A 57,671-nucleotide genomic window follows, 5' to 3' on the forward strand; every position below is an offset into this window, starting at 1 on the left:
CTCAGTTCGCAGGGCATTCAGTTCGCCGATGTGCTGATCTGCCCGCACCTGCCGGCGGACAACTGCGACTGCCGCAAGCCGAAGACCGCGCTGGTGAAGGGTTACCTCGAACCCGGCGTGCTCGATACCGCCCACAGCTACGTGATCGGCGATCGGCCGACCGACGTGCAGCTGGCGGAAAACATGGGCATTCAGGGGCTGCGCTACCAACGCGGCGTGCTGGGCTGGAAAGAGATCGTGCGCCAGCTGACCCTGCGCGACCGTCATGCGCGGGTTAACCGCGTGACCAAAGAGACGCAGATCGATGTCAACGTCTGGCTGGATCGCGAAGGCGGCAGCAAGATCAAAACCGGCGTCGGCTTCTTCGATCACATGCTGGATCAGATCGCCACCCACGGCGGCTTCCGCATGGAGATCGACGTCAAAGGCGACCTGTATATCGACGATCACCACACCGTAGAGGACACCGGCCTGGCGTTGGGCGAAGCGTTGAACAAGGCGCTCGGCGACAAGCGCGGCATTGCCCGCTTCGGCTTCGTGCTGCCGATGGACGAGTGTCTGGCGCGCTGCGCGCTGGATATCTCCGGCCGCCCGCACCTGGAGTACAAGGCCGAGTTCAACTATCAGCGCGTCGGCGATCTCAGCACCGAAATGGTCGAGCACTTCTTCCGTTCGCTCTCCTACACCATGGGTTGCACGCTGCACCTGAAGACCAAGGGCAAAAACGACCACCACCGGGTCGAGAGCCTGTTCAAAGTGTTTGGCCGCACGCTGCGCCAGGCGATCCGCGTCGAGGGCAATACCCTGCCGAGTTCGAAAGGAGTGCTGTGATGAACGTGGTGATTTTGGATACCGGCTGCGCCAACCTGGCCTCCGTCACCTACGCGGTGCGGCGCCTGGGTTATCAGCCGGAGGTGAGCCGCGATCCGGAGATCGTGCTGCGCGCCGACAAGCTGTTCCTGCCGGGCGTCGGCACTGCGCAGGCGGCGATGGATCAGCTGCGCGAGCGCGATTTGATCGAACTGATCAGGGCCTGCACGCAGCCGGTGCTGGGCATTTGCCTCGGCATGCAGCTGCTGGCGGCCAGCAGCGAAGAGAACGGCGGCATAACGACGCTCGGCCTCATCGATACGCCGGTCAAGCAGATGACCGACTTCGGCCTGCCGCTGCCGCACATGGGTTGGAACCAGGTATCCGCGCAGGCGGGCCACCATCTGTTCCGCGGCATCGATGACGGCGCCTACTTCTATTTCGTTCACAGCTATGCGATGCCGATATGCCCCAGCACCATCGCCCAGGCGAATTACGGCGAGCCCTTCACCGCCGCCGTGCAAAAAGACAACTTCTTCGGCGTGCAGTTTCATCCAGAACGATCTGGAGCGGCCGGCGCGCAACTGTTGAAAAACTTTCTGGAGATGTAGGCAGCATGATTATTCCGGCTTTGGATTTGATCGATGGCAACGTGGTGCGTTTGCATCAGGGCGATTACGGCCAACAGCGCGACTACGGCAACGATCCGCTGCTGCGCCTGCAGGACTATCAACAACAGGGCGCCCAGGTGCTGCACCTGGTCGACCTGACCGGCGCCAAGGATCCGGCCGCGCGCCAGATCCCGCTGCTGCGCAAGCTGTTGGCGGGAGTTAACGTACCGGTGCAGGTCGGCGGCGGCATCCGCAACGAACAAGACGTCAGCGCCCTGCTGGAGGCCGGCGCCACGCGCGTAGTGATCGGCTCCACCGCGGTGAAACAGCCGCAGTTGGTGCAAAGCTGGTTCGAACGCTATGGCGCCGACGCGCTGGTGCTGGCGTTGGATGTGCGCATCGACGCGCAGGGCGTGAAGCGCGTGGCCATCAGCGGCTGGCAAGAAGACTCCGACGCCACGCTTGAGCAGGTGGTGGAACAGTTCCTGCCCTACGGGCTCAAGCACGTGCTGTGCACCGATATTTCGCGCGACGGCACGCTGGCCGGTTCCAACGTGGCGCTGTATCAGGAAATCAGCCGCCGTTATCCGCAGGTGGCCTTCCAGGCCTCGGGCGGCATCGGCAATCTGGACGACATCGCCCAGCTGCGCGGCAGCGGCGTTGCCGGCGTGATCGTGGGGCGCGCCCTGCTGGAAGGTAAATTTAGCGTTGAGGAGGCGATCGCATGCTGGCAAAACGGATAATCCCGTGCCTGGATGTTAAAGACGGGCAAGTGGTGAAAGGCGTGCAGTTCCGCAACCACGAAATCATCGGCGACATCGTGCCGCTGGCGCAGCGCTATGCGCAAGAAGGCGCGGACGAGCTGGTATTTTACGATATCACCGCCTCGAGCGACGGCCGGGTGGTAGACAAAAGCTGGGTGTCGCGCGTGGCGGAGGTGATTGATATTCCGTTCTGCGTCGCCGGCGGCATTAAAAGCGCCGAGGACGCCAGCCAGATCCTGTCTTTCGGCGCCGACAAGATTTCGATCAACTCGCCGGCGCTGGCCGATCCCGATCTGATTAGCCGCCTGGCGGATCGCTTTGGCGTGCAGTGCATCGTGGTGGGTATCGATACCTGGTTCGACAGTGAAACCGGCAAGTATCACGTCAATCAATATACCGGCGACGAGAGCCGCACCCGCGTCACCCAGTGGGAAACCCTCGACTGGGTGCAGGAAGTGCAGCGCCGCGGCGCCGGTGAGATCGTGCTGAACATGATGAACCAGGACGGCGTGCGCAACGGTTACGATCTGCAGCAGCTGCGCCAGGTGCGCGAGGTCTGCAAAGTGCCGCTGATCGCCTCCGGCGGCGCGGGCACGATGGAGCACTTCCTGGAAGCGTTCCGCGATGCGGACGTCGACGGCGCGCTGGCGGCATCGGTGTTCCACAAACAAATCATCAATATCGGCGAACTGAAAAGGTTCCTGGTCGAACAAGGCGTGGAGATTCGCGTGTGCTGACAGAACAACAGAGAAACCAGCTGGACTGGGAGAAAACCGACGGCCTGATGCCGGCCATCGTGCAGCACGCCGTTTCCGGCGAAGTGCTGATGCTGGGTTACATGACGCCGGAAGCGCTGGCGACCACCGAGCAGAGCGGCAACGTCACCTTCTTCTCGCGCACCAAGCAACGCCTGTGGACCAAAGGCGAAAGTTCCGGCCACTTCCTCAAGGTGGTCAGCATCACGCCGGACTGCGATAACGACACGCTGTTGGTATTGGCCAACCCGATCGGCCCGACCTGCCACCTGGGCAACAGCAGCTGCTTCCATCCGGCCGCCAGCGACTGGACGTTCCTCTATCAGTTGGAACAGCTGTTGGCGGAGCGCAAGCACGCCAGCCCGGACAGCTCGTACACCGCCAGCCTGTACGCCAGCGGCACCAAGCGCATCGCGCAGAAAGTCGGGGAGGAAGGCGTGGAAACCGCGCTGGCCGCCACGGTCAACGATCGCGAAGAGCTGACCAACGAAGCTTCGGACCTGATCTATCACCTGCTGGTGCTGCTGCAGGACCAGGATCTGGATCTGAGCGCGGTGATCGGCCGGCTGCGCGAGCGGCATCAGAAAAAAGCATGACGTTAACTCGCACGCAATAAAAAAGCCGCCGGGCGTTAACCTCGGCGGCTTTTTTTATCGCTCAACGGGCGGGGTTATTCCATCCATTCGGTATGGAACACGCCTTCCTTGTCGGTGCGTTTGTAGGTGTGCGCGCCGAAGTAGTCGCGCTGCGCCTGGATCAGGTTCGCCGGCAGCACCGCTGAACGGTAGCTGTCGTAGTAGGCGATCGCGGCGGAGAAGGTTGGCGTAGGGATACCGTTCTGCACGGCGTAGGCCACTACGTCACGCAGCGCCTGCTGGTACTCGTCGGCGATTTGCTTGAAGTATGGCGCCAGCAGCAGGTTGGCGATATCGGCGTCCGCTGCGTAAGCGTCGGTGATCTTCTGCAGGAACTGGGCGCGGATGATACAGCCGGCACGGAAGATCTTGGCGATTTCGCCGTAGTGCAGATCCCAGTTGTTTTCTTTAGACGCGGCTTTCAGCTGAGAGAAGCCCTGCGCGTAGGACACGATTTTGCCCAGATACAGCGCGCGACGCACTTTCTCGATGAATTCAGCTTTGTCGCCAGTGAACGGCGCCACTTTCGGGCCGGTCAGCACTTTAGACGCGGCAACGCGCTGATCTTTCAGCGAGGACAGGTAGCGTGCGAATACCGATTCGGTGATCAGCGACAGCGGTTCGCCCAGATCCAGCGAGCTCTGGCTGGTCCATTTGCCGGTGCCTTTGTTGGCGGCTTCGTCCAGGATCACATCGACCAGGTATTTACCTTCTTCGTCTTTCTTGGTGAAGATGTCTTTGGTGATGTCGATCAGGTAGCTGTTCAGTTCACCCTTGTTCCACTCGGCGAAGGTTTCGGCCAGCTGCTCGTTGCTCAGATTCAACGCCTGTTTCAGCAGAGAATAGGCTTCGGCAATCAGTTGCATGTCGCCGTATTCGATGCCGTTGTGCACCATCTTCACATAGTGGCCGGCGCCGTCTGCGCCGATGTAGGTCACGCAAGGCTCGCCTTCCGCAACCGCAGCGATTTTCTCCAGGATTGGCGCCACCAGCTCGTAAGCTTCTTTCTGGCCGCCAGGCATGATGGAAGGCCCTTTCAGCGCGCCCTCTTCACCGCCGGAAACGCCGGTGCCGATGAAGTTGAAGCCCTGGTCGGACAGTTCGCGGTTACGACGGATGGTGTCCTGATAGTAGGTGTTGCCGCCGTCGATCAGGATATCGCCCTTGTCCAGGTGCGGAGTCAGCGAGGCAATGGTTTTATCCGTTGCTTCGCCCGCTTTCACCATCAGCAGGATGCGGCGCGGTTTTTCCAGTGATTCGACAAACTCTTCAACGGTGTAATACGGCGCCAGATTCTTGCCCGGGTTCTCAGCGATCACTTCGTCAGTTTTGTCGCCAGAACGGTTGAAAATGGAAACGGTGTAACCACGGCTCTCGATGTTCAGCGCGAGGTTGCGGCCCATTACCGCCATGCCGACAACGCCGATTTGTTGCTTGGACATTTAGGAACTCCTGTCTGAGGATGACCCTGCCGGCAACGTCGGCCAGCAGGTTTTGTGATGTGGCACACATGTTAACTCAGGATTGAGCCGGGTGGGTAGTGATTGGTGCGATAGGTCACATAACTCGTCTAAATTTTCAGTAACCTGCCAGACCATTCAATCGGGCTTATTATGCCTTCCCAGCAGGGATTCGTAGATTTTCGCGTATGCCTCGACCATTTGTTTGGAGGTGAACATCTCTTCGTAGCGTTCATACGCCTTATTACCGAATGTCTCCGCCAACTTGGGGTTCTCCCAAAGCTTATCCATTGCCTTTCTCAATGCCGAAGGATCCGATGGAGGGATCACCAGTCCCGTCTGATCATTGACGTTGATAAAGGTAGTTCCTGTCCCTATTTCACTTGAAATCATGGGTTTTCGGTACATGGCACCTTCCAGTAGCGAAATGCCAAACGCTTCCGAGCGTAAATGTGACGGAAATACAATACCATAGCTCAGCGTCAGTAGTGCCGATTTATCCTCATCCGGCAATGCGCCAAGAAAATGAACGTTTTTCAGTCCCAAGTTCTGAGCCTGCTCACGCAATTCACTTTCGATCGGCCCGGCCCCTACGATCACGATAGGATAGTTTGCACCGATAGCCGCCTCTAGCAGTATATGTAACCCTTTATAATAGCGTAACGTGCCAATAAATAAGAAAAATGGTTGGCCGAGCTGACGCTGCCATTTTTCCAAGCGGCTCGGCTCTGGCACCGGATATGTCTCTTTATCCAGACCTATCGGAATCACAGAGACTTTATTTTTGAACGTTTCCAATACGTCACTGGTGGCCACATAGTTCGGTGATGTTGCTACGATGCAATCTATTTTACGCAAGAACAGGTGCATCAGTGGCTTATATAACCTAAGAAGGTTTTTTTGCCTGATAATATCAGAGTGATAACTAACTACTGTCGGCTTATTCACTCCCGAGAGGAAGTGTACAAGATCCATGTATGGCCATGGGAAATGATAGTGGATGATATCCGCTTGCTCGCTGAGCTCTTTAAATTTCTTTATGACACGAAATGAAAATGGGTTAGATGCAATGCTGAAATCTTGTCTGACTTTATGAGCTGTATGCTGTGAAATAGTTTCGCAACTATCCTTATCTGCAGGCGTTACGGACAAAACATCCGTCGATATCCCCTTCTCTACCCCACCTTCAGCGAGTTGGTATATCACTTGCTCAATGCCGCCAAATGAGTCAGGATAATAGGTTTTATAAAAATGGAGTACTTTAATCATTATTAGTCAATTTTTGATAAACGTTTAAAGTTTGGCTAGTGCAATTTTTCCAGGAAAACGTTGCTGCATGTGACAAACCTAATGCAATTGCATCCTTTCTCCACGCTTCATCTGTCAGCCCTCTGATAATAAGCTGCGTTAATAAGCTGACATCCTCAGGAGAGTGAGTTAATGCCGCATCACCTGCGATTTCCGGCAAAGATGAACTGTTGGAACAAATCACCGGAGTTCCCGAGCTCATCGCTTCCAATACCGGAAGCCCAAAGCCTTCATAGTGTGATGGGAAAACAAACAGCCTGGCTGCAGAGTACAATAATGGCAATTCTTCTGCAGCCGCAAATCCCAGATACTTAAGCCATCCCTCACGCTGTCCTCGCTCTATTTCCTGCATAATGTCATCATTGCGCCATCCCTTATAGCCGGAGAGGACTAATGGATAACGGGCACGCAATCCGTCAGGCAGTTTTCTATAAGCATGAATAAGGGAAAGAATATTCTTCCTCGGCTCAATGGTACCAACGAATAAGGTGAAGGCTTTATAGCTTAAATCAAATTTTTTTAAAACTCCAGATACGTGTTCTACCTGACGAGGGTAAAAATCAGGCGAGCTTGCCAGATGAACCGTGTGGATTTTCTCAATTGGATAATCGAAATATTCATGAATCTCTTTACGAATATAGTTCGAGACCGTGATGAGACCATTCGCCCTCGATAATGCTTTCATCATTTCTTTCTTGGTATAACGATTCCTTTTAGGATCGAAACAGTGCTCCCATTTAAAAGGAGAAAGATCATGAAACGTTGCCACTGCAGGGCCGTCAAAAGGAGGGAGGAAATAATTAGGTCCATGAAAAAGGCAACGTTCGTAGCCACGCAGCGCCTTCTTTTTTAGTTGTGGCATAAGCAATCTGTAGGTCTCAATAGCCAATGAATTGCTCTGCACAATTTTTTTCAACCAGTGACTACTATCAGATGTATTTTTTGCCGTAGGTATGTTAGATAAAAAACGGGTACCGGAGAAAAAATTTAGTTCTTCAATTTCGTTGTGGCTTTGCAAGCCTTTTGCCAACTCATAGGTATAACGCCCTATGCCAGTCAACGGGAACTTGATAGGCTCAACGGAAAGAATTATTTTCATCTAAAGTCACATTCCATAGAATATCTATGCTTTCAACATAGTAGATTCAATGCAGTAGTAGAAATCACACCTACTGCATTGAATAAGGCTATAGCTAGAGGAGGTTATTTGAAATGTTTTGCTCTTAACAAGCCCGCACACATGTTTTCTAGCCGTCTGGCAACGGCATGATAATCATGCTGCTCGCACCACGCATCAGCACGTCGTTGCGTTTCAACTGCACTCGAAGAGTTTTTAACAATCTCAGAAATAATATCTGCAATACCTTCAGCAACATCCACTACGGAGGTTCCCTTCAATTTGAAGACAGCGTCACCAAGATCATCAAAAATAGCGAGCGGCGTCACTGCCACAGGTTTATGCGTCGCCATGCCGTAGCGAACGGCACCACTGGCCGATTCGCCGGTATTTTGATACGCGAAAACCAGCAGATCGGCGTCAGAGAGCAGACGTAAGCTTTCTTTATCATCAAGAAAATCGTTATGCATCTCAACCAGATCTTCAACCTTCAAATTAGCCGCAGTCTCTTTAAGCTCACGAACCAAAGCGGTGGATTCACTGACGGGGTATTCCGCATTGACCAACCTTAGTCGAATAGGGTTCCCCGCTTTTTTCAAATAGGCCACGGCTTCGATAAGTTCCTTCAACCCTTTATGCGGCAGGCAAAAACCATAGCTGGCAACCAAAGGCGGCAGATTACGATGAGCAGTCGATGCCAGAGCGGGATAGTTAATCACGCCATGTGGGAACAGAGTGACATTATTGACTAGTCCAAGCAACTTCAGGCGGTTGATATCAGCAATAGAATGAACCAGCAAACGGTCACACATTTTCAACGCGTCAGTCATTTCTGATAAACGGAAATTCCAATACGGCTCTTTTTCGATCGGATCAACCGTCGAATGCATGGCCATAACGATAACCCGTCCCGCCTGGTGATGCCTTTTGATAAAGGCAGATAACTCGCGGTGGTTAAAGAATCCATAGTTAAACTGGATGACCAAGGTATTCAGATTCAGGGTTTCAATTTGAGTATCTAAAGCATCAAGGTAGTTGTCTTCTTTTCCAACAACCCAACTCCTCAGAACGTTACCTTCGTCCGCATGTACCAGATCATTTGCTGTCGGTGCAAAAATCACAATTTGGTCGCTGGGCATGTCAGCTACCAAATGTTGGGAATAGGTGGCGATGCCGCATTTGGTATTCCACGTCGAGAGCCAGCCAATCCGGGGTTCCACTTGAGCGACGTCAAAATGCTTACGCAATTCGCCTACCGCAGCCTTTGATCGCTGCGCAACCGAGCTCCAGGTAAACTGACTAAGTATCAGTTCACGCCCTTTTGCTGCCATTGCCGATAGTTGCTTTTTGTCAGTCGCCGCCGCCTGCGCCATCGCCTCGGCCAGTTTATCAATATCGGCATGCACCCATGATGAAGAAAACAGGCCAAAATGGGTCTTCGCGCGTTCAAAACGATAATCAACCAGCCATGAATTTTCCTGCGTGCAAAAATCAAGCTGCCCGCTCCAACCAGTGGTGATAGCGGGTAAACCGCTCAACATCGCCTCCGCAATCGGCAAACCAAATCCTTCAGCACAGCTTGCCGCCACCAAGACATCACACTGTTCATAGAGCGCTTTCAGCTCTTGTTCCGGCATATCCTGCTCGATAATAATGACATGGGGATAATTGACGTGCCGCTTCTGAGCTTGCGTAAGCCATGCCTGAATTTCATTGTGCGGGTTAGGGAAAGTTTTGATGACCAGAGAAACATCATCCTCTCCGGTAAAAGCGGCGCCATAGGCCGCCAGCATCGCCTGAACCCCCTTCCGCGGGAAGCACGAAGAAACATGCAGGAATTTGAATGCTTTGGCGTTCAGTTGCGGAGGATTGGCTGACTGAATCCGCTCCCAGTGCTCGCAACCATTCCCGACATTAAAAACGGGAACTTTAGTACCATTATCAATCAATACTTTGCGCACATGTTCTGAAGTGCAAAGGATCGCATCCAATTCACGGTTGAAATTATTGATCCAACCTTGTGGAAAGCCACTTTCTTCCCATGCATAGCAATGCAAAAGCTTCACATCCGCAGCCATGTTGCTGACACGTGGCGGATAGATATTGCGGCTCAATACATTAACCTGCTGCTCACTCCGCTGCTGCAAACGCGAATGGAATGCCTTCAAATCCGCATTACTTTCATCACTTAGGAAGGTTTCATTTGGAGCAAAGTCGCCAGGCCCTTCCGTTGAATGCAGCAGAACGTCAACATTGTCGCGACTGAGTGCTCGCGCGAATTCTCGATTTACCAAAGCCAGGCTATAGGAGCTGTCAAAAGGTCCTTCAACGCGCCAAGAGAGAGACTCTAGCGCAATGCCTTGCAACTCGAGTCTTTTGGCATTTCTATCCATCGCCTCAGCGGTTGACCGCAGATCGTTATCCGAAGGCTCTTCACGACATTTGATCGAGGAAACGGCGGAGATCAATTGCGATGACGTTACCGATTCAAACTCCACATCTCCAGCCTCAGCAACTAACCGCTCAAAACGAGACAAGGCGATAGTTCCCGCCTTATCCCACGAAAACTTGGCGGATTGCTCCAAAGCGTGTTTCTTTAATTGAGCGAGGAAAACGTCATCGCTTAAAGCTTGTTGAAGCTTGTCGCTTATTGACTCAACAGAATAGGGATCAAACAGCGCATCGGCATAACCGATCACTTCCGGGATACTGGTGACGTTAGAACCGATTGTCGCCGCACCGCACGTCATGGCCTCCAGAATCGGTAATCCAAAGCCTTCATGCAACGAAGCAAAGACAAACAACTTGGCCAACTGATAAAACACGACCAGATCCTGTTCCGATACATATCCAGTCAGAACCATCTCGTCATCACGCAGTTGTTGATTACGCGCGATGGAATGCAGATAACTGCGATCGCTGTCCGATAGCTTACTAACGATAACCAGTTGATTTTTTTCACGCAATTCAGGCGTTAATTTGCTGTAAGCCTCAATCAACCTCTTGAAGTTTTTACGGGAGTCAAAACCGCCAGGAGCATAAAGTACGACATCACGGGTAATGCCATATTTCTCTTTTAATTCAGAAAAATTATTAGCGGAAATCTCGCTGATATCAAAATGTTCTTCGGTCGCCGCCGAAATCGTGCACACTTTGCTTTCGGGAATATCCAACCACTCAATCACCTCCGAAGAAGTATAGTCCGAGTTGGTCAGCAGCAGATCCGCGTTCTTTAACCAATTGATTTTCTTTAAATAATAATCTTTATAAACGTCATCTTGCAGGTAAACATCCGCTTGTACCAAAGGGATTAGATCGTGATGCAACACCGCCACTTTAGTTTTTGGCGTTAATTTAGCGATCGACGTCACCGCATTATCTACATGCCCTTCGAACAAACTGGTTATAAAAACGACATCAGGTTTAAGATTATGTAAGAAGGCTTCACGCACATATTCTGCACACTCACTGCGCCAAGCATTGTTTCTATCCATCGCTCTGACAGGGCCAGGCGCATACCAGATAACGATATTTTCGGCCGGCACTAAGCGAGCAAATTGCGCTTTAAGTTCAGCGATGGTTTCGGGAAACAGCGCAGACAAAGCAATAAAAATTTCGTGTTGACTGTTATTACGGATGATTGCCTTTGCAATCGAAAGAGTATAACGGCCAATACCCCGAAAACGGCTTTCCGTTTGTGCTCCTTGCAGGTCAATAACAATACGCATTATGAATCCCCGTGTTTCTTATTATTTATTCTCTTTAGCTGCTCATATATATCGATAGCTCTGCTCGTCATATTTTCCTTATACACAACATGACGTTCATTCACCATAAGATCGGCGTGATAGTCAGGTGCGGAAATTAAAACCCGTCTGAAAACAGATTGCAGAAATCGGTAAGCACCCAGCTTTCTAGCGCTGGAAAGAATGAATGCTTTGAATTTAGGATGTTCATGGAATAAAGCCAGAGCCGTATTTATTCCCTTTCTCAAAACCTTTTTGGCTGCTTTGCGAGCTCGAGTTTTAACGCCTTGCTCACGTACCGCTTTAAATTGATATGAAACCCAACGCAATGGGGAGGTCACACGCCAGGAATTGCTGGTATGCGCATCAAAAAGCTGTTGTTGCAGACTCTGATTGTTAGCATGCACGTCAATGAGCTGCTGCTGTAGGCTTTGATTATTAGCATGTACAGCCATCAGCTCTTGATGTGACTTGTCCAATTGGTGCTGAAAACGCTCCAATTGGTTACTCACTTCGTGGAACTTCACTGTCTGCGCACGTAACGCCGTGTTCATTCGCTTAAACTCGTTATTCAAGCGTAGGTCATAGCGATCGCTTAAGCCGTCGAGAGTAACCCCATATTCTTTATCAAAATAGGCGTCCAACTCACCGACAATCGATGCCTCACCCTCTTTTTGGGCAATCATGCTATAGTCTGGGCTGACACCTTTCAACACATCGACCAAATATACCGATGTCTCTTCGTCTCTCAGTGCCGCTTTTTCCTGCAAACGCAGTATTTTAGTTCTCAGAAAACCGTAATAGTTCGGAATGAATTCGAGCAACGCTGGAGGCAGCGGATGGTTGTGCGTCGGATCCATATAAAAAGAACAGGTTCCAACGCTTACATTTTCGGGGTTTGGCGTCTCCAGAATCAGCAAACCACCGGGTTTAAGCACCCGCAACGCCTCTTTCACCAAAGACTGTAAAAACTCGAAGGGCAGATGTTCTGCGATATGAAAACCGGTGATGGCCAGTAGACTGCCGTCCTCCTGCTGCTGGAGGAAATCCAGGCAGTCCATTTTCTTCACGTTCAGCCCAACCTGCAAAGCACGTTCGAGCATACCATCATCGAGATCAACCCCCATGGCAGGAATAGCATTATCTCGTAAGATCTCGAGCCATTCTCCACGCCCACAGCCAACATCGACAACTTCAGCTGAAGGGTAAATTTTTGCCAACGCCATAATAAAAGGAAGATATACAGATAAGCGTTGTTTGATATCTTGCACGCTCCCCCGATGTTTTTCCTCAAAAACGCGATAAAAATTACCACTCATTCAAAAATCTCCAACTTAGGGGGCAACCAAGCTACTCCAATAAAATCTTTCTCGTTTGAATTAACAACGTTGAAAACAACCGCCAGATCGCGCCATTCGTAATTTTTTCCAACATGAGTTCCTGCCGTATGTAACGCTACGGCAACCGAGTAAGACCCAACCCCCAAATTGGCAGAGAACGCAAATGAAAAGGTTCTCGATTCATTCTCTTTCAAATCGAATAATGGCTGTTTCAGATGATGAGTATTGGTACCAAAAACCGGCTGTCCCAATCGGTCTTTAATCAAATATCCCACGACAAGTTCAGGAACAGCCTCATTGACATGCACCTTCACCTGAAGGTTGACAGGTTGCCCTACCGCTACCACCTCAATACTTTCACCTTCGGTACTAAGAAGACTAATATCGGTAATAGTTGCCTCGCCTGAGCCAGAGAGCGTCTGCAATTTTCCATTATTTTCAACCTGACGAATCGACACATTTTGCTTATCAGCGAGTAGGGCATTATAGTAATCCATTACTGCTTCAGGCTCACCCTCCATTTCTACTCTGCCTTTGTTAAGCAAAATAGCTCTATCACATATGCTTTGGATCGCTTGTTTGTCATGTGACACGAGCAAGAGGGTGGTTCCTAGCTTGCGAAACTCACGTATCCGCTCGAAACTCTTATGCTGAAAATAAGCGTCACCAACAGATAAGGCCTCATCAACAATCAAAATATCCGGGCGAATCGCTGTTGCAACGCTAAATGCCAATCGAACTTGCATACCGCTTGAGTAAACACGAACCGGTTGATCGATATAATCACCGATCTCAGCGAACGCCTCGATTTCCGGCATAAGTTCCGTAATTTTTTCGACGGACATACCCAGCAGCTGCCCTGACATATAAACGTTTTGGCGCCCGGTAAAATCCGAGTGAAAGCCCATGCCGAGCTCCAATAATGCCGCAACTCGACCGTCGAGAGCAATTTCGCCGCAGGTTGGTTTCGCTGTGCCAGTAATCAATTTCAGTAATGTACTTTTACCGGCACCGTTAATACCAATAATGCCTAACGCCTCACCAGGCTCAACATGAAAACTGATGTTCTGCAGGATCCATTTTAGTTTATGTTTGACGGTGTTAAATGGCGAAATCCACTCAAGCAGACGCCCTGTCTTAGAGGCATACTGTTTGTATGCCTTGCCAACATTATGTACTTTTATGTAACTCATTATAACTCGTCCACCATATCTGCAGCGTGTTTCCTGAACAATCTCATACCAAACGCACAGAAAATTATGGCCAGAACCAATACTGGCCATAATGAGTACCAGTTAGGTTGCTGTTGGTATGCAAATATTGACTGGTATGCTTGCATAACTCGGGCCATTGGGTTGTACATCAGCGATGTTCTGGCCCATTCAGGCAGCGAATTTAATACATAAACGATGGGTGTGAACCAGAACCAGAATTGCAATAATACGCCAACAAACTGCCCAACGTCCCGGAAGAAAACGTTCATCACGCCCAATGTCATACCCAGACCGACGGTGAACAGAACTTGCAGAGCCAAAACGGGTAAGACGGAGAAGAATAAAACCCCGGGAAAGTTTCCGGTAAAAACAAGAAAAATTAAAAACAGGCTAAATATAATGGCGAAGTTTAAAATCGCAGACGCGGTCACAATGACCGGTAAGCAAATTTTTGGGAAGCTGAGCTTTTTTATTAAGTTAGCATTAGTAATGAAGACACTTTGGCTTTTATCAAGAATTTCAGTAAATAATCCCCACGTCAGCACCCCAGAGCAAAGATAAATACTATAGGCAAAAGGGCCTGAATTATCAGGCATCCGTGCCTTCATCACTTCTGAGAATACCAGTGTATATACCAAAATCATCGCTAACGGCTGCAATACCAGCCATAAAGCTCCCAACATGCTGGTTTGGTAACGGGACTGAAAGTCCCGCTTAATACTGCTCCAAATAAAACCCCGGTAACCATAGATGGCTAATAACATTTCTTTCATCGTTATTCTCCGCCTAAGAGCGCCAGAATCTCTTTAGTTTTTTTCTGCATCAATTCAACATCCCCTTTTGACTCAACATTCAAACGTACAACAGGTTCAGTATTCGATGTCCGCAGATTAAAACGCCATTCATTGAATTCAAGGCTGATACCATCTGTCATGTCAAAAGCCACGGCATCATCTTTGTAAACGCCTAAAACACGCTCAATGGCAGCTTTAGCATCAGGCAATTTGCGATTAATCTCACCAGATGCTGGATACGCTTCCATACGATCCTTCACTAGCTGACTCAACACACTGCCTTTAACTGAAAGTAAACCCGCTACCAATAACCATGGAATCATACCGCTGTCACAATAAGCGAAATCACGGAAGTAATGGTGCGCACTCATCTCGCCACCATAGATAGCATCTTCTTTGCGCATGCGCTCCTTGATAAAGGCATGCCCCGTTTTGGACATAACAGGGATGCCACCAGCTTGGGTAACGATATCGATGGTATTCCATGACAGACGAGGATCATGAATAATCTTGGAGCCAGGGTTGGCTTGCAGGAAAGCTTCTGCCAATAGGCCAACGATATAGTAGCCCTCGATGAAAGCGCCCTTCTCATCAAACAGGAAACAACGATCGAAATCACCGTCAAAAGCAATTCCCATATCCGCCTGATGCTCAAGCACGGCTTTTGCTGTGTCATCCCGACATTCAGGTAATAACGGGTTAGGGATACCGTTAGGGAAATTCCCATCAGGTTGATGATGAACCTTTACAAAGGTAACGGGAATATTTTCTTGCTGGAAACGTCGCTCTATTTCGTCGATAACATGGCCTGCAGCACCATTTCCAGAGTTAATGACCAATTTCATTGGCTTCAATGCTGTTGCATCAATATACTTCAGCAAATGATCTACATAATCGGTGAGAATGGATATTTGTTGATAACTACCACGTTTATCCTTCACTACCGCAGGAAACGTATTTTCTTCCGCTAATTTTTTAATCGCAAATAAACCGGTATCACCACTAATCGGCTGAGCATTTGCCTTAACCAGTTTCATACCATTATAATTCATTGGATTGTGGCTAGCAGTAACTTCAATGCCACCATCCATATTCAAATGGAAAGTGGCAAAATAGACTTCTTCAGTGCCACTCATACCAATGTCATATACGTCAACACCAGCATCCTGCAATCCGTTGGCGAGAGCCACTTTAAGAGACTCGCTGGTCAGCCGTACATCGCCACCTACGATAACGCGCTGAGGTTTCAGGTATTCGCCATAAGCTCGGCCGATACGATAGGCAATATCCTCATTCAGCTCTTCACCTAGTTGACCACGGATATCATACGCTTTAAAACAAGTTAAGGCACTCATTAAAACCTCAAAAATTAGCAACGACCGTAATGATCTTTAATACGGATAATGTCATCATCACCTAAATAAGAGCCTGACTGAATCTCAATCAGCTCCAAAGGAATATTTCCGGGATTTTCTAAACGGTGGACAACCCCAATTGGAATGAATGTCGACTGATTTTCGGTAAGTAAGAACGTTTTATCCCCCGTTGTTACTTTAGCCGTACCAGAAAGAACCACCCAGTGTTCCGTGCGGTGATGGTGCATTTGCAGAGAAAATGCTTCCCCGGGATTAACGGTGATACGATTGACATTAAAACGCTTTTCAGCAACCAAAATATCGCAAATACCCCATGGTCGATAAACCTCGCGGTGTCTTCGATATTCACTCCGCTTATGTTTTTTCAGATACTCAACAACTTTTTTAACGTCCTGAACTTTCGACTTATCAACCACGAGAACGGCATCTTTAGTGTTAACAATAACCAGATTATCTACGCCAACAGCCGCAACTAATTTTTCATCAGTATTGATATAGCAATCACGGGTATTATGCAGGAAAGTGTCGCCGGTCAATGCATTACCAGCCCCATCTTTCTGGCTGACTTCCCATAATGCAGACCATGAGCCGACATCACTCCAACCGGCATCCAGCGGGATCATGACCGCATCTTGTGTTTTTTCCATTACCGCATAATCGACCGACTCGTCTGGGCAACTCGCAAAGGCGTCGCGATTGACATTGATAAAGTTTTTGTCACATTCGGTATCATCCAGCGAGCGGCGACAGGCAGCCAGGATATCGGGACGGAATGCCTCCAGTTCCTCTAGGTAACGCTTGGCACGGAACATGAACATACCACTGTTCCAAAAATATTCACCGGAGTCGACATAGGCCTGAGCGGTTGCGAGATCAGGTTTCTCAACAAAACGTTTTACGTTAGCGGCCACCGCTTTATCATCGCAGCACTCTCCACGCTGGATGTAACCATAACCAGTTTCTGGACCTGTCGGCACAATACCAAACGTAACCAGGCTTTTTTCCGCTGCGTAAGGCAATGCTGCTTCGATCGCCTGGTGGAAAACATTAACATCCTTGATGATATGGTCTGCTGCCAATACCAGCATGATAGGATCGTTACCTGCTGCGGTAGCATTCAATGCAGCCAAAGCAATCGCTGGCGCAGTATTTCTGCCAATGGGCTCCAGGATAATGTTGTGTGACAACATATCAATTTGACGCAGCTGTTCAGCCACCATAAAACGGTGGTCTTCGTTGCAGATTACAACAGGCTCACCGATCTCCACGCCATCGAGTCGTTTCAACGTTTCCTGAAGCATTGAATTTACGCTGTGCAAGCGCAAAAACTGCTTAGGGTGGAGTTCTCGTGACATCGGCCATAAACGGCTACCAGTACCGCCTGCCATAATTACAGGTAATAACATTTTTTGTCCTTATGACGCTAAAAATATATAAAGCTTTAAATACAATATGTTAAGTTAGGTCACACCAATACATAACGTTCAATTATCGCGCTTACTGTTGCCTTATGCAGTGCTTAGATGAAGGCCAAACAGCAACGAAGGGCATTTCGCTGGCAGTGATAATACAGGAGATTACTCAACCTCTCACGGTGACGAAGGCCTGCAAAAATCACGCTACCGCCCTTGGCTCAACAGCTACCAACCGACTGATCTTGCTTTTGAATTTTATCCATGGCCAAAACTCGCCACACTGTTGTACCTCGCATATGGCACGAAAAGCCATACTCGTGTCCCCCCTTGTCAGGTATAGGGGACGGATATAATAAATATTTTTGCTGCGTATGCTACCACCTTAGCCATCAAAACACCTGTAGATTATCCGCTTTTTCAGGCTTATCTGAGATGAACGCTCACTCAGCGCCCGAAAAGGGCTTAACCCGTGTAACAATCGCGATCGCATTGTTAAATACGTTATAATATTTAAAGAATGTGTATCCTGGTGGGATGCATGATTGCGATCGCAAACCGCAATCATGATCTAACAAAGAGAGGGAGCTTATCTGTAAGGTATTACTTTTGGTAACCTTGTGGATTAGTGCGCTGCCAATTCCAAGTATCGCGCATCATATCATCAATGCCTCGGCTGACTTTCCATCCCAGCTCCTGATAAGCCAGATCGGCATTGGCCCAGAAAGCAGGCAGGTCGCCATCGCGACGTGGCAAGATCTGATAAGGGATCGTTACGCCTGACGCTTTCTCAAACGCCTGAACCATCGCCAGCACCGAATGCCCTACGCCAGCCCCAAGGTTGTAGGCCTTAAATCCATTGATCTTTGGCAGATGATCCATCGCCTTCAGGTGGCCTTCGGCCAGATCCATGACATGGATGTAATCGCGTTCTCCCGTTCCATCGTTTGTCGGATAATCCCCACCGAAAATACCCAGTTTCTCCAGCTTGCCGATAGCCACTTGTGAGATGTACGGCAGCAGGTTATTGGGAATGCCATTGGGATCTTCACCAATCAAACCGGACTCGTGAGCACCTACCGGATTAAAATAACGCAAGGCGATAATCGAGAACTGAGGCTCTGCTTTAGCGAAATCTTGCAGGATCTGCTCCACCATCAACTTTGATGTTCCATAAGGGCTGGTTGTCCCGCCGATCGGTGTCGTCTCTACATAAGGTACCGGCGAATTGGCACCATAGACAGTGGCAGAAGAGCTAAAGATAAAGTCGTGCACGCCGGCACGACGCATAGCATCCAACAACACCAGCGTGCCGGTAACGTTATTCTGATAATACTCCAGCGGCTTGCGCGTTGACTCCCCTACCGCCTTAAGACCGGCGAAATGGATCACGGCAGTGATCTCATGAGCGCCAAAGATGCGCTGCAGGCATTCGGCATCCTGAACGTCTCCCTGATGGAACTCTGCGGCTTTCCCCGACAGTTTCTCCACCCGCTGCAATGACTCCGCAGATGAGTTGGACAAATTATCCAACACCACGACGTCCTCGCCACGCTCCAGGAGCGATAGCACGGTGTGCGATCCGATGTAACCAGCACCACCGGTAACTAAAATTGCCATATCCCCCCCTTATACTTCGCAACATTCTTGATTCGACAAAAACGCCCTCATCGATACCGGGCGCATCATACAACCTTCTGGGCGTACCATGAAGAGAGAGCGGTAAAACCGCTCTCATCCTAGACTATTCAATGTATTAAGCGTTAAATTTGTGCACCGAGCAACGCCAAAATCTCGTCGGTCTTCGCTTGCATCAGCGCAACATCGGCTCGCGATTCGACATTAAGACGCACCACAGGTTCCGTATTGGAGGAACGCAGGTTGAAACGCCAGTTTGCGAACGACATGCTGATGCCATCGGTATAGTCTACCTCATTCGCTTGAGCCAAATAGTATTGCTTGACGCTTTCAATGGACACGGCCGGCTGTGCCAGTTTGATATTGATCTCACCGGAAGACGGGTAGGCGGCAATGCGATCCTGTACCAGTTGCCCCAAAGTTTGTCCTTTCACACTGACCAGTTCGGCAACCAACAGCCACGGGATCATGCCGCTGTCACAATAAGCAAAATCACGGAAATAGTGGTGGGCGCTCATCTCACCGCCATAAATGGCGTCTTCCGCACGCATGCGTTCCTTAATGAAAGCATGGCCGGTTTTCGACATCACGGGCACGCCACCCGCATCGGTGACCACATCGACGGTATTCCAACTCAGACGCGGATCGTGGATGATCTTCGCTCCCGGCTGTTTCTGCAGGAAGGCTTCCGCCAGCAAGCCGACGATGTAATAACCCTCAATGAAATCGCCTTTTTCATCGAACAGGAAGCAGCGATCGAAATCGCCGTCGAACGCGATCCCCATATCAGCGCCATGCTCACGCACCGCATCGGCGGTATCCGCGCGACATTCAGGCAGCAAAGGGTTGGGAATACCGTTAGGGAAAGCCCCGTCCGGCTGGTGATGCACCTTGATAAACTCCAACGGCACGCCCCGCGCCTTGAGTTGCGCCTCGATGGCATCAATCACATGCCCTGCCGCACCGTTGCCCGAGTTGAGCACCAGCTTCAACGGCTTGAAGTTTTTCACGTCGACGTAAGACAGTATGTGCTCTACATAAGCCCCCAATACGTCCTGGCGGACATAGCTACCGCGCGTTGCTGCCGGCGCCTGAAAGTGATTTTTCTCCGCCAGTTCTTGAATCGCTCGTAGCCCGGTATCGCCGCTGATTGGGCGAGAGCCTTCGCGCACTAACTTCATGCCGTTGTAATCGATAGGATTATGGCTGGCGGTCACTTCCACGCCACCATCGGCTTTTAAATAGGTTGTGGCGAAATAGATTTCTTCGGTACCGGTTAAACCGATGTCTATCACATCAGTGCCTGAATCCTGTAACCCTTTCGCCAGCGCCAGTTTCAGGCTTTCACTGGTCAACCGCACATCGCAGCCCAACACGATCCGTTTGGGCTTCAAAAACTCGCCATAGGCACGTCCAATACGATACGCGATGTCCTCATTCAGCTCTTCACCCAGCTTTCCCCGGATGTCATAAGCTTTAAAACACGTCAATTTTTGCATTACCAAACCTGTTAAATTCTGCCATAGCGATCTTGCAAACGCTCAATATCATCTTCTTCCAGATAGCGCCCCGACCTGACCTCGATCATTTCTAAATCGATTTTTCCCGGGTTTTCTAGCGTATGGACACTGCCCGCAGGAATGAAGGTAGACTGATTTTCCGACAAGAAGAACTCTTGATCATCAACGTTAACTCTTGCTGTCCCACTCACAACGATCCAATGTTCGGCACGGTGGAGATGGCGTTGCACCGACAATCCCTCCCCTGGCCGCACAATGATTTTCTTCACCTGGAAGTGCGTGCCGCTGTCGATGTCGCAAATCTTGCCCCAGGGCCGGTAGGCGGTGGAATGTTGGCGAAAGTGATGAAGATTGCGCTTTTTAAGCTCATCAACCACTTTCTTTACATCCTGTACTTTATCCTTGTGAGCGATCAGCAAGGCGTCAGTGGTGTTGACCACGATAAGATTTTCCAACCCAATGGTTGCCACCAACGCAGACTCCGACGAAATGTAATTGTCACTGGAGTCGATCGAAATAACGTCACCCACGTTGACATTGCCCAACGGATCTTTTTCGGAAACGTTCCACAGTGAAGACCAGGAGCCGACGTCGCTCCAGCCGGCATCAATGGGAATCACTACGGCATCACGCGTTTTTTCCATCACCGCATAGTCGATGGAATCACTTGGACAGTGTTTGAAGATGTCTTGCTCAACCCGGATAAAATTCATGTCGCGTTGGCTCTTACCCACAGACTGCTGGGTTGTGCTAAAGATGTCGGGACTGAACTGCCGCAATTCCTGTAAGAACTTGGCGGTCTTAAACATGAACATACCGCTGTTCCAACTATAATCTCCGCTGGCGAGGTATTCGATCGCTTTCTCCAAACGTGGTTTTTCCACGAATGAATCAACCTTGAAACAATCATTGGACAGGTGACTGCCGCGTTTGATGTAGCCGTACCCGGTTTCCGGATGTTCCGGAATAATGCCAAACGTGACCAGATGGTTATTGCCTGCAAACGAGATAGCCGTCTGGATCGCCGCGTGAAAATTATCGACCTTCGTGATCAGATGATCTGCAGCCAGCACCAAGAGCATGCTGTCTTCGTCTTCTTCCGCTGCCAGATGAGCGGCTAACGCCACTGCCGGCGCGGTATTGCGCCCTACGGGCTCTAAAATGATATTGGTCGCTAATTGTCCGATTTCACGCAATTGCTCGGCAACCAAAAAACGATGTTCCTCATTGCAAATGACCAAAGGAGCGGCAATTTCAATACCGCCCAGCCCCGACAAGCGCTGTAACGTCTGTTGCAGCAGGCTCATCCCACTGTCATCAATAGAAAGAAACTGTTTAGGGAACGATTCTCGCGACATCGGCCACAGACGGCTCCCAGTACCGCCGGCCATAACCACAGGGATTAGTTTGGACATTATCTACCCTTTACTCAGTCATCGTTCTTATAAGGACGACGCCACTCATCAGCAGCATCATTCTAAAATTCGTACGATCGTCGACCAATCGCTACATTTTGCTAAAGTATAAATTCCCCTAACCTACCGCCCTTTGCCAGGAATTATGTTCAGAAATAAACCCGACGAGTAAAAACACAGGAGGAACAACCTGCCGATAACATAACGTATTAACAAAAAAAGAGCAGCATAGCGCTGCTCTTTCAGATTAATGCTCATAGTGAATATGTTGCTAGCGACTGCGGGCAAAATACTGCGCGACCCGCATAACATCTTTTTCATCCAACGTACCGGAGTCGCTCAGCAAGGTGATCCATGATTTGATGTAGGCGTACTTGGCGGAAGCCAGATCGCGCTGGGCGCTATAGAGCTGCTGTTCGGCGTTGAGCACATCGACGTTGACACGTTGCCCGGCCAGCACGCTCTGCCGAGTCGCCGTCACCTGTGTAGTAGCCGATTGCACCGCCAACTCATAGGCCGCCACCTTGGCGCGGCTGCTGATGCACAAATTGTATTGCTTGCGCAGATCGTTGAGCGTGGTGCCCGTCTGTGCATCCATTTCATACATCGCCTGGCCATAGCGCGCCGCCGCCTGCCGGGTCGACGCCGAAACGCCGCCGCCGGAATAAATAGGCATGCTGACCTGCACGCCGATGCTGTCGGTACGGTATTTCTGGTTAACCGTATTATCGCTGCTGGAATCGTTTTCCGAATGCGAAGCATACAGCTGAACCTGCGGCATAAAGCCCGCACGATTCCTTTCGACATCATACTTGGCGGCATCCACGCCATGACGCGACGCGGCCAGCACCGGGTTGTTCTCCAGCGCGATCTTCTGCCAATCTTCGAACTTGGACGGGATCAGCGGTGCCACCTTGAACTTGCCCGGCCGCAAAACCTGCAATTCATCCAGTTGGTTCAGCGGCATGCCGATAATCACTTCCAGCTCGCGCTGTGCAGCGTCCAGCGCGTCGCGCGCTTCAATTACCTGCGCTTCGGCCAGGCTGTAGCGCGCCTGGGTTTCCGATACGTCGGTAATGGTGCCTTCACCCGCGCTCATCAGGCGATCGTTCAAGGTCAGCTGTTCCTTGTAAGCCGCCTTTTGCGCTTCGGCCAACGCGATTTGATCCTTGGAATAGGCGACTTCAACATAGGCGTTAATCACCCTAACAGCGAGATCCAGCAACTTGCCGCGATAGCGCTCGTCCGACATCATCGTCTGTGCCACGCCGGCTTTGTAGCGGGCGTACGCTTCATAGTCGAATAGCGGCTGCGTCAGCGTGATCGAACTGGAATGGCTGCGATACTGTTGTCGCTTGGTTGCCTCTCCAAGGCTATTTCCAAAAATGTCACTCGCCGGGTACTTCTGCGTTTGCCAGTTGCGCGGCGAATTCTGGTAGTTCAGCGATACCTTCGGCAGCAGCCCCGCCCTGCCGATGTTTTCGTTCTCATCTCCCGCTTCTTTCTCTTTTATAGCCGCCCGGTAGGTCGGGTCCTTTTCTAATGCCAGCGAATATGCGTCTAAAATCCCTATCGAATAAACCGGCGCAGATATCGCAAACAAAAGGGTGCCGATAACCAGACCGGCAGCCTGTCGTTTTGATTGAATCAAAATTATTCCTCGGTTAATGAAGTATGAGCGCGATCCAAAATAGGTTTAAACAGATAACTCAGCAGCGAGCGTGAGCCCGTTTTCACGAACACCTCGACCGGCATCCCCGGCTTGATGTCCTCGCCACTGAGCATCTTCATGCCCTCCGGCGAGACCGTGACCTGCATCTGGTAGTAAGGTTCTCCATTGGCTTTGTCGACCAAGCGGTCGGCGGAAACCAGCGTGACCGTCCCCGGAATTTTCGGGGTTTTGTTTTGGTTGAAGGCGGTAAACATCAGATCCACCGGCAACCCGTTGTACACCTTGTCGATCAAATCGACTTTCAGGCGAGAATCCACCACCAGCGTCGCCTGGCTGGGTACAACGTCCATCAGGTGGTCCCCCGCTCCCACGACGCCCCCCTGAGTGAAAATATTCAATCCGACCACGGTGCCATCCACCGGAGAGGTGATGGCGGTGTTGCCCAGATCGAAGTCGGCCATTTGCAGCTTGTTGCGGAACTCGCTGGCGTCCATTTGGGTTTGCGCCAGTTGCGTCCTGACCTCGCGCTGATAGTCGGCGAAGCGCTGATCGATACGCTGCTGAGATTCCTGCAGCTGCTTTTGCAATTGACCAATCCGCCCGATGGTTTCATCGATGCTGCTGTTCACCTCAGCGAACTGGCGCTGGACTTCCAGATAACGGTTGCGCGGCAAATAACCGTCCGCCGCCAGTTGCTTCATGCTGTTCATCTGCTCACGCAGGCTGGAAAGTTGGATCTGCTTGTTGGCGCGCGAATCCTGCAAGCCTTTCAACTGGAAGCGGATCCCATCCATCGACTGCTTATAACCGTCAATTTCACTTTGCAGCCCCTGGCGGCGAGAGGCGAACAGCTGCGTTTGCAACGCGATGATTTCGGCCACGCGCGGCTGATCCTTAACCTGGGTGAAAACAGGGGAAAAAGTGACCTTGCTCAGACCATCGCGTTCAGCCAGTAAACGCCCTTCGGTGGCCAGCGTGGTGTAGTACTGATCGCGCAGCGAATCAACCTGAGCCTGTGCCTGCACCTGGCTCAATTGCACCAGAACCTCACCGGCTTTCACCTTGTCGCCGTCTTTCACCGCGATATTCTTGATGATGCCGCTAGCCGGGGCCTGCACCGTTTTGCGGTTGCCGGAAACGGTTACCGATCCCGGAGATGCCACCCCTTTATCCAGAGGGGCGAACGCTGCCCAGACCAAAAATCCGAACAGACCAATTCCCACTACCAGCCAGCCCATCCGGGTAAACCGCCGTTCGTCCTGCGGGATCTCTTCAATATACGAGTCTTGCGGCTCGCCAATATGCGTCGACATACCAACTCCTTTAAACTGCGGATGGCAATAAAGCCATCAGGCAATTCACGGCTTAATTAATTTGCGTTTTTGGGATGTTGCCTTCATCCGGCTCAGAATTTACCGCCCTCACCGCTTGCTGAGGCTGTTGCGTCTGGGCTTTTTGCGCATTGGCCAACGCCTGGAGCACTTGTTGAGTCGGGCCGAACGCGTTGACGTTGCCATTCACCAACAGCAACAACTTGCTGGTCATCGACAGCAAATTGGTGCGATGGGTAATCAGAACCACCGTTTTATTACGTTGCTTGAGGAACATAATCGCCTGGTTCAACGCTTTCTCGCCCGCATCATCCAGATTGGAGTTAGGCTCATCCAATACCACCAGCGAAGGATCGCCGTACAAGGCGCGCGCCAGGCCGATACGCTGTTTCTGTCCACCGGACAACCCAGCGCCGCCGTTGCCGAGCACCGAATCGTAACCGTTAGGGAAACGCAGGATCAGTTCGTGCACGCCGGCCAGCTTAGCGGCTTCAATGACTTTCTCTGAGTCGATATCGTTAAAGCGAGCGATATTCTCGGCGATAGTCCCGGCAAACAGCTCAATGTCCTGCGGCAGATAGCCGATATACGGCCCCAATTCATCCTTGTTCCACTGATAGATGTCGGCATTATCCAACCGAACAATCCCTTCACTGACCGGCCAAATGCCGACCAGCAAACGCGCCAGCGTCGATTTCCCCGACGCGCTCGGGCCAATGATCCCCAGCACGTCACCGGGCTGGATGGCAAAACTCACGTTATGCAATACCGCATCGCCTTTGGAGCCCGGCGGCGTGGCGGTGACGCCTTCTACTGCGAGTACCCCTTCCGGACGCGGCAAGGACATACCGGTACCACGTTGCGGGTGCGTTTCCAGCAGCTTGACCAACCGGCCATAAGAAAGCTTCGCCGCGCTGTAGCTCTTCCAGACGTTAATAACCTGCTCAATCGGCGCCAGCGTTCGCCCCATCAGAATGGAGCCGGCGATCATCATACCGGGCGTAATGTGCCCATCGATCGCCAGCCAGCCCCCGAGCCCCAGCACCAGCGATTGCAGCGACATGCGCACAAACTTGGTGATCGATGTGACCCGCGATGCGCGTTCGCTGGCGATGCGCTGACTGTTCAAAAACCGCTGGTGCAGACCGAACCACCGGCGTTTCAGGTTAGGCAACATCCCCAAAGCCTCGATCACTTCGGCATTTCGCAGATTGGTGCTGGCCAGCGTACCGGACATAATCGACAGCTTGCTGGCCTCCGCCAGCGGCTTTTTCGACACCATTTCGTTGATCACCGCCAATGCGATCAGCAACAGCGCACCGACCAGGGCGAAAAGCCCCAACCAAGGGTTAAAGAGGAATATCACCAACAGATAGATCGGAAACCACGGCGCATCAAAGAAGGCGAACAGCGCGCTGCCGGTAAGGAATTGGCGCAGATTGGTCAAGTCGCTCAGCATCTGGCCGGCGTCAGACGAACCGTTTTTCAGATTCGCCTCGTAGGCCGCAGTGTAGACTCGCGTGTTGAGACGCATATCCAGCTGACTGCCGATACGGATCACCACCATGCTGCGCACGTATTCCAACAGCGACATCATGCCGAACATGCCCAGCATGATCAGCGTCAGCATTAACAGCGTGATTTCATTACGAGAAGGAAGCACCCGGTCATAAACCTGGAGCATATAGATAGAAGGAACTAGCATTAATAAATTAATAAATGCGGTAAATATGCCAACGGTCCAAAAAACCTTACTGCGAGTCCGTATAACATCCGCAATTTCATTGCGCGGTATAAATTGATTCACTTTCTGCCCTTACATCATGTGCACTGTCAGTCAAAATCCGCATTGGACTCTTATAAGGAAAATCCTAAAAAGGAAAAAAGTAAAATAAATCCTAAAGAACCCCCACCCCAGACATGCTCGAGACTGCAGATACTTTTTCTAACTATAGGTAGAGAAAGCGGATATCAGCAAGGCCGTAAGCAAAAAAAATCGCCTCACGAACCACAGAAAAAAACAAATGAAAACAGTAGGGTAAATAGTAGACAGGGCAAAGCGAGTTTAGTACGAAAGGGAATAAATCAGAGATAATGACGTGGTTCACAAAATTCAAAGAATACGGGGTGTTCACACACCCCGTATTATTTATTGACTAACAGTTTCAATGGGAATTATTTCCCACTGGAACCCCTACTTACGCGTAGTGCAAAGTATCCACCAATTGCTGGTGATTCTGCCCGGTCAGGTATACCACGGTATCGTTGAGATCCAGCGCATGGTTATCGTTGTTGTCGATAATCACATAAGAGCTGGCAGTATTACCGCCACCGCTGAATACTACGGATGCCACACCCACTTTCGACGTCAACGAGTTGCTGCTGTCCAGACCGAGAATGCCGCCCAGCAGGCCGATAACGCCGTTGGTCAAACCGCCCACCAGAGTCCCCAACAGCGCATCCAATGTGTCTGCGGAACGTGTGCCGTAGTCCGCAACCGCCGTGCCGCTGGCGTCATTGGAGATAGTCAGGCCGCCATGGTTAACATCGACAATCTTGTCTTTGAGGCTGCTAAAGTCCTTGATGGTCACACCCGCCTGCGTGTTACTCGCCTTGATGTCATAGGTGTTGGCACCTGCGCCACCGGTCAGCGTGGTGTTGCCAATCACGCCCAGGGTATCGGCAGCACTGGAACCTTCCACGGTCATTTGGTAACCGTTCAGGCCCAACGCCGTCAACACTGGCGCCAACAGGTTGGTGGTAATGACGCTCAGCGGCAGAATGTTCAGCAACTGAACGATGATACCGTCACCGGTACCGCCATGGCTGGAGTCGAGATTCAGACCAGCGGTATTGGTGGACGCATTGATATCACGCACGTTGCTGAAACCGCTGCCCAGGGTCAGATCCAGCGCGTGATCACCGGTCACGTTGATGGTCTGAACCTGCGCATTGGTGCCAGCCAATGACAGAATGTTATCAAAGCTGCCAGTACCGCCTGAGGCCACGTTCACCGTGCTCAGCGCGGTACCCAACAGGGCGCTGCTGCTGCTGTTCAGGGTGATGGCACCGGCATTCACATTGGCGGAACTCACCGCATCGAAATTGATATTGAAGTGATCGGTAGCGTTCTGCACGAAGGTGAAGTTCAGCGTACTGGCGGAGGTCGCGTCCCCTTTCACTTCCAGCTGCGCGGCGTTGCCGCCGGCGGCGTTGATGACGTTGACGTTAGCCAAACCGGAGATCACAAATCCTTGCGTGCCCAGATTGGTGGCAGCTGCGTTCTGCGTAACCGTGCCGCCCGTGGTGCCTTCAACCGTGGATGTACCGTTGGTCAGGCCAAAGTCAAAGGTGTGGGTCGGTGTTGTGACGCTGGTGGTGGTCGGTGAACCGATCAGCGGAGTCGTAATCAGCGTACCAACAGACTTGCCGATATAGCCGGTCAGGTCGATCTTCTCGAAATTCGAGAAGTTATTGGCGTTGCTGGTCACAGTACTGGTGCGAACGCCCAAGGCGTTTTGGTTGGTCACCACGGTTTTGGTGATGAAGTTGGCGGAAATGGAGTCCGTCCCCGTGCCGCCGTCAGCCTTGACGGTGTTGGCGACAGTGTTAGCTCCGCCGGAAACGCCGTTCCCTGCCCAGTGCAGGCTATCATTGCCGGCACCAAGGTTAAACTGCGCCGTGCCGGCCGCAATGTTTGCCGTCGATGTGACGACTACGTCATCCGCACCCGAACTGGCATTCAGGATGACGTTGCCGTTATTGACGGTAATATCTACGCCTGGATTAACCCCATTGTCAGACAGGTTGACCGTTGCTGCGCTGGTGCCGTTGATAGTCAGATTCGCCAGATGGTCGGCGAACTTCAGGTTCACGGTGCTGGCGGCATTGGCGTTCAGTTGGACATCCGTTAAAACTGCCGTTTCGGCATTACTAATTTGGTGGGACGCGCCGGTGTTGACGGTGCCGGTTGCGTTACCGCCGGCGGCTGTAGTCGTCAGGCTAGCCGCGGTTTTGTACAACAGGCTGGTACCGATATCAAACTCAAATGCGTGCTGCTGAGTGACAGTAACCGCGTCAGTAGCCGTTGAAGTCCGCAGGTCATTAATGATGGCCTGGGTAATAACCGATTTATCAGTCCCCAAAGCACTGTAAAGCGCCAGCTGAGCAGCCGTAGCTGCAGTACCGTGAACAGCGGTGTAAACATGTTGGATAAAGTTATCACCAGTCAGCTGTGCACCTTTACGTTGGAACTCATCAGACGTCAGTAGATTACTTATAAACCCTTTGTATGTCGTCGTGCTTAATGAAAGGTATTTACTCCAATTATCCAACGCACCGGCATCAATACCGCGCTCAGGAACTGCCAAATATACTGCTGCAGCCTGTTCCTGAGCTGCAAGACCACCGATTTGACCTTGCGCATAGATAACCGTCGCATCATTAAAATGCTGCTGCGCAACAGAATCTGTAGGAGCGACCGACCCACGAAGCGCAGTGATGATTTCCGCAACAATTTGACCTCGAGAACTTCCACCAGTCAGTTCCCCTAAATAGTGCGAAAGCTCGGTCGACGATGGTGCACGCTCATAACTAGCTGCGAAGACGCGAACCAAGAAGTCATTGTTATTCAAAGACGTCAAATAGGAGCGATCAGCTACGAATTTATCAGCAACCTGAACAAGCGTTTTGGTCCCTGAGTTGATAAGTGAACCGAATAAATTAACATTGCTCGATTGAGATATCAGACCCAATACATGATATATGGCCTGAACATCCGATGCACCCGGACCAGCAGCCGCTGCCGGACTGGTTGCTGGATATAAAATTTTATTAATTTGTGAATCGAAGTTAAGCTGCGATGTCGTTGTTGCGGAGTCAAATCCATGATAATTAATGATATTTAAAACCACTGTAGAAATCGAGTCGGCAAGCGTAGAAGATGCCAGCAAAGCCTGAAGTGTTGCAACTGGAGCCGCACTTCCATACGCTTTAGTGTACACCGCCTGCAGAATATCTAAATCCGTTTTGCCCGCATATAACGCCACACCAGCAGAGGAGGTCAGCAAACTTGTTACATAACTGCCAGCTGAAAGGCTGCCTGTTTCTAACTGTGCGCCAACACTATCATAAGTTGAACTTGACGCACTTTGCCCCAGAACGGCATACATAACTGCAGCCGCCTCTTTTTGAAACGCCAGAGAAGCCATAAAAACCTCCTTCGAGGTAGATTTTTGATTAAGCAAAACCTGTCCCTTTATTAATCAAGAAGATGAGGGAAACAGGAAGTTATAAGAACCTCATAACTACTAATACTCTAACTAACTTAAAGATTGCTTTACCCCCTAACCGTACAGAACCATAGCGACACATACTAAAGAAAGGCCATAAACAGACCCTTGTCAAGGAGTAGGATTTTTTTTATTTAAATATAAAAAAATCACATCAGGTTGAATTTTAATGGATTTTAAAAATTAAAATTAAAAACCACCCAAAATCACCAAGTCAGGCCACTTACACAAGAAAATCAAAGGGAAGGTCAGAACCAAATTAAAATCACATAAAAAACAAATATATAATTAAATACAAAAGCAAATAAAATAGGACTTCCTTTAAACATCATACAATTAAGCCATAACATACCCACTCTGGAGCCAAGGTTATCATTGAGCCTCGAGTAAGAAACCTGAACGGATATCACTTGCACAGTTGATTTTAGTTTAAATACGTAACATGGTGTTGGCTCTCACAAAACCCGAAACTATTGTTAAGTGCATTAAGCAAGTAAGTAAACATACCGGTTTAGTTTTACGAACTTTTTGTAATTTACGGACTTTTCACCATCAGCCAGTACCTTTCCTATGCCGGGTTACTCAGGGATTAATGAGGCTGCTCAGTGTTTTATTTCGTAAACCAGCGCGTTGTGATTAGCGTGCTTCACTCAGAGTCATGAACAAGTATCGCTATTCGCGGCTACTTGCCTCGTTTTCGGACCATTCAGGAGAATTTCTATTGCCAGTACTTCACGGTTAAAACTATCCATCACGTCGAAAGTCCGGAATCGTCTGCCGCGGTCAGCACATCATGCATAAAATCGATGGGACAGGTCTGGTTCGATGATGAAAGGTCGCGTGCAGTACGGAATTACGCACCGGTAGATGTTGTTTACCAATGAGGCAAAAATAGAGCTTAAGCAGATGGCAGATGGCAGATGGCAGATGGCAGATGGCAGATGGCAGATGGCAGATGGCAGATGGCAGATGGCAGATGGCAGATGGCAGATGGCAGATGGCAGATGGTAGATGGTAGATGGTAGATGGTAGATGGTAGATGGTAGATGGTAGATGGTAGATGGTAGATGGTAGATGGTAGATGGTAGATGGTAGATGGTAGATGGTAGATGGTAGATGGTAGATGGTAGATGGTAGATGGTAGATGGTAGATGGTAGATGGTAGATGGTAGATGGTAGATGGTAGATGGTAGATGGTAGATGGTAGATGGTAGATGGTAGATGGTAGATGGTAGATGGTAGATGGTAGATGGTAGATGGTAGATGGTAGATGGTAGATGGTAGATGGTAGATGGTAGATGGTAGATGGTAGATGGTAGATGGTAGATGGTAGATGGTAGATGGTAGATGGTAGATGGTAGATGGTAGATGGTAGATGGTAGATGGTAGATGGTAGATGGTAGATGGTAGATGGTAGATGGTAGATGGTAGATGGTAGATGGTAGATGGTAGATGGTAGATGGTAGATGGTAGATGGTAGATGGTAGATGGTAGATGGTAGATGGTAGATGGTAGATGGTAGATGGTAGATGGTAGATGGTAGATGGTAGATGGTAGATGGTAGATGGTAGATGGTAGATGGTAGATGGTAGATGGTAGATGGTAGATGGTAGATGGTAGATGGTAGATGGTAGATGGTAGATGGTAGATGGTAGATGGTAGATGGTAGATGGTAGATGGTAGATGGTAGATGGTAGATGGTAGATGGTAGATATGATGAACGCTTCCATGGTTCCAGGGACGCCTCGGCATGCTAATCACCTGAAAAATTTTAAAATCCACGCTTTATCACTTATTTCAACGTTTTTAACAAATAATACATTTTCAGTATGAGGTTCTCGAAGCTCAGGTTCGAAAACATCTGTTTCAACTGACGGTTTTCGCCCTAGATATCTTTCATATTTTTGATATCAAAGGATTCGATACCGACGAACTTAGCTTTCAGCTTGTAATAACTGAGTGCAGAAATACCGGGTCTGATAGAATAAAAAACGGCGATGCTCTTGTGTTCGACGTATCGGAGGGGTAAGCATGGTGAACTCCTCAAGGGACATAATCAGCATGTCGGAAGACATCTAAATATGCATGGTACGGTTTACCAAGATATATATGTGTGCATCCCTAAATATGCTCATACAAAAAATCAACCAGGAAACTCCAATAGATCATGGAATAAAAAGAGTAATTACTATGAAATAAAGATAGAAATGCAAGTAGAAGGAATGCAGAAAAATACAGAAACCAAAGGAGAAGTAAAGCGAAAGTAAAATGGGCTAAGTGTCTTCAGTTCATAAAAACAAGAACTCACCACGACTAATACCCCCTATTGATCACAACATTGAAAATGACTTTTTCTACATTCAAGTGAGCATCACCAATATTTCTTACTGTAATGGTAACAACACCATCTTCATCTAAAGAAGCATTCAGCGAGGCTTGCATCAGAGGTAGTGAACACCCTAACGAATTGATCGCCCACCCAGACTTAGCACCTAAAGCGACACTTTTGATGATTGCTTTTTCACTAGGAGCCAAATTGATTTTTTGAGGAGTACTGCGACAACTTATGTTGGCAAACTTCTCAATACTCCAAATACCCGGTGAACCACTTTCAATGCATACCCATTCAGAGGGCATACCTGGTTCAGGACAGCGCTGTATGGCTCTATCACCGGCTTTAAACTCACCATATTTGGGAACACCAAATAAACACACTTTATTTCCAAACGAAGAAAAATCCGTATCAACCATATGTGCTGCTGTCATCATACCAGTGAAAACATTCGTAGCGGGTGATTGAATATGATTATTTTTAATCAATACTGCTCCTGAAGGTGCCGATGCCAGATGGAAAACAGAGAATGACGAGCTTAGCTCTACTTGATTTCCAATAAAAACCAGATTGGAAATATCTAAAAGCCGAATATGCCCCATCCCTTTATTTTCAATGATATTACCTATAAAATTTATGGAGCCTCCGAGCTTAAAATCAGCAATGTTTTCACCTGCTGTTTTTTTTAAACTGCTTCCAAAAAAGTTAGCATTAATGATGCTATCCATAGCGTTAAGTAAAGTACGGCTATCGCTAATACGATTAGCTGATATTGTCGCATTAGTAGAAGAAATAGCTGGATAATCTCCACTCTCTTGCAACCCACACCTTTCTAAAATATTATCAGATATAATGGTATTCTGAACATCGATACCATTTGCACTAAAGAATGCCACCCCGGCTTGGCCCGTATTTTTCACCGTATTGCCAGAGACAATCGTTTTTTTAATTGGGTATTGCTGTGGGTTATTGTGAAGGGCATTATCGACGATAATGCCAAATCGAACTACCGTATCAATATCATTTGCAACTACTTTCAGATTTTGAATATTAGTAAAAGCAATACCATAAGAGGTATTACTAATAGAGTTACCGCTCACTAAAAGATTGCTAAAAGTAGTACTGGATCCAGTTTTCTCATCGTTAAGAGTAATACCTCCCCCCAGAGTTCCTTTTAAACCAAAGGCATCTGTAGCGGAAAATATCCTATTACAAATGATTTTCCCATCATATGATGGGGACCCACTTGTTTTCAGAAGGATACCGTCACCATTATGCTCATATATGTCATTGTTAAAAACAAGCCATGAGAAGCAGGCACGAATAGCAATTCCCTCTTCGCCTAACTTATGAACAAGACAATTCTCCACTCTAAAATGAGATGAATCTGATATTGATATTGCATCTGTACGGTAGCTTATGTTTAAACCGCTAAGTTCAAAATTTGAACACCCTCTAATTTCAATGCCATTGCATGTTTTCCCCCACAAATCGGTGGTTTTTGATGAAGATATTGTGATGTCCTTTAAAATAAAGTTCTGTTTATTCTCAACCTTAAAAACAGCCTGATCACTTTCCTCATTATCTAAAAATACTGTCCCTCCTCCGATAATATGACAATTGGATGGCAACTCGAAGTTACCTTTACTTACTCTATAATACCCTCCCAATGTAATTTCAACGATATTATTCGATGAGAGAACTCTAGCTTGCTGTAGCATTTTATCAAAACTATCATAGCTATCTCGCTGTATCTGCATATTAACTTCTGTCAGCGATTGATTGGTGCTATCCAAACTCCTCCCATTAAAAAACATTTCGGGGCTTAACTTTATCGTTTTAGCCCCATCATTCTTAAATGAGCCAGGGCGCAGCTTATCAAAACCTACAGAGTTAGAAGTGGCCTCACCACTGCTTTCAGCACTTGAAGATATACCAGCTACAGAAGCACCAGCCGCCGCAAGCAGCATGCTTTTTACAAGTTCTCGCCTCTCCATCCTCCCCCCTTATCATCCAACACTCAAAAGTTAATAAGCTCCATCCCGTTTCAAAACAACTGAAATAGTTTTAAACAAGATAGCGATATCGTTCCATAGAGCCCAATTTTTTACATACCAAGCATCAAAATAAACACGAGTATCATAATCAATATCATTGCGCCCACTGACTTGCCATAATCCCGTCATGCCAGGCTTAGCCATAAGATAATAGTCAACATCACCTGCATATCGTTCAAGCTCAGCCTCTACAACAGGTCTTGGGCCAACCAAGCTCATTTCACCTACTAAGACATTCCAGAGTTGTGGTAATTCATCAAGGCTAGTTTTACGTATAAACGCACCAATTTTAGTAATTCGAGGATCATTTTTGAGTTTAAAATCCTTGTTCCACTCCTCGCGAGCCGCTGGATCTCTTTCAAGTAACTCACTGAGGACCTCTTGTGAGTTAGTTACCATTGAACGAAATTTTAAGCACTTAAACTTCTTTCCATTATATCCAATGCGCTCATGTCCATAGATTGCCTTCCCACCGTCTCGCGATACTTTGTAAGCCAAAAAAATCAATATAGGCATTAAGGCAACGATAATAGAAAGAGATCCTACTATATCAAACACCCTCTTTAACAACCTTGATGAACGCTTAGCAAGATTATTACTGACACGCAAGATCATCACTTCATGGCTAAAGATGAATGACATATCAGTCCCATATAATGGAACACCTCGTAGTGTTGGAATGACAGAAACTGAACGGCAATTATGTTTCACCAAATTCTTTAACCACCAATCCCGTAATGCATGCTGCTCAAATTCAAGCGCAATAATGAATTGAGTGCTCTCAACATCAGAACACTTCCATAGCTCTCGCTCATCCCTAATAATAGGAATGTTAAATTTGTTTTCAGCACAAGAGTCATCTGAGCATACAAAGGCTGCAACCTCGAACCCGAGAACCTCTTCACTTTGTAGTGCAGCGTAAGCTTCAAATGCGTTTTTTCCAGTACCGATTATTATTGTGTGCTTCTTCCAGAGGTTGAACTTGTTAAGCATTCTTTTTGTTAATGATCTGCCTAAAGGAACAAGAAAAATAATCAACGCCCAAGATATAATCCATACATAACGTGAGAAATTCCATTTTGAGAAAGCAACTAGCGCCAAATCTAAAATAGCAAAAATAATGAGTGTTCTGACGATTTCTTTTAGCTCAAACCAAAATGGTTTTCTATATGTATAATGACGGAGTCTAGTCCAAAACCAAATAACACACAAAACAGAAAGAATAAATTGAGCTGCAGCCCTAACAGCAAATTCATCTTTCGGAATGAACTCCTCTATGCCACCAAAAACATTATAAATAATAAGATAGGAAAGATATACTGAAACATTAAATAAAAAAATATCAGACAATGCCAAAGATAACTTAGTAATATAATTTGCCATAGACCCTTTTTCCATACTCATGAGATTCGCCCAAGGAATATTATTTTATGAAATAGCGAAGAGTTATAATTTTCTTTCATGAAGTTGACATCCATAACATTTTAAAAGTGTCAGCACACCAAAAAAGTAATTAGCATAGAGTTGACTTATACTTTTACTCACACAGAAAAATAAATAAATCATATCCAATAGAACATTTATCGCTGCGTCTCAGCAGCCAAAGAGTTGTAAATAGATAGCGTATCTCTACACATTTTCACTGAGGTATAGTTTTTAAGAAAAACCTTTCTAGCATTCTCTCCCATTTTAGCCCACTGATCTTTAGATGTATTCCTAAGATAATTAGCCAAATCTTTTGAGTTTTCAGCCTCGAATAGAATTCCAGTATGGCCATCTTCAATCATTTCAGGAAATGAACTACAATTGCTCGCTAACACAGGCAGGCCATAGCTCATTGCTTCTAACGCTACCATAGCGAAGCCCTCCCAGCGACTAGGCATTACTAATACATCTGCATTAATAAGATACGGTGCTAACTCATCACTGCTGAGCCATCCCGTATATGATGTTTGCATCATTTCTCTTGGATTATCCTTGCCATGAACAGCACTACCGATGGCAGTCAAAAAAATTGCTTCCCCCTTAACTCTGGTCATGGCGTCAAGCAAAATATCGAACCCCTTCTGATAATCAAACCTTCCAACGAAAATAGCATTAATCACATCAGGCTCAAAGGGATTAGCAGTTGGTCCAGATGGTAGTTTATCCGGAACACCATTATGAACAACTTTCAGTTTTCTTTCTGATAAGCCGTATTCAATTGCGCAGCTTTTCTCATACTGGCTCACACAAATAATGACATCTGTGATAGGCGAAAGAGCACGCTCAAGTGCTGCATACAGTTTTAATTTTTTTGCCCCACCCTTCATCATAAATGAAAAAGCATGAGGGCAATAAATTACTTTGGGTCGGTAAAATGGCCACAATAAATAAAGCGCAACCCTCCCCATAAAACCAGAGAATGTACTATGAAGATGTACCAAGTCCGGTTTAAACGAAATAATAGTTTTAGTGAATGTAAGGAAGAAAATAAAAAATGAATAAATATCTCTGCCAGAGCGAGAGAAAACGATGATATTTTCTTTACCTACACCCAATTCAGACACTTGCTCAGAAGGAACAATGCATCTAACATCAATAGATTCGTCGTTAATCTGCCCTGCCACAAGTTGGCGCATTACAGTGGCAACGCCACCTTTTATTGTTTCCGCTGCATGTAATACTTTCATTTAGATGACAACCCGTCATTTTGAAAATCATCAACTATTTTACTAATCTTCTCCGCCGAGGAATGCCAAGAAAAACGTTTCACGTTATCATTACCTTTTCGCGAGAGCTCAGCCCTCAATTTATTGTCAGTGATTATTTTTATCATGGCATCAGAAATCGCTTCCGTATTATTCGGATCGAAATATATCACGCTATCCTGCAAAACTTCAGGCATAGATGCAGCATTTGATGATATAACTGGACAACCACAAGATTGAGCCTCTAACGGTGGAATTCCAAACCCTTCATAATATGATGGAAAAACAAAAGCCACCGCATTTTGATAAAGCTGTATAAGGGTTTTATCGTCGACCCTCCCCATAAATTCCACTTTATCAGTATTGGATATCAGTTTTGAGAAATCCTGTTGAGAAAAGCTCACCGCCGTTTTCCCAATTATTTTGAGTGATATTTCATACTTCTCTGATACAGATTCAAATGCCGATAGCATACCATGGAAATTTTTATGGTAATTAGGAGAGGAGACAGCAAGCAAGTAATCACCCCTCGTTATATCTTTCTCTTCTGTCTTTGAAAATGAGTTATTTACCGCATTATAAATAACTGAGATATTCTCCGTAGGGTAGCCAAAGAAATCATGAATTTCCCTCTTAGAAAACTCACTGACAGTAAGCAAATGTCGACTATTCTTCAACATTATCGGAACAAGAAGACCATATACAAATCTAAATTTCTTAGAAAAACTATCAGGGTAGCGTTTGTATGTCACATCATGATGAGTGACAATTTGATTCTTATAAAAAGCGGGGGCGGTACTGCACAAATTCAATAATAAGGGCCCACCTTTTTTCCTTAGAGCTCGAGGGAGATCGATTTGCTCCCAGTAATGACCTTTTTTTCCTTGTACAACCTCAATATTAAACTCACTAAATAATGACTTATTCAAAACGCCTTCTGGCGCTAGAACCACCACATCATCTCTTACTTTATTCAACTGGCGAGTTATTTCCTCAGCAAAACGCTGCACACCAGTCATTTCTTGAGTCAAGAACCTACCATTTATGTAAAGCATAAAAACCCCATTTGTAATAATGGCTAAACTTTAACTGTGGCATTATTGTTTTTTTCTCTTTCTCGCAACAAGTAGAACAACAATAATAACTTGGAGACAGTAACTATTGCTATTGGTGTCGGTTGAAGCATAATGCTGCCACTACACATAAACCACATTATATTAAAGCATATAGCGTTATAAAGAATATTAACAGGTAAGGAGATATTAATCTTAGCCATATATATGACAGCAAAGATAGCAAAGAAAATAGTTATGAAGAAACCTATCAAGCCCGCATTTTTGATTTGATTCAAGAACGGAGTTTGTATGCTTTTACGGTAGTTAGCAGTTCCATTCTCAACGTCGATTTGCTTTATCTCCCCCTGATCATCAGTATCTGATGGCGAATAGTATTGCCCACCAAAGCCAATTCCCAATGCAATAGCAGGAAATTTACTACCTGTATACTCCCAGTAGTCACCAAATTGTGTTGAACGCGTATTCATTGCCTTACTATTTGAAAGCATCAATACTGTAGACATTACTGCAACTAGGCCTACTGTTAGTAGCGACATTTTCACCACCGCTATTCGACCTCGAATTGCGTTGATGAAGAATTCATAAATAATATAGAGAAATGCCAAGGAGAAAACAAATTTGTACATATTGTAAAACATAAAAATGCCAATAAGCAGGGTCGATATGTAAATCACTTTGTTTTTTAATGGCCTGGTGAATAAAAGTGAAGTTATAAGCAATGCGTAGATAACAAAATATGCTGTGGCCTTATCTTGATCAATAATTGTTATTTTTACACCATACCGTTCCCATACATAGTCATGAAAAATTATGCTGGAAATAAAACCGGACATTAAATTAAGCACATCAATGACACAAAAGATTTTGAACAATTTATAAAAATCAAAACCTTTCAAATTTTCACATGATTTTTGAAATAAAAATATTGAAACCAGAAAATATATGACCCCTCTACAATAAATTAGTTGATCGTTTACCTCACCTTGCCCTCCATTTTTAATATAGGCAACAAATCCCATGCTGGAAATTATAGCCAACAGAACGCCCTGGAGAGTTATATATTTTGATATTACCGCCGAGTTTTTTACAATCTGATAACTAAACAAGCTTTTTGTCATTATTTTTTTCATAAAAACGAAAGCAAAAAGCAGCAAGAATATAATATCAATCGGAGCTAATGGCCCGATAACTTTGAAATGATAAATCCCCGTTCGTGGTATCGCTATGTTGAAGTCATGTATCGGTTTCACCATAATATTATATGATGAGTAAGAGCATATTATATAAATAGAAAATAAAATTATTGTATATATATTGAAGCCATTTTTTTTGGCAACAATGAGAAAATATATAAGCGCAATAGCTAGGAATAAAAAGAAAACTATTGAATCTTGTAATATAAGAAAGTCCATCTAGCACCCCAATATATTTCAAAAATTGGTAGCGATAAGTTTCATCACTAATTAACAGAACCATTTCTTATGGTGTGAAGATAAACTGAAAGATACTCTAAGGTTATTTTATCCTGACTGAACATCGTAAGTTGCTCGTTCGTAACTTCATTCACAGCACACCCTGCAATCACATCCTTTCCTTTATCAATAAAGTAAATGTTTGGGAGAAGCATAGCCAATTCAGAAATACCACCAACCGCATTTGTCAACACTATTTTGTTAGCAAATACACATTCAACTACCACCCTTCCAAACGGCTCTCGCCATTTTACTGGTAAAAAGGCCACATCAACCTGAGAGAAAAACTCATCAATAGATATAAAACCCATTAATTTAATATTACTTTTCTCTGCCAATCTTTTTAGTTCATCCCCTTCTTTGCCACTCGGAAAGCGACCGGCTGCATAGTAAACAGCATCGGGGTTGTTACTCGCAAACTCGCAGTAGTCATCAAACCCTTTATCTCTTGTCAATCGACCGATGAATCCAAAACGAGTCTTATTCCCTTTGTCCGATTGATAGTCAGGTCTATTCACCGCGTTATAGATATAAAAAGCGCTATCTCTTTTGAAGAAACCATTGTTGATGTGAAACGTTTTAATAAAATCACTTATGCCAACATAGGTATCAACTCTGTGGCTGGCTGAACGTTTAAAAAAGGACCACAACTTAACAGATAGTGCATTGACATTTATATTTTTATTTCTGGAATATAATGTAGAACTTGGATGAAAAAGATAATAATCTCGAGAAGTATGGATAAGTTTAATATCTCTTTTTTTGATCTCTTTCCAGATTGAAACTGAAAAACCACAAATATTATTAGTGTGAACTATATCGGGTTTAAAACTGTCAAGCTCCTCAGAAAATAATCTTGCCATTTTGAAATTATAATTATCGATAATATGCCAAGCGATTTTTTCCCACTTCTTCCTTTTCTCACCATCGCTGGAAAATGGCCAATAAATATTTTTAAGTGGCAAGTAATGAACATTCACACCATTTATAGTCGCCTTCTCTTTATTCGCCTTATCATGCAAAGTCACTACAAGTACTGAATGTCCATTTTTCACCAACTCCTCGGCTAATAGTTGTACAGAAACCTCGGCTCCACCGACTTTAAATGGTGCATATATTGTATTGACTATTAGTATTTTCATTATTTTTTGACCAAAAATAAAGTGTACTTGTAAATTTTCATTTGGGAAGAGTTTACGTTTTATAAAGCATTACAAGAACATTATTTATATTATCGAAATACCTTTTCATGAAAAGATATAATCTAATCACCCGCATTTAATATTCTTTACAAGATAACTAATCTATAGATAACGATTTATTTTTTCCTAAAAAAATATCAGGTGGGACTTAATCCCACCTGACATCATGATTATATATGGTGCTGACTATGCCTTATCATTCGAGCGGTACTCATATTGATAGTAGCCATATCCGCCATAATAGCTACTCGCTCTGCGCTCCACCGCATTCAGTATAACACCTTTAATATCAATGCCATTCTGTTCAAAGCGCCGCATACTGATCTCTATTTCTTTCACAGTATTCATGCTGAAGCGAGCAATCATGAGAGCGGTTCCTGCATGGTGGCCAATAATAGCAGCATCAGTTACCGCCAAGATTGGTGGTGTATCGACTAATACGATATCATATTTCTTGCTTGCCCAGTCAATTAACTCTTTGAGACGAATTCGCATTAATAGCTCAGAAGGATTGGGTGGAACCTGCCCACGAGGGATAAAGTCCATACCTTCAATTTCTGTTTTACGAATCGATTCCTCGAATGTTGTCTGCTGCGACAATATGTCTGACAGACCATTCTGCCAACCTACGCCTAACAAGGTGTGTGAATAGCCTTTACGCATATCAGCATCAATTACTAATACACGCTGTCCGGCCTGTGCAATAACAGCAGCTAAATTTATACTGACAAAAGTTTTACCAATATTCGGACTTGCACCAGAAATCATTAGTACATTATTTTTTGACTCTAACATGGCAAAGTGCAAACTGGTTCTCAAGCTTCGGATAGCCTCAATAGCCAAGTCGGCCGGATTGCCTACAGCTAAGAGACTATTAGAACGTGTATTTGATTTACGTTTTGAAGATAACAACGTCTCCCGATCTTTTTTCTGTTGCCATTCTGAAAGAGGAATGCTCGCATATACGTTAATTCCATCTTGCTCTAGCTGCTCTGGAGTTTCAATTCCTTTGTGCAACATTGTCTTCAACAAGACAATAGCAACTGAAATCATTCCCCCCAAGAACGTCGCCAACAAAATAATAAGCAATTTTCTGGGTTTAACGGGCTTTGGCTGTGTAACCGCAGGATCCACAATACGGACATTACCTACAGTACTTGCTTTGGTAATGCTTAACTCCTGCTGTTTATTCAGTAATTGCATGTAAATTTCTTTGCCAGCATCTACATCTCTAGTTAAACGAATGATTTCTTGCTGCGTTTTTGGCATACCTCCTACACGCTTATTTAGACGATTTTTCTCTTGCTCAAGCGTAGCGCGTTTTTCCATCAAAGCCCGGTAGGCAGGGTGTTCACGGGTATACAGCTTTGAAATTTCTGCTTCACGAAAAGTTAACTCGTTTAATTGTGCTTCTACCGCAACAATACTGTCCAGCACAGATTTAGCTTCAAGCGATAAGTCGACAGAATCATTTTGCTGCCTAAAACGATTGAGCTTATCCTCTGCAAGATCTAATGCTCCACGAACTTCAGGGAGTTGTTCTTTTAAAAACTCTAAGCTTTTTGCTGCTTCTTCCGACTTACGCTCAACGTTTTGCAGTAAATAATTGCGAGTGATGCTATCGAGGGTTTTACGCACCAATATTGGGTCGGCCCCAGTCAAACTAAGTGCCAATACCCCCGTATCTTTTCCTTTATCCTGGACCGACAGAACAGCGAGCAAATCATTAATAGCAACCAACTTTGGTTGCTGTACAATTGTAAACTCAGTGCCAATCTTGGCACCAAGCCCACTAATTAGCAGGGATACGCCATTACCACTTGCAAGCTCACCAACTTTTCCTTTTAATATTTCAACCCCATCATTACTTAAGCTATAAGTGTTATCACTAGTGACTTTAAGGTCTAATGGGATACTTTTCCATGACTCAGGTATCGTAAGGCGTGATAAGGCTATTTCTCCAGGTACCTCTCCCATCAAACGGGCCCAACCCTGGCCGAAAACTGGAAAATACTTTTGTTCAATAACCGTATCTAGATTCAAATCATCAATTGTCTTACCCGTCACCAATCTCGACTGAATCAGTTCGATTTCTGTCGAGGAACCTGGTTGGCTGGAAGGTAACATTTCTGTAAGATTGTTGAGTAACGAATTACCAGCGTTCTGTTCTACTTGGACTAACGCGTCAGATTGATATACCGGGGTCGCAAATAGAGAATACACAACCCCGACTACCGCAAACAATGCAGTTACACCAATAATCAACCAACGATGATCTAATAATGTACCTAACAATCGACCTAAATCGATCTCATCATTGCTATTATTTGCAGCAGTATTCATCTTTGTATTTTCAGTCATTGTAATCTCTGATTAACGATTTAATGCCTGCGCCCATTTTTCAGCGCCATCAGCAAGTAAGCGGTATACAAATTCAAAAGCCTCATGGCTTTTACCATACGGATCTGGAATTTCCCGCTGCCCAAGCCAATGGGCAAACAGCATCGTTTTACCCCTTACTTCGGGAGCCAAACGACATACAGCATCAATATGCCCTTTTTCCATAACTAATATAAGCGAATATTCTCGGCACATTTCTTTGGTTAATTGTGTAGCAATATGGCCGTCAAGCGATAAATTATGCTGATTAGCCACTTCAACAGCTACAGAATCAGCAGGTTTACCGACAAGAGCTCCAATTCCTGCTGAGGCTATTTTTTTTCCATGCGCCAATCGCTGCAATAATCGCTCTCCCGTTGGAGAACGGCAAATATTACCTACGCAAACAACCAAGATTGAATCAAACATCGTTCATTCCTATGGCCAATTACGAACGCGCAGCGCGCCTTCTGTAAGATCATTGAAGCTGGCTATCGTCGGGGCCAGTTGGCTCATTACGCGATTCCAGCGAACGATAGGTGCCGCAGTGACATAAACAATATCGTAAGGTTGTAGGTGGAACTCTGACCCCATAACCATCGCTGTCGCATCAGCCATATTCAACTGATATATATCCGCCAGCTTGTTGCCTTGGGAACCGTGAAGAGGGCGAATAACGAATACCCCCGTCGCGTCAGCAGCGGTTTGGCTGATCCCCTCAGTATTCCCTAAGGCCTCGGTCAGCGTCATACCACTACGATCCATTTTCAGCGTTGAAGGGGTTTTAACTTCCCCCATGACGAATACTTTTAGGTCATCATTCCGTGGCACGTAAAGAATATCGCCTGGATACAACAACCTATTCTGGGTCAAGTCACCGTTCTGCATCAGTTTCTGTAAGGAGAGACGCTGCTCTTTGCCATCATGCGTCAGAACGATATTACGCCAATCCGCGTTCTCACTGAGCCCTCCTGCAGCGTTAATGGCATCCAGAACAGTTAATGGCACGTTAGTGATCGGTTGTTGCCCCGATGTCTTGACTTCCCCGGTCACATACGTTTTCTGTGAACGGAAAGCCGCGATATTGACGTCAACCTGAGGACTTTCGATATACTGCGCCAAGCGGCCGCTTATTTCCGAACGTACCTGGCCAACTGTTTTGCCGACAACTTTCACTTTGCCTATATATGGGTAAAAAATAGTGCCATCAGATTGAACCCAGTTACCGGTATCACTGGCGCTGCGATACTGCCCTGCCGGCGTAGTCAGTTCAGGGTGGTCCCAAACAGTAACGTTTAATACATCGCCAACGCCAATTCGATACTCGTAATTGCGCAAGGAGGCTTCCAGCGATGAATTGGGCTGAGCAACCACTTTGGTAGGACGTAATTTCTGGATTAACTTGGGTGTAACAGGATAAACATTAACCAAGTCATCAATATTGAAGTCGCTATCTTCCTGTTTTACAGTATTTTTCCCCACAGTGTTCAAATGTTGACCAGGAAACACCGTGCATCCACTGATTACGCTGATTGATATCAATAGCGATATCACTTTCAATTGTCGTTTTGCCATCAAATTATCATCACTTTCAAGTAAATGTATCTGCAAAGCTACAATGCTAGCCAACCGTGGCTGCGTCGCTGTAACCTTATCAAAATGCCTGACACTTGCTGCGTCGTCTCTCAATAAGCGCCCTGTTGCAATTTTCCATAACGTTTATCTGCCGTTGATAAGAGCAAAGCTATTATTGGTAAGATAAATAAGCTGAGAAGCCTCGCATTGGCGAAAAATCGATACCGGGGCCGATTAGGGCTTTAATTTGTATTAATAACAGTATGTTGCAGAGCAGCTTGGCAAGCTCGAACAAAAATCACTCGCCAAGGCAACTCAGCAACCCGCTATTGAATGTATACTAATATAAAAAATGAGACAGTGAAATTCCCCAAAATTCAACCACTATCCTGACTTACTCGCCGTGTTCGGGCCGGTGGGAAACCATCCAGTCTTGTTCAAAACGCTAGCCGTTCAGCCCATTCACGGAAAGCTTTGCCTTGGGTTGGGTGACGCAACCCATAAGTGACAAAAGCGCGAAGGTAGCCCAGTTTTTCACCGCAGTTGAACGATTCACCCACCAGCTCTGTCGCCTCTACCGGTTTGCGTTTCAACAATTCTGCAATCGCATCGGTCAGTTGAATACGCCCCCAGGCTCCCGGTTCCGTGGTCTCCAGCAGCGGCCAAATATCGGCGGACAAGACATAGCGCCCTACCGCAGAGTAGTTGGATTCCAACTTGGTTTCCGGCGCCGGTTTTTCAATAATCGATGTGATACGGGCACTTTCGCCAGGTTTCAGGTTGCTGGCCTCACACTCAACCACGGAATAATCATGCAGCACGTGTTCGTCTGCCTTTTGCACCAAAACCTGGCTCAGACCGGTCTGCTCAAAGCGCGCAATCATGTGTGACAGGTTGTCTTTCTTCAAATCGGCTTTTGCGTCATCCAGCAAGATGTCCGGCAACAGAACGACAAACGGAGAATCACCGACCAACGGTTTAGCGCAGAGAACGGCATGTCCCAGTCCTTTTGGTTGCCCCTGGCGAATGTGCATCAGCGTTACGCCTTTTGGCGTTATCGACTGTACCTCATCCAGCAGTTGCCGTTTCACGCGTGCCTCCAGCATCGCCTCCAGCTCGAATGAGGTATCGAAATGGTTTTCAATGGCGTTCTTGGAAGAATGCGTCACCAGGATGATCTCTTTAATCCCCGCCGCGACGCATTCGTTGACAATGTATTGAATCAACGGTTTATCAACGATTGGCAACATCTCTTTCGGAATCGCTTTGGTCGCCGGCAGCATACGCATGCCTAATCCGGCAACGGGAATAACCGCTTTCAACTTCGTCATGGTAGACCTCATTCAATCTCGTGATCGCTTTCAGCCGCAGTGGCGACAGCCTGTTACTTTCCCAACGTCTGCTTCAACCAGCGGGTGAAGTTTTCGCCTTCGGAACCGTGACGCACCCCATACTGCACAAACGCCTTCATATAGCCAAGCTTGTCACCGCAATCATGGGACTTACCGCTCATATGGAACGCTTCCACCGTTTGTTCATCCATCAGCATCGCAATCGCATCGGTCAGTTGAATCTCATCACCCGCGCCGGGAGGGGTTTTCTCAAGTAGCGGCCAAATATCGGCGGCAAGCACATACCGGCCGACGACGGCCAGGTTGGAAGGGGCATCCTCGCGGGCCGGCTTCTCAACCACCGCCGTCATCGGTGCGCTTTCTCCCGCTGCGATCGTCGCGCCTGCGCAATCTACCACACCGTATTTGGACACATCTTGTTCCGGCACAGGTTCAACCATAATCTGACTGTATCCCGTCTCGTCGAAACGCTGAAGCATCTTGGCCAGATTTTCTGTGCGTAAATCCGCCGTTGCATCATCCAGCAAAACATCCGGAAGCAGCACCACGAAAGGAGAATCACCCACCATTGGTTTGGCGCAAAGCACCGCATGCCCCAGCCCTTTCGCCTGTCCTTGACGCACCTGCATCACGGTGACATCCGGCGGACAAATGCTTTGCACTTCAGCCAGGAGCTGGCGCTTCACGCGCGCTTCAAGCATCGCCTCCAGCTCAAACGAAGTGTCAAAATGGTTTTCAATCGCATTCTTTGATGAATGCGTGACCAATACGATATCTTTAATCCCTGCCGCCACGCATTCAGCAACAATATACTGGATTAAGGGCTTATCGACCACGGGCAACATTTCTTTAGGGATAGCCTTGGTCGCCGGCAACATACGGGTTCCCAGGCCCGCAACGGGGATCACTGCCTTAAGTCTTGTTTGCATTTTCATTCCAATTCATCGTAGCGCTGCATTCATCTGTGCAGCGTGAACAAGGGGATTCAATCGGGCACGCTACCGCCCTTGGCTTGCAGCTACCAAAGTACTGTTAATGGCGTATCCCCCCACGTCATTGCATGAGCCAGGCAATTTTTATGCAAAGCGGCACTCATTCTTCGTTTGAACTGTCATGCTGTTCACAAAAAAATAAAAAAAACGGTGCCTTTATAACCAAACAATGTTAGTTACTGCCGTTATATGACTAAGATTCTTATACTAATGTCTAAGTGATACAAGCCTTAGATCCCCCCAGTCAGCCGTTTTCAGAATAAGACTACTCGTGCCACATACCGATAAGAATCATAGCCAAAGAAAATTGTTTTAATGTTTTGATTTAAATAAATTTAATAAGGCGTTTCTTTTCTGAGCGTATGGCATCCCGGTAGATATTTGCTCCCCAGGCCCTTGATTCCTTTGGCCGCTCGGCGCCGATCGATGTTTACGGCAATCCTCCTGTTCTGAACCACATCCTCCCGATTAAAGTTGAATTTTGCCGCCTCAACGCCCATCATTCCCGTGCGGCATAAGCCGTAGAACTTACAGGTGAAATTGGGCGTATGGAATGGATCGCTGATCCAACAATTTGGGCCGGCCTGGCCACTTTGGTCGTGCTGGAAATCGTGCTGGGTATAGACAACCTTGTCTTCATCGCCATTCTGGCGGACAAATTACCAAAACAACAAAGAGATAAGGCCCGTGTCGTCGGTTTGTTGCTGGCGCTGGTCATGCGTCTGGCGCTGCTCGCCTCCATCTCGTGGCTGGCGACGCTGACCAAACCGATGTTCATCGTCGCGGAGCACCCCTTCAGCGGCCGCGATCTGATCATGTTGGTCGGCGGGATATTCCTGCTGTTCAAAGCCACCATGGAGCTCAATGAGCGGCTGGAAGGCAAGGACGAAGAGCAGCACGGCGCGCGCAAAGGCGCACGTTTCTGGCCGGTCGTGGCGCAGATCGTGGTGCTGGACGCCGTTTTCTCGCTCGACTCGGTGATCACCGCGGTGGGGATGGTCGATCACCTGGCGGTGATGATGATCGCGGTCTGTATCGCCATCGGCCTGATGCTGCTGGCCAGCAAACCGCTGACGCGCTTCGTCAACGCGCACCCGACTATCGTTATCCTGTGCCTGAGCTTCCTGCTGATGATTGGCTTTAGCCTGGTGGCGGAGGGCTTCGGCTATCACATTCCTAAAGGCTACCTCTACGCGGCGATCGGCTTCTCGGTCATGATCGAAGCGCTGAACCAGCTGGCGCAGTTCAACCGCCGTCGCTTTCTGTCGAAGGTGCGGCCACTACGTGAACGCACCGCCGAAGCGGTGCTGCGCATGCTGAGCGGCAAACATGAAGAAGCGGAAGTCGACAGCCATTCCGCCAACCTGCTGGCGGACAGCGACAGCGAAAACGGCGAGATCTTCAATCAGCAAGAGCGGCGCATGATCGAACGCGTACTCGGCATGGCGCAGCGCACGGTCAGTAGCATCATGACCTCGCGTCACGACGTCGAATACCTTGAGCTGAACGATCCGCAGGAAAAGCTGACGCAGTTGCTGGAACGTAATCAGCACACGCGCATCGTGGTGGTGGAAAGCAGCGCCAGCGACGAACCGCTGGGCGTGATCCACACCATCGACGTTCTCAAACAGCAACTGGCGCAGGCGCCGCTGGATCTGCGTGCGCTGATACGCCAACCGTTGATCTTCCCGGAGCAGCTCACGCTGTTAAGCGCCCTGGAGCAATTCCGCCAGGCGCAGACGCATTTCGCCTTCGTGGTCGATGAGTTCGGCTCCGTCGAAGGCGTCGTCACCCTGACGGACGTGATGGAAACTATCGCCGGCAACCTGCCGGAGGCCGGCGAAGAGGTGGACGCACGCCATGACATTCAGCAAAACGAAGACGGCAGCTGGATCGCCAACGGCTATATGCCGCTGGAAGATCTGGTGCTGTACCTGCCGATGCCGCTGGAAGACAAGCGCGAATACCACACGCTGGCGGGGCTGTTGATGGAACACAGTCAGCGCGTGCCGCAAGAAGGAGAACAGATCACGATCGGTGACTACCTGTTCGAACCATTGGAGGTCAACAGCCACCGCATCCTGAAAGTGAAGATCACCCCGCCTCCTCCACCGGAGGAGTACGAGGTTTAACATCGAGGCCGGGCATCGCCCGGCCTTCCTTTTACTGGGGAACCAGCAGCTCCGTCGCCACGATCACCACCACCAACCCGACAATTACCGGCACTGAAGTACGCTTCACCACATCAAACGGCGAGATTTTCGCCATACCGGAGACCGCCACCACCACGCCGGAGACCGGCGACAGCGTGCGGCCGAGATTCGAGGCCTGCAGCATCGGGATCACCAGATAGGCAGGATTCACGCCCATCTGTGCCGCCAGTTTCGGGATCAGTTCGACAAACGCATAGAACGGCGCATTGCCGGAGCCGGTGGTCATGGCCGCCAGCATGGTGATCACCACCAACACCAGCATCATGATCAAACCGCCGGTACCGAACGACTGCGCCAACCCGATCAAGCCGCTGATAAAGCCGACGGTGCTCAACCCTTGCGCGAAGACACCCGCGGCCACCAACAGCATCACCACGCTGGCGAAAGCGTCCGCCATACCGCGATACGCCACTTCCAGGCCGCTGAATACCTGTTTGGCGCTGAAGCTGCGCACAAACTCGATCGCTGCCGCCAACAGTATGCACCCTACCAGCACGGTAATAATGTGCAGCTCCGGGCCCCATTTGCCGTCGAAGATCAGCACGCCGAGGATCGGCGTAAACGGCAATATCGCGTAGAACCCCGGCGCATGGGTTTTGATCTCGCTGACGTCCATAATGTGGTGCTGTTCATCACTCTTCTTATCGAGATAACGCTGCCAGAAAAAGTGCGCCACGGCCATGCAGACGATGGCGGCAATCGAGATAGGCAGCGTGGTTTTGAACGCGAAGTCCACCAGCGGCATTTCCGCCGCCTTGGCTGCCAGTACCACGTCGCCGGAAGTCGGCGCCAGGATAATCGCCGCCGGCGAAGCGCAAATGGCCGCCGCGGCGCCGCGGCTAATGCCAACGTTCACCATCAATGGGAACAGCGTCGCCATCAGCAATACGCCGAGCCCGGTAGCGGAAGAGACCGCCAATGACATCAGACAAGCGACAAAATAGGCCGCCACCATCAGCAGATAAGGCGAATTGATCATCTGCAATGGGCGCGAGGCCAGCTTGACGACCACGTCGTTGGCGCCGATATGCGTCATATAGGCGGCGAAACCGCACAGCATCATGATCATCATGCCCAGATCGCCGCCGCGGCTCATCAGCAAAATCTTGACGTACTCGATCATATCGGTCGCGCGCCAGCCGGTAGATGCGGCGCCGGACGGCAACAGCGTTTTTCCCATCAGGGCGCTGATGCCTAGCAGCAGCAGCCCTCCCACCATCAAGACGCCCGTGGCGGAATACCCTTTGATGATGTAACGGCCCACGCCCGCCGCCACCGCCGCGCCAATAAGAAGCTCTATCATGTTTCCTCAACTCGTCATTTTTTCGCGCTCAGGCGCATAGTCATAGCAGAATGCGCCCTTACTCTGCACAAATTGAGCGCGGGTCTTCATGACCTTCATCAAGGTAACGGAGGGAAATTATCGCGGGAAACGTCGATACTGACGCGGGCCGCAAGACGGCCCGCGTCAGGAGGGATTACAGCTTGTCGAGCAGCTTTTTCAGATCCTGACCCTCGCGTGAATCCTTGTTCTTTTCAGCCCATTTGTTCAGCGCATCTTTGGCCCGATCGTGCAGCGTTTTACGCAGCACCTGATCGACCTGCAGTTGGTAATTCAGCTGTTGCCAAGGCCCATAGACCCGCAGCGGAATCGGCGTTTTTTGCAGTTGCTCGATCAGTTCGCCGCGCCCTTGCCAACCGCCAGTGACGCGCACATTAAGCGCCATATCGCACTGTTTTCCCGGCATATCGATACTGCCGGCGCCGGTCAGCGCCAGCAACGGCGAATCCGCCGTCAGGCTGCTGAGCTTGACAGTGCCTTGGCTCAGGCTGGCCCGCGCCGAGACGCTTTTGACTTCGGTATAGCGCTGATAGCTGTCTTGCCCGCGCACGCTGTTATCGTTGCGCGCCACCGCCTGTTGGATCAATTGCTGAATGTTCAGGCCGTGCAGCTGCGCATCCTGCATCGCCAGCTGCGCCGTACCGCTCCAACGGTGCTCAAATGACTCTGAAGAAAGACGATCGCCGGTCAAATCCCCTTTCATGCTGAATTTTCCGGTCAGCATCTGCGGCATCTCGAAGGCTTTGAGCACCGCGCCGAGCTCAACCTGGTTCAGGGTCGGCTGCACGTTTATCACCGGTTTATTGCCGCGTGCGTCGAGCGATCCCGGCAAAGAGAAATCACCGCCGGCCAATTGCCCGGCAAGTTTATGCAGCGTCAGCAGGCCGCGTTGATTATCTGCCGCGACGGCTAACTGGGTAACGTTCATACCGCGGTAGGTCAACTGCGCCGCCTGCAGATTCAACTGTGCATTGAAATCGCGCAGCGCTTCCAGGTTCTGCTGCCGATCGTCGACCTGGCTGGCGATCACCGGCGCGGCGGTCACGGCGGGCTGTTCGGCGGTATTGGTGCTGGATTGCCAACCGGAAAGCGCGTCGAGATCGAGATTAGCCGAATTCAGGTTCACCACATAGCCGGGCACCGCTCCCAGGCTGGCGCTGATATCGCCGGTCAACTGGCTGTTATTGGCGCTGACGTTCAGCTGGGTGACGGCAATGTGCGCCGGCGTCTGTTGATAGACCACCTGAGCATTCCCCTCGCCTTGAATACCGCCGTTCGGAATATCTGCTCCCACCAATTGGTAATTGAACTGGGTCACCTTGGCGCCGATCTGGTGCGGGAACTGCTGCAGATCGATATCGGCCGCCATGCTGAAGGCCAGGTCGCGCTGATCGCGGTTGACCCGGCTGGAAATGTCCAGCTGCGCCTGCCGTTTCTCCGTTTGCTGCAGGGTAAGATTGATGTCCCGGACATTGATTTGCGCGTTGTCGGCGCGCTGCCAAATCAGCAAGCTGTCCACGACGCGCAAGTTATCGATGTCGAACTTCCAGGCCGTGTCTGCCGCATCAGCGCCGCTGCCGGCCGGCGCAATCGGGGCGTCCACTTGCGAGTGCTCTTCACTGTCGGGCGTGAGGCGAATGACGGCATTTTTCAACATCACCTGTTTCACAAACAGCTGATGCGACAGCAGCGGCAACAGTTTGACGTCAAGGCGCATGTTTTCCGCGCTCACCACCGGCGTCTTGGCGCCCGGCGCGGTCAGCGTCATGCGCCCGGCCAAAATACTGAGCTGCGGCCAGATATGCCAACGCAGGTCGCCTTCAAGCGTTAGCTGGTAGCCGCTCTTCTGCTCGACCTTTTTGACCATGTAACCGCGAAAATCATTCGGATTGACCAGCAGTACCAGCGCGGACATTCCCGCCACCACGACCACCAGTAAAATCGCCAATGTCGTCAGTAATCTTCTCATGCCACCCTCTTGTCAGCGCCACACCGACGGTGCATCTCGCGCCGTTAGTCCTTGTCGATTCGACTGGCTACTGCGCCCTGCTGATCGCGATATTTTGCGTCCTGCCGGCTGTTATATGGCCGGGCCGCCGGGCCGGACAACGGCTCAAAGCTCAAGGCGCCAATCAGCATCCCCGGCCGCAGCGCCAGCGGCAGCTTGCCGGAGTTGTAAAACTCCAGCACGATGCGCCCGTGCCAGCCCGGATCGATCCGGTGCGCGGTCACGTGCACCATCAGCCCCAGACGCGCCAGAGAAGAACGGCCGTCGAGCCAACCCACGAGATCGTTCGGCAGCGTCACGGATTCGAACGTCACCGCCAGGGCCAGTTCGCCGGGATGAAGGAAGAACGCCTCGCCTTCCGGCAGGACAATCTCGTCGCTCATCACGCGATCCAGCGCGGCGCTGACTTCATCTTTCGGCCCGCTGAGATCGATAAACGGCGCGGTATGGCCGCGGAACACGCGGAACTGATTGCCCAAACGGACATCTACTGTGGCCCCGTTGATGCGTTCGAGCGGCGGGCGCGGCGAAATCACCAGTTTCTCGCTATCCAGCCAGGCTTCTATATCGCGGTCGCACAGTCTCATGTCTTTCTTCTCCATCAAAACGCGTAACTAAACAAAAATTGCCACACAACGGGCGAAAGGTCTACGCCGGGGTGCAAATAGTTGGCCGTCGGCCGGAAATGCGCATTTCCGGCCATTAAGCGGCATTATTCAAAGAATTGGCTGATTTTGGCTTTCAGAATATCGATCGCGATGCGGTTTTTGCCGCCGCGCGGAACGATGATATCGGCGTATTGTTTGGAAGGTTCGATAAACTGCAGGAACATCGGGCGCACGGTCTTCTGGTATTGCGCCATCACCGAATCCATCGAGCGGCCGCGCTCGTTGACGTCGCGCTTCATGCGGCGCATCAGGCAGATATCCAGCGGCGTGTCGACGAAGATCGAGAAGTTCATCTCCTGGCGCAAACGGATATCCGTCAGCAGCAAGATCCCTTCCAGAATGATCACTTTTTTAGGTTCCAGGTGGACGGTTTCTTTCTTGCGCGTGTGTTCGGTGTAGCTGTACAGCGGCAGCTCGATCGCCTTACCGGCCTTCAGCATCTGCAGATGCTGGAACAGCAGGTTGTGATCCATGGCGCTCGGGTGGTCATAGTTGGTTTTGACCCGTTCTTCCATGGTCAGGTGAGTCTGGTCTTTATAGTAACTGTCTTCTGGAATAACGCCGATGTGCTCATCGCCGACTTGCTCGCGGAGTTCGCGGTACAACGTGCTGGCGATAAGGCTTTTTCCGGAGGCAGATGCGCCAGCTATACCAATAATGACGCACTGATGCGGATTGTCAGTCATAAAATTAAAGACCTGATTTCATAGTGTGAAGGGGGGGAACTAAAACGCGACAATTATAGGGAGTCGCCGGGGATTGCGCCACTGTATATTGATATTGCGCGGCGGCGGGCGAATTCGGGCTGCCACGCCACGGGCACGCGGCATTTTAAGAATCTCGCAGCTAGGGCAACGCACCGTAACGGGTTACACTCCCCGGCGCTGACTTTTGCTCCCCGCCCCCTTTCATCGGAGATTGATGTGTTGGATTGGTATTTTCTGACTTTTTTCGGCGACAGCACGTTGCTGCTGCCCTGCGCGCTGATTCTGTTTTTATTGCTGCTCATGTCTCCCGCCACCCGCGCGGCGGGTTGGCAGTGGGCGCTGCTCTTCGGGTTCACCGGCGGGGTGGTCTGCCTGTCTAAACTGGCCTTTATGGGCTGGGGCATCGGCAGCGAGCGCTATGATTTCACCGGATTCAGCGGTCATTCCGCCCTCGCGGCCTGTATCTGGCCGCCTCTGCTCTGGACGTTGACCGGCCGATTTTCCCACCCGATACGTAGCATCGCTTTGCTGACCGGGTGGATATTGCCTTTCGCCATCGGCGTTTCGCGGCTGGAAATTCGCGTGCACTCGGTATCCGAGGTGATCAGCGGGCTGATTCTAGGCTACCTGGCCAGCGCCCTGTTCCTGCGGTTGCAGCGGAGCAAAACGCGCCCGCATCTCTCCTGGCCACACTTCGCCATCGCGCTGGCCTTGCCGTTGGCGCTGATGGGGCAGCGGCAGCCGGCCCCCACCCAGGGATTGCTGGAGCATATCGCCAAAACGCTGGCGCAGATCGAACGCCCTTATACCCGTGCCGACCTGCACAAGCCTACCCCTATCCGATAAAAAAACCCGGCGCTTAAGCCGGGTTCTTTCACTGCCGCAAATAGATTACAGCGCGCGGAAGGCAATCTCCGTCGGGATCGCTTCGCCCTGCCAATACATCTGCGCCGCCACACGGCCGGCCAGTTGACGATACATGTCGGCGAATTCGCTCTCCGGACGGCTGATCACCGTCGGCGTACCGCGATCCAGATCTTCGCGCAGCGAGATATGCAGCGGCATCTGCCCCAGCAGACGGCTGTTATATTTCTGCACCAACTTCTCGGCGCCGCCGGTGCCAAAGATCGGTTCATGGTGGCCGCAGTTACTGCAGATGTGCACGCTCATGTTTTCCACGATGCCCAGCACCGGCACATGCACTTTCTCGAACATCACGATGCCCTTGGCGGCATCCAGCAGGGCGATATCCTGTGGCGTGGTGACTACCAGCGCACCGGTCACCGGAATGTTCTGCGACAGCGTCAGCTGGATGTCGCCGGTGCCCGGCGGCATGTCCAGCACCAGGTAATCCAGATCCGGCCACAGCGTATCCTGCAGCAGCTGCATCAGCGCCTTGCTGGCCATCGGGCCGCGCCACACCATGGCGTTGTCGTCGGTCACCAGATAACCGATGGAGTTGGTCGCCAGGCCGTGCGCCATGATCGGCGCCATGTGCTGCCCGTCCGGCGAAGTCGGCCGCTCATGTTCGGTGCCCAGCATATTGGGGATCGACGGGCCGTAAATGTCGGCGTCCAGAATACCGACCTTGGCGCCTTCGGCGGCCAGCGCCAGCGCCAGATTGACGGCGGTGCTGGATTTCCCCACCCCGCCTTTGCCGGAGCTGACGGCGATGATGTTGCGCACGCCTTTGATCCCGGCTTGGCCGTTGGCGCGTTTCAGCGTCGTGATATCGTGTTTCAGCTTCCAGTCGATGGCGGCGGCGCCGGTCACGCGCAACAGCTCAGGGCCGACGCTCGCCTGCAGTGCTTCAAAACCGCTCTGCCAGGCAAACGGCATCGTCAGTTCGATATGCAGTACGTCGTCCAATAATGCGCAGTGATGAATAGCCTTCAGCGCAGTCAGGTTGTTTTTCAACGTCGGGTGTTCAAAGGCGGCCAGTACACCGGTCACCAGGGCGCGCAGAACTTCGGGGTTGGTCTGCTCAGGGGATTTTGCGTTCATCCCGGCTCCTTGATTTTGAATGGGTAGCTTCCGGCTAAGCATACCAGAACTGCGCGGCGGCTGGCGCGTATAACCTGTAAGAAACCGCCCTAGCAGCGAAGGGCGCGATCGGTTAACATCGAAGGCCCTTTTATTCATTACAGAAAGCAAGTTCTCACTATGGCTCAAGTCGCGAAAAAATTATTGGTGACGTGCGCGCTACCGTACGCAAATGGTTCCATCCATCTCGGCCACATGCTCGAGCACATCCAGGCGGATATCTGGGTGCGTTACCAACGAATGCGCGGCCACGAAGTGCATTTCATCTGCGCGGACGACGCGCACGGCACGCCGATCATGCTGAAAGCGCAGCAACTGGGCGTTAAACCGGAAGAAATGATCGCGGAGATGAGCCAGGAGCACCAACAGGATTTCGCCGGCTTTGGCATCAGCTATGACAACTATCATTCGACCCATAGCGATGAAAACCGTGAGCTGTCCACCCTGATTTACAGCCGCCTGAAAGAAAACGGGTTTATCAAGAACCGCACCATTTCTCAGCTGTACGATCCGGAGAAAGGCATGTTCCTGCCGGACCGTTTCGTGAAAGGCACCTGCCCTAAATGCAAATCGCCGGATCAGTACGGTGACAACTGCGAAGTGTGCGGCGCCACCTACAGCCCGACGGAACTGATCGATCCGAAGTCCGTGGTTTCCGGCGCGACGCCGGTGATGCGCGACTCCGAACACTTCTTCTTCGATCTGCCGGCCTTCAGCGAAATGCTGCAGGCGTGGACGCGCTCCGGCGCGCTGCAAGAGCAGGTGGCAAACAAGATGCAGGAGTGGTTCGAATCCGGTCTGCAGCAGTGGGACATCTCCCGCGATGCGCCTTACTTCGGCTTCGAAATCCCGGATGCGCCGGGCAAATACTTCTATGTCTGGCTGGACGCGCCGATCGGCTACATGGGTTCCTTCAAGAACCTGTGCGACAAGCGCGGCGATCTGAACTTCGACGAGTTCTGGCGCAAAGACTCCACCACCGAGCTGTACCACTTTATCGGCAAGGACATCGTCTACTTCCACAGCCTGTTCTGGCCGGCGATGCTGGAAGGCAGCAACTTCCGCAAACCGACCAACCTGTTCGTGCACGGCTACGTGACGGTGAACGGCGCCAAGATGTCAAAATCGCGCGGCACCTTCATCAAGGCCGGCACCTACCTGCAGCATCTGGACGCCGACTGCCTGCGTTATTACTACGCCGCCAAGCTCTCTTCACGCATTGATGACATCGATCTCAATCTGGAAGACTTCGTGCAGCGCGTGAACGCCGACATCGTCAACAAGGTGGTGAACCTGGCGTCACGCAACGCCGGCTTTATCAACAAGCGCTTCGGCGGCAAGCTGGCCGACAGCC

The 57,671-nt window shown here is 49.2% G+C and carries 41 protein-coding genes and 1 pseudogene (2 of these 42 only partly in view); 9 read left to right on the plus strand and 33 right to left on the minus strand.

The window, feature by feature from the left end; all coding sequences use genetic code 11:
• The 5 genes in view from hisB to hisIE are tightly spaced (at most 5 nt apart) and all read left to right on the plus strand, a layout consistent with a single transcriptional unit that may run on beyond the window.
• A protein-coding gene (hisB, locus tag ACMGF9_RS15685) for a bifunctional histidinol-phosphatase/imidazoleglycerol-phosphate dehydratase HisB (RefSeq protein ID WP_015377254.1) crosses the window boundary here: on the plus strand, positions 1–831 show its 3' portion. Its footprint begins 237 nt before the window's first position; only the last 831 of its 1,068 coding nucleotides appear in the window; its start codon lies off the left edge, out of view; it ends in the stop codon at positions 829–831.
• Positions 831–1,421, plus strand: a complete 591-nt coding sequence (gene hisH / locus ACMGF9_RS15690) for an imidazole glycerol phosphate synthase subunit HisH (RefSeq protein ID WP_021504315.1) — start codon at positions 831–833, stop codon at positions 1,419–1,421. Before hisB ends, hisH begins: the two co-directional genes overlap by 1 nt.
• Positions 1,422–1,426: 5 nt before the next feature.
• The gene (gene hisA / locus ACMGF9_RS15695) at positions 1,427–2,164 is read left to right on the plus strand and encodes a 1-(5-phosphoribosyl)-5-[(5-phosphoribosylamino)methylideneamino]imidazole-4-carboxamide isomerase (RefSeq protein ID WP_033650627.1); all 738 of its coding nucleotides are present in this window, start codon (positions 1,427–1,429) and stop codon (positions 2,162–2,164) included.
• Complete coding sequence (gene hisF / locus ACMGF9_RS15700; protein WP_015377252.1) at positions 2,146–2,922, plus strand: imidazole glycerol phosphate synthase subunit HisF; 777 nt, start codon at positions 2,146–2,148, stop codon at positions 2,920–2,922. The genes hisA and hisF overlap by 19 nt, the downstream gene beginning before the upstream one ends.
• Positions 2,916–3,536: a bifunctional phosphoribosyl-AMP cyclohydrolase/phosphoribosyl-ATP diphosphatase HisIE gene (gene hisIE / locus ACMGF9_RS15705; protein WP_015377251.1), complete on the plus strand. Its 621-nt coding sequence runs from the start codon at positions 2,916–2,918 to the stop codon at positions 3,534–3,536. The genes hisF and hisIE overlap by 7 nt, the downstream gene beginning before the upstream one ends.
• A 74-nt stretch (positions 3,537–3,610) precedes the next feature.
• Here the strand turns inward: hisIE and gndA are convergent, their stop codons facing one another.
• The 17 genes and pseudogenes from gndA to ACMGF9_RS15790 all read right to left on the minus strand — a co-directional run.
• Complete coding sequence (gndA, locus tag ACMGF9_RS15710; RefSeq protein ID WP_015377250.1) at positions 3,611–5,017, minus strand: NADP-dependent phosphogluconate dehydrogenase; 1,407 nt, start codon at positions 5,015–5,017, stop codon at positions 3,611–3,613.
• A gap of 156 nt (positions 5,018–5,173) precedes the next feature.
• Positions 5,174–6,304 carry a glycosyltransferase family 4 protein gene (locus ACMGF9_RS15715; RefSeq protein ID WP_021504313.1) on the minus strand — a complete coding sequence of 377 codons (1,131 nt, stop codon included), beginning with the start codon at positions 6,302–6,304 and terminating at the stop codon, positions 5,174–5,176.
• Positions 6,297–7,442: a glycosyltransferase family 4 protein gene (locus ACMGF9_RS15720; protein ID WP_071826104.1), complete on the minus strand. Its 1,146-nt coding sequence runs from the start codon at positions 7,440–7,442 to the stop codon at positions 6,297–6,299. The genes ACMGF9_RS15715 and ACMGF9_RS15720 overlap by 8 nt, the downstream gene beginning before the upstream one ends.
• Before the next feature lie 104 nt (positions 7,443–7,546).
• Complete coding sequence (locus ACMGF9_RS15725; protein ID WP_015377247.1) at positions 7,547–11,188, minus strand: glycosyltransferase; 3,642 nt, start codon at positions 11,186–11,188, stop codon at positions 7,547–7,549.
• The gene (locus ACMGF9_RS15730; RefSeq protein ID WP_021504311.1) at positions 11,188–12,525 is read right to left on the minus strand and encodes a class I SAM-dependent methyltransferase; all 1,338 of its coding nucleotides are present in this window, start codon (positions 12,523–12,525) and stop codon (positions 11,188–11,190) included. Before ACMGF9_RS15730 ends, ACMGF9_RS15725 begins: the two co-directional genes overlap by 1 nt.
• On the minus strand, positions 12,522–13,739 hold the full coding sequence (locus ACMGF9_RS15735) for an ABC transporter ATP-binding protein (protein ID WP_015377245.1): 1,218 nt from the start codon (positions 13,737–13,739) through the stop codon (positions 12,522–12,524). Before ACMGF9_RS15735 ends, ACMGF9_RS15730 begins: the two co-directional genes overlap by 4 nt.
• A complete protein-coding gene (locus ACMGF9_RS15740) occupies positions 13,739–14,524 on the minus strand; it encodes an ABC transporter permease (RefSeq protein WP_033633692.1) in 786 nt (261 codons plus the stop codon). The genes ACMGF9_RS15735 and ACMGF9_RS15740 overlap by 1 nt, the downstream gene beginning before the upstream one ends.
• A gap of 11 nt (positions 14,525–14,535) precedes the next feature.
• Positions 14,536–15,909, minus strand: a complete 1,374-nt coding sequence (cpsG, locus tag ACMGF9_RS15745) for a phosphomannomutase CpsG (RefSeq protein WP_025302181.1) — start codon at positions 15,907–15,909, stop codon at positions 14,536–14,538.
• Positions 15,910–15,923: 14 nt separating this feature from the next.
• A complete protein-coding gene (locus ACMGF9_RS15750; RefSeq protein WP_015377242.1) occupies positions 15,924–17,336 on the minus strand; it encodes a mannose-1-phosphate guanylyltransferase/mannose-6-phosphate isomerase in 1,413 nt (470 codons plus the stop codon).
• Positions 17,337–17,945: 609 nt separating this feature from the next.
• Positions 17,946–18,962 carry a UDP-glucose 4-epimerase GalE gene (gene galE, locus ACMGF9_RS15755; protein ID WP_015377241.1) on the minus strand — a complete coding sequence of 339 codons (1,017 nt, stop codon included), beginning with the start codon at positions 18,960–18,962 and terminating at the stop codon, positions 17,946–17,948.
• Between the two features lie 143 nt (positions 18,963–19,105).
• Positions 19,106–20,479 carry a phosphomannomutase CpsG gene (gene cpsG / locus ACMGF9_RS15760; protein ID WP_118892271.1) on the minus strand — a complete coding sequence of 458 codons (1,374 nt, stop codon included), beginning with the start codon at positions 20,477–20,479 and terminating at the stop codon, positions 19,106–19,108.
• 11 nt (positions 20,480–20,490) lie between these two features.
• On the minus strand, positions 20,491–21,915 hold the full coding sequence (locus tag ACMGF9_RS15765) for a mannose-1-phosphate guanylyltransferase/mannose-6-phosphate isomerase (RefSeq protein WP_015377239.1): 1,425 nt from the start codon (positions 21,913–21,915) through the stop codon (positions 20,491–20,493).
• Positions 21,916–22,186: 271 nt separating this feature from the next.
• Positions 22,187–23,566: a TolC family outer membrane protein gene (locus ACMGF9_RS15770; protein ID WP_015377238.1), complete on the minus strand. Its 1,380-nt coding sequence runs from the start codon at positions 23,564–23,566 to the stop codon at positions 22,187–22,189.
• Positions 23,567–23,568: 2 nt separating this feature from the next.
• Positions 23,569–24,900 carry an HlyD family type I secretion periplasmic adaptor subunit gene (locus ACMGF9_RS15775; RefSeq protein WP_015377237.1) on the minus strand — a complete coding sequence of 444 codons (1,332 nt, stop codon included), beginning with the start codon at positions 24,898–24,900 and terminating at the stop codon, positions 23,569–23,571.
• Between the two features lie 52 nt (positions 24,901–24,952).
• On the minus strand, positions 24,953–26,725 hold the full coding sequence (locus ACMGF9_RS15780) for a type I secretion system permease/ATPase (RefSeq protein WP_031299834.1): 1,773 nt from the start codon (positions 26,723–26,725) through the stop codon (positions 24,953–24,955).
• Positions 26,726–27,116: 391 nt separating this feature from the next.
• The gene (locus tag ACMGF9_RS15785; protein WP_076740418.1) at positions 27,117–30,128 is read right to left on the minus strand and encodes a beta strand repeat-containing protein; all 3,012 of its coding nucleotides are present in this window, start codon (positions 30,126–30,128) and stop codon (positions 27,117–27,119) included.
• 764 nt (positions 30,129–30,892) lie between these two features.
• A pseudogene (locus ACMGF9_RS15790) lies at positions 30,893–31,017 on the minus strand (IS3 family transposase); the annotation flags it as partial.
• A 154-nt stretch (positions 31,018–31,171) separates the two neighbouring features.
• Between ACMGF9_RS15790 and ACMGF9_RS15795 the strand changes: the two are divergent.
• Complete coding sequence (locus ACMGF9_RS15795) at positions 31,172–31,234, plus strand: hypothetical protein (RefSeq protein ID WP_351104347.1); 63 nt, start codon at positions 31,172–31,174, stop codon at positions 31,232–31,234.
• 1,288 nt (positions 31,235–32,522) lie between these two features.
• Here the strand turns inward: ACMGF9_RS15795 and ACMGF9_RS15800 are convergent.
• The 11 genes from ACMGF9_RS15800 to galU (ACMGF9_RS15850) all read right to left on the minus strand — a co-directional run bounded on the left by ACMGF9_RS15800 (position 32,523) and on the right by galU (ACMGF9_RS15850) (position 47,273).
• Complete coding sequence (locus ACMGF9_RS15800) at positions 32,523–34,538, minus strand: right-handed parallel beta-helix repeat-containing protein (protein WP_015377233.1); 2,016 nt, start codon at positions 34,536–34,538, stop codon at positions 32,523–32,525.
• 30 nt (positions 34,539–34,568) lie between these two features.
• On the minus strand, positions 34,569–36,002 hold the full coding sequence (gene wbaP / locus ACMGF9_RS15805) for an undecaprenyl-phosphate galactose phosphotransferase WbaP (protein ID WP_049810889.1): 1,434 nt from the start codon (positions 36,000–36,002) through the stop codon (positions 34,569–34,571).
• Between the two features lie 176 nt (positions 36,003–36,178).
• Positions 36,179–37,270 carry a glycosyltransferase gene (locus ACMGF9_RS15810; protein WP_015377231.1) on the minus strand — a complete coding sequence of 364 codons (1,092 nt, stop codon included), beginning with the start codon at positions 37,268–37,270 and terminating at the stop codon, positions 36,179–36,181.
• Entirely contained in the window at positions 37,267–38,343 is a 1,077-nt protein-coding gene (locus ACMGF9_RS15815) for a glycosyltransferase family 4 protein (RefSeq protein WP_015377230.1), read from the minus strand. The genes ACMGF9_RS15810 and ACMGF9_RS15815 overlap by 4 nt, the downstream gene beginning before the upstream one ends.
• Before the next feature lie 23 nt (positions 38,344–38,366).
• Positions 38,367–39,482 (minus strand): hypothetical protein, encoded by a 1,116-nt coding sequence (locus tag ACMGF9_RS15820; RefSeq protein ID WP_126181207.1) that lies wholly within the window; start codon positions 39,480–39,482, stop codon positions 38,367–38,369.
• Between the two features lie 341 nt (positions 39,483–39,823).
• Positions 39,824–40,978, minus strand: a complete 1,155-nt coding sequence (locus tag ACMGF9_RS15825) for a glycosyltransferase family 4 protein (protein ID WP_088381410.1) — start codon at positions 40,976–40,978, stop codon at positions 39,824–39,826.
• 246 nt (positions 40,979–41,224) lie between these two features.
• The gene (gene wzc, locus ACMGF9_RS15830) at positions 41,225–43,399 is read right to left on the minus strand and encodes a tyrosine-protein kinase Wzc (RefSeq protein WP_015377227.1); all 2,175 of its coding nucleotides are present in this window, start codon (positions 43,397–43,399) and stop codon (positions 41,225–41,227) included.
• Positions 43,400–43,411: 12 nt separating this feature from the next.
• Positions 43,412–43,846 (minus strand): protein tyrosine phosphatase, encoded by a 435-nt coding sequence (locus tag ACMGF9_RS15835; protein ID WP_071796755.1) that lies wholly within the window; start codon positions 43,844–43,846, stop codon positions 43,412–43,414.
• A gap of 9 nt (positions 43,847–43,855) precedes the next feature.
• Complete coding sequence (locus tag ACMGF9_RS15840; RefSeq protein ID WP_118892703.1) at positions 43,856–44,992, minus strand: polysaccharide export protein; 1,137 nt, start codon at positions 44,990–44,992, stop codon at positions 43,856–43,858.
• Positions 44,993–45,429: 437 nt separating this feature from the next.
• The gene (gene galU, locus ACMGF9_RS15845) at positions 45,430–46,323 is read right to left on the minus strand and encodes a UTP--glucose-1-phosphate uridylyltransferase GalU (protein WP_015377225.1); all 894 of its coding nucleotides are present in this window, start codon (positions 46,321–46,323) and stop codon (positions 45,430–45,432) included.
• 53 nt (positions 46,324–46,376) lie between these two features.
• Positions 46,377–47,273, minus strand: coding sequence for a UTP--glucose-1-phosphate uridylyltransferase GalU (gene galU, locus ACMGF9_RS15850; protein ID WP_015377224.1), 897 nt, complete (start codon positions 47,271–47,273; stop codon positions 46,377–46,379).
• Positions 47,274–47,884: 611 nt separating this feature from the next.
• Between galU (ACMGF9_RS15850) and ACMGF9_RS15855 the strand changes: the two genes are divergently transcribed.
• Positions 47,885–49,468: a TerC family protein gene (locus ACMGF9_RS15855; RefSeq protein WP_076740419.1), complete on the plus strand. Its 1,584-nt coding sequence runs from the start codon at positions 47,885–47,887 to the stop codon at positions 49,466–49,468.
• A 31-nt stretch (positions 49,469–49,499) separates the two neighbouring features.
• Here the strand turns inward: ACMGF9_RS15855 and dcuC are convergent, their stop codons facing one another.
• From dcuC to udk, 4 genes are all read right to left on the minus strand, one after another.
• Positions 49,500–50,852: an anaerobic C4-dicarboxylate transporter DcuC gene (gene dcuC / locus ACMGF9_RS15860; protein ID WP_015377222.1), complete on the minus strand. Its 1,353-nt coding sequence runs from the start codon at positions 50,850–50,852 to the stop codon at positions 49,500–49,502.
• A gap of 175 nt (positions 50,853–51,027) precedes the next feature.
• A complete protein-coding gene (gene asmA / locus ACMGF9_RS15865; RefSeq protein WP_015377221.1) occupies positions 51,028–52,860 on the minus strand; it encodes an outer membrane assembly protein AsmA in 1,833 nt (610 codons plus the stop codon).
• 44 nt (positions 52,861–52,904) lie between these two features.
• Positions 52,905–53,486: a dCTP deaminase gene (gene dcd, locus ACMGF9_RS15870; RefSeq protein WP_004938917.1), complete on the minus strand. Its 582-nt coding sequence runs from the start codon at positions 53,484–53,486 to the stop codon at positions 52,905–52,907.
• A gap of 125 nt (positions 53,487–53,611) precedes the next feature.
• Positions 53,612–54,253, minus strand: a complete 642-nt coding sequence (gene udk, locus ACMGF9_RS15875) for a uridine kinase (protein WP_004938922.1) — start codon at positions 54,251–54,253, stop codon at positions 53,612–53,614.
• A gap of 237 nt (positions 54,254–54,490) precedes the next feature.
• On the opposite strand from udk, the gene ACMGF9_RS15880 reads away from it, so the two are divergent.
• Entirely contained in the window at positions 54,491–55,120 is a 630-nt protein-coding gene (locus ACMGF9_RS15880; protein WP_176326019.1) for a phosphatase PAP2 family protein, read from the plus strand.
• A 45-nt stretch (positions 55,121–55,165) separates the two neighbouring features.
• Here ACMGF9_RS15880 and apbC read toward each other — a convergent pair whose 3' ends face one another.
• The gene (apbC, locus tag ACMGF9_RS15885; RefSeq protein WP_004938926.1) at positions 55,166–56,278 is read right to left on the minus strand and encodes an iron-sulfur cluster carrier protein ApbC; all 1,113 of its coding nucleotides are present in this window, start codon (positions 56,276–56,278) and stop codon (positions 55,166–55,168) included.
• 159 nt (positions 56,279–56,437) lie between these two features.
• Between apbC and metG the strand changes: the two genes are divergently transcribed.
• A protein-coding gene (metG, locus tag ACMGF9_RS15890; RefSeq protein ID WP_015377219.1) for a methionine--tRNA ligase crosses the window boundary here: on the plus strand, positions 56,438–57,671 show its 5' portion. It continues 794 nt past the right edge of the window; the window shows 1,234 of its 2,028 coding nt (coding positions 1–1,234); the start codon lies at positions 56,438–56,440; its stop codon lies beyond the right edge, outside the window.

The organism is Serratia sp. BNK-23, assembly GCF_047456145.1.
GTDB classification, from domain to species: Bacteria; Pseudomonadota; Gammaproteobacteria; order Enterobacterales; family Enterobacteriaceae; genus Serratia; species Serratia nematodiphila.

What these genes read in the sequence shown, in the direction of transcription:
- hisF (WP_015377252.1), top strand. Translation starts at nt 2,146, where the DNA reads ATGCTGGCAAAACGGATAATCCCGTGCCTGGATGTTAAAGACGGGCAA.
- ACMGF9_RS15725 (WP_015377247.1), bottom strand. Translation starts at nt 11,188, where the DNA reads ATGCGTATTGTTATTGACCTGCAAGGAGCACAAACGGAAAGCCGTTTT.
- galU (WP_015377224.1), bottom strand. Translation starts at nt 47,273, where the DNA reads ATGCAAACAAGACTTAAGGCAGTGATCCCCGTTGCGGGCCTGGGAACC.
- hisH (WP_021504315.1), top strand. Translation starts at nt 831, where the DNA reads ATGAACGTGGTGATTTTGGATACCGGCTGCGCCAACCTGGCCTCCGTC.
- ACMGF9_RS15775 (WP_015377237.1), bottom strand. Translation starts at nt 24,900, where the DNA reads ATGTCGACGCATATTGGCGAGCCGCAAGACTCGTATATTGAAGAGATC.
- ACMGF9_RS15835 (WP_071796755.1), bottom strand. Translation starts at nt 43,846, where the DNA reads ATGTTTGATTCAATCTTGGTTGTTTGCGTAGGTAATATTTGCCGTTCT.
- hisA (WP_033650627.1), top strand. Translation starts at nt 1,427, where the DNA reads ATGATTATTCCGGCTTTGGATTTGATCGATGGCAACGTGGTGCGTTTG.
- udk (WP_004938922.1), bottom strand. Translation starts at nt 54,253, where the DNA reads ATGACTGACAATCCGCATCAGTGCGTCATTATTGGTATAGCTGGCGCA.
- apbC (WP_004938926.1), bottom strand. Translation starts at nt 56,278, where the DNA reads ATGAACGCAAAATCCCCTGAGCAGACCAACCCCGAAGTTCTGCGCGCC.
- ACMGF9_RS15855 (WP_076740419.1), top strand. Translation starts at nt 47,885, where the DNA reads ATGGAATGGATCGCTGATCCAACAATTTGGGCCGGCCTGGCCACTTTG.
- ACMGF9_RS15715 (WP_021504313.1), bottom strand. Translation starts at nt 6,304, where the DNA reads ATGATTAAAGTACTCCATTTTTATAAAACCTATTATCCTGACTCATTT.
- ACMGF9_RS15825 (WP_088381410.1), bottom strand. Translation starts at nt 40,978, where the DNA reads ATGAAAATACTAATAGTCAATACAATATATGCACCATTTAAAGTCGGT.
- ACMGF9_RS15720 (WP_071826104.1), bottom strand. Translation starts at nt 7,442, where the DNA reads ATGAAAATAATTCTTTCCGTTGAGCCTATCAAGTTCCCGTTGACTGGC.
- dcuC (WP_015377222.1), bottom strand. Translation starts at nt 50,852, where the DNA reads ATGATAGAGCTTCTTATTGGCGCGGCGGTGGCGGCGGGCGTGGGCCGT.
- ACMGF9_RS15735 (WP_015377245.1), bottom strand. Translation starts at nt 13,739, where the DNA reads ATGAGTTACATAAAAGTACATAATGTTGGCAAGGCATACAAACAGTAT.
- cpsG (WP_118892271.1), bottom strand. Translation starts at nt 20,479, where the DNA reads ATGCAAAAATTGACGTGTTTTAAAGCTTATGACATCCGGGGAAAGCTG.
- ACMGF9_RS15730 (WP_021504311.1), bottom strand. Translation starts at nt 12,525, where the DNA reads ATGAGTGGTAATTTTTATCGCGTTTTTGAGGAAAAACATCGGGGGAGC.
- ACMGF9_RS15740 (WP_033633692.1), bottom strand. Translation starts at nt 14,524, where the DNA reads ATGTTATTAGCCATCTATGGTTACCGGGGTTTTATTTGGAGCAGTATT.
- wzc (WP_015377227.1), bottom strand. Translation starts at nt 43,399, where the DNA reads ATGACTGAAAATACAAAGATGAATACTGCTGCAAATAATAGCAATGAT.
- ACMGF9_RS15820 (WP_126181207.1), bottom strand. Translation starts at nt 39,482, where the DNA reads ATGACAAAAAGCTTGTTTAGTTATCAGATTGTAAAAAACTCGGCGGTA.
- galU (WP_015377225.1), bottom strand. Translation starts at nt 46,323, where the DNA reads ATGACGAAGTTGAAAGCGGTTATTCCCGTTGCCGGATTAGGCATGCGT.
- ACMGF9_RS15815 (WP_015377230.1), bottom strand. Translation starts at nt 38,343, where the DNA reads ATGCTTTACATAAATGGTAGGTTCTTGACTCAAGAAATGACTGGTGTG.
- ACMGF9_RS15785 (WP_076740418.1), bottom strand. Translation starts at nt 30,128, where the DNA reads ATGGCTTCTCTGGCGTTTCAAAAAGAGGCGGCTGCAGTTATGTATGCC.
- ACMGF9_RS15750 (WP_015377242.1), bottom strand. Translation starts at nt 17,336, where the DNA reads ATGTTATTACCTGTAATTATGGCAGGCGGTACTGGTAGCCGTTTATGG.
- galE (WP_015377241.1), bottom strand. Translation starts at nt 18,962, where the DNA reads ATGGCAATTTTAGTTACCGGTGGTGCTGGTTACATCGGATCGCACACC.
- cpsG (WP_025302181.1), bottom strand. Translation starts at nt 15,909, where the DNA reads ATGAGTGCCTTAACTTGTTTTAAAGCGTATGATATCCGTGGTCAACTA.
- wbaP (WP_049810889.1), bottom strand. Translation starts at nt 36,002, where the DNA reads ATGAGTATGGAAAAAGGGTCTATGGCAAATTATATTACTAAGTTATCT.
- asmA (WP_015377221.1), bottom strand. Translation starts at nt 52,860, where the DNA reads ATGAGAAGATTACTGACGACATTGGCGATTTTACTGGTGGTCGTGGTG.
- ACMGF9_RS15840 (WP_118892703.1), bottom strand. Translation starts at nt 44,992, where the DNA reads ATGGCAAAACGACAATTGAAAGTGATATCGCTATTGATATCAATCAGC.
- ACMGF9_RS15810 (WP_015377231.1), bottom strand. Translation starts at nt 37,270, where the DNA reads ATGAAAGTATTACATGCAGCGGAAACAATAAAAGGTGGCGTTGCCACT.
- ACMGF9_RS15800 (WP_015377233.1), bottom strand. Translation starts at nt 34,538, where the DNA reads ATGGAGAGGCGAGAACTTGTAAAAAGCATGCTGCTTGCGGCGGCTGGT.
- gndA (WP_015377250.1), bottom strand. Translation starts at nt 5,017, where the DNA reads ATGTCCAAGCAACAAATCGGCGTTGTCGGCATGGCGGTAATGGGCCGC.
- dcd (WP_004938917.1), bottom strand. Translation starts at nt 53,486, where the DNA reads ATGAGACTGTGCGACCGCGATATAGAAGCCTGGCTGGATAGCGAGAAA.
- ACMGF9_RS15765 (WP_015377239.1), bottom strand. Translation starts at nt 21,915, where the DNA reads ATGTCCAAACTAATCCCTGTGGTTATGGCCGGCGGTACTGGGAGCCGT.